Origin of the sequence: Parabacteroides caeci, assembly GCF_023656795.1 — a bacterium.
Lineage (GTDB): Bacteria > Bacteroidota > Bacteroidia > Bacteroidales > Tannerellaceae > Parabacteroides > Parabacteroides segnis.
This window is the reverse complement of the sequence record NZ_JAMOKT010000019.1, coordinates 57672-102360: the sequence shown is the minus strand read 5'-3', so window position 1 is coordinate 102360 and position 44689 is coordinate 57672. Positions and strand designations below refer to the sequence as shown.

Genomic DNA, 44689 nt, shown 5'->3' with positions numbered 1-44689 from the left:
GCATTTGGTGCCCATCAGACCGGGAAGAAAGTTTCCACGAGCAAGGAAAGGAAGGCCCAATTGTAAAAACTATACTCTAACTAATTACAAAAGAGCACTATGAACCTTAAATTGATGACATTGAGTTAAAACTGACGGCAAATGAACCTGTAATGACCAAGTGACTCTGATTTTTAAGGCTTATATCCTTAACTTAATGACATTGAGCTGAAGCAGACGGCAAATAAACCTGTAACGAACAAGTCTTTTTGAGAATGGGATAGTTCAATTTCTATATTTCAAAATATTCTCCCAACTCCCATTGTCTAATATTTAGACAATTTGACTGTATCCTTCAATTATTTTTACTTATTCTTTGTCCTTGCAAAAGAAAGAGGATAGATTTGAAATGCCATTCGAAAAAGAACGGTACGAAAAGCCTAATATCGAATTTATGAAAACTGTCGCTCTAAAACTTGTATTCCGCAGCTGGTGGAGAAACAAGACATTCTCAATAATCTCCATCGTCAGTCTGGCGATCGGCATTGCCTGCACAAACCTGCTGGCCGTATTCACTATTCATGAATATGGAATAGAGAAAGGAAATCCGAACAAAGAACGTATCTGGATACTCAGCCAGGACTGGCCGATGAAAACCGGACAAAAGACTATCTATGCAGGAGGCGATATCCCGGCAATGCTGAAAGAGAAATACAGCGAAGTTGAGAATTATCTCCGGATAAGCGGAAAAACCGTCAAATACATTTCTATTGATAATGTGAAACACGCACCGATTCGTCTCGTCTCCGCCGATCCGTCTTTATCAGAGTTTTTCCCCTATAAAGTACTCTCCGGAAACCTGAAAGAGGCCCTGACCCAACCCGACAAACTGGCCCTTACCGAACAAACTGCCCGAAAACTTTTCGGAAAAACCAATCCGATCGGCAAAATAATACATTTCAGTCTTCCCGATGAAGAGATGAGCACCAAAGGCAGTACTAACAACGAACACGCTTACCAGGTTGCCGCCATCATAGCCGACCGGGAACAATCCTTTTTAAACCTGGAGGCAGTAACAGCTATCTCAGATCCCTTCTATGGCGGTACCAGCCTGTTACTGATGAACAAGCCAATCGACCGGAAAGCATTTGAAGCACAATTGAAAAAAGACAAAATCCCTACTTTACAAGGTGACCTGGGGAATTATTATCTGGATACTTTACAGGAAAGCTACTTCTACACGACCGAAGGACAGAAATCAAACTATCTGAATTTCCGTCAGCCGACATTGCTTTATGTAGGATTAATCTCCGCCATCCTGATTCTGCTAATAGCCTGTTTCAATTATATCAACCTCAACTTCTCACGTCTCCTTCAACAGGTACGGATGATTCATACACAGAAACTGATGGGAGCCAGCCGGAAAGAAATCAACCTGCAACTTTTTCTGGATACCTTCCTGACGGTAATCATTGCTTTCCTCTGCTCGTTGCTGATTACTCATGACCTGCTTCCCCTGTTCAACTCAATCGTAAACGGGCAATTACATTCCTCTTTCTTTTTCAACGGACAATCATTGCCAGTCATCTGTTGCTTTATCCTGCTGTTATCCATAATTCCGGCAGCCTATATGGGACAAAAGATATCCAGGCTTTCCAACTCCGGCTACCGGGAGTTTTTCACCGGAAATAAAAAGAGGAAGATAGTCACCTCATTATCCATCGCCCAATATGTTATTTCTATCGGCCTGGTCATTGCCACACTGACGGTAAACGACCAACTTCATTTCATCCGCCAAGGAGGAGATAATTATAAAAACCTGATTGAAATAGGAGATTGGCAAGAAGACGGTTCTTATGTCCGTCCCTTTGCCCGGGAACTAAAAAAACACCCGGAGATAAAACACGTATCCCTTGCCGGAAGCTCTATCCTGGACAGTTGGATAACGCAAATCGTCCTGAAAAATGAAGACGGCAGTGAAAACTATACGGCACAAATCGACTATTTCGGCGAACCAGACTTCCTGGACGCCTTACAACTGAAGCTATTAAAAGGCCTTCCTCCCGAACAGACCGTCGAAAAATATGCCCGTCCGGTATATATCAATGAGAAATATGCAGAGATACTGGTCGGAAAAGGAGAAAACCCGATCGGTAAACCGATTAATGCGATCGATAAAGAGTTCGATGAAGGGAATACAGGTAATAATCCGTCAAATGCACCGGTCACGACAATTGCCGGTATCGTCGAGAACTTATACACACATACACTGGAAAACGAAGTTTATCCTTTTACCATCCAGATCAACAACAGTCCTCAAAATTCGTTCAATTACATTTATATACGCCTCGGCGATAACAGGGAGAAGAGTATCGCTGCCGTACGGGAAGCATGGAATAAGGTAAACCCGGGTAAATATTTCACGTATCAGGATGTTTACCAAAAGTTCCTGCAACGGAACGAGAAAACAACCGAACTCTCCCGGCTGCTGTTCATGTATTCATTGATCAGCCTCTTCCTGACTTGCTGCGGCCTGTTCGGAATGGCACTCTATGCAACCGAACAACGCACCAAGGAAATAGGTATCCGGAAAGTGAACGGAGCGACCAGCCCCCAAATCATGTTACTGCTCAACAGCCAGTTCATATCCTGGATAGGCATTTCCTTTATCATTGCCATCCCTATCACCTGGTTACTACTCAACCGTTGGCTGGAAAACTTTGTCTACCACACGGATATGAGTATCGGCATCTATCTGGCAAGCGGACTGTTTGTCCTGCTTATCACCCTGCTCACAGTCTGCTGGCACAGCTACAAAGCGGCTTCCGGCAATCCAGTCAACGTATTAAGAAGCGAATAAACCGATTACAATATGAAAGCAATCGCATTTAAACTCGTCCTGCGAAGTTGGTGGCGAAACAAGACGTTCTCCATCATATCAATCGTCAGCCTGGCAATCGGCATTGCCTGCACAAACCTGCTGGCAGTTTTCGTCATCCATGAATATAACCTGGAAGCGGATAACCCGAACCGGGATAATATCTACCTGATGGACCAGGACTCACCACTCCAACCCGGCGAACAGGTTTGTTTCATTGTCGGCGGCATTCCGGGCGAAATAAAAGAAAAATATCCGGAAGTAACCGATTATGTACGCATGAATAATACCGGAATGGATTATATAATGGTAAACAATACCCGTTTCGATCCGATCACGATAGTGGTAGCCGATGCCTCCTTCCCCCGTTTCTTTCCCTACAAAGTAGTGAACGGAGACCTGAACGAGGTGCTGACTCAACCGAATAAAATCGCTTTGACGGAAGAATGTGCCCGGAAATACTTCGGCAAAGAAAACCCGATCGGCCAAACGATCACCACCGGCACGAACAATACGATTACTCGTGTCCGGAAAGATGGTACGATAGAAAAGGAAGAAAACGAAACGACCTATCAAGTTGCTGCTATCGTCGAATCGCGCGACCAATCCTATATCTCATTCGATGCATTAACCGGAACCGGAGGAACGCTCAACGGAGGATTGTGCCTCTTAATGACCAATCGCCCTATCGACCCGGATAAATTCGCCGAACAGATCAATAAAGACGGCATGCAGACATTTCTCCCAGGAGGGAAATACCATTTATACACTTTACAGGAAAGCTATTTCCGGAAATATACACAGGAAGGTTTCCTATTCCTCAACAGCCGCCAGAAGACCTTGCTCTATGTCGGACTGATCTCCGCCATCCTGATCCTGCTGATCGCCTGTTTCAACTATATCAACCTCAACTTCTCCCGTCTGCTGCAACAGGTACGGATGATTCATACACAAAAACTTATGGGTGCGACAAAAGCTGATATCAACCGCCAGCTTTTCCTCGATACATTCCTGACCGTTATCGCAGCATTCCTCATCTCCCTGCTGATCACAAACGACCTGATCCCGCTATTCAACTCGATTGTCTCAGGGAACATACAAACATCTTTCTTCTTCAATAAACAGGTATTGCCGATGATCGCCCTGTTTATATTCCTGTTATCCATCATCCCTTCCGTCTATATAAGCCGGAAAATAGGTAAGCTGTCGGCCTCCGGTTACCGCGAGTTTTTCACCGGGAATAAGAAAAGAAGGATCGTAACCGCCCTCTCCATCGCCCAATATACCGTTTCCATCGGCCTGATCATCGCGACACTCACGGTAAACAGCCAACTTCGTTTTATACAAAAAGGAGGAGAAGGTTACCGCGACTTAATTGAGGTAGGTTCCTGGGGAGGAGATAATTCCTACATGCCGGCTTTTGTACGCGAAATAAAAAAAATACCCGGTGTGGAAAATGTGACACTCACGGGAAGCTGTTTATTAAATATGGGGTTATCTACTGCGGACATCAAGAATCCGGACGGAAGCGAAACCCATTATATGAGTGCACAATATATGGGTGGACGTGATTTTCTGAAAACATTAAAGATAAAGATTATGCAGGGAATCGAACCGGACCGTGCACTTGAACAGTTCAAGAATCCGGCTTATATCACTCAAAAATATGCTGATCTCCTGGTTCCTCCGGGAGAAAACCCGGTTGGCCAACCGTTGAGTAAATACGATAAAAAGAATGCAGAATATGAGGCAGACGGCAACAAGCCTAAAATGATCGTTGCAGGTATTGTCGAAGACATTTTTGCTAATTCACTCGAAGAAGATGTTTTCCCCAGTATCATCTATATAGTTCAGGATGACGACAAAAGATATGCCTTTGCAGAGATCAAACTCGGCAAAGGCCGCCTGCAAACCATTGCCTCCATCAAGAAAGTATGGGAAAAGATGAATCCCGGTAAATATTTCACTTTTCAGGATGTTTATAAGGAGTTCATGCAACGCAACAGCAGGACAACCGAACTGGCGGAATTAATGATCATGTATTCGCTGATCAGTATTTTCCTGACTTGTTTCGGGTTGTTCGGTATGGCTTTGTATGCTACGGAACAACGCACCAAAGAAATTGGCATCCGGAAAGTAAACGGTTCCAGCACTTTAGGGATTATGTTTCTACTGAATAAACAGTTTGTCGGCTGGATCGGAATAGCCTTCGTTATTGCCGTTCCTGTCTCATGGCTTTTCCTCAACCAATGGCTGGAACACTTTGCCTATCATACGGAAATATCCGTTTTCCACTTTCTGCTCGGTGGATTCAGTGTACTTTTTATAACGCTGCTCACCGTCAGCTGGCATACTTACAAAGCGGCTTCGGGTAACCCTGTCAAAGTTTTAAGAAGTGAATAACAACTAAGCTCAAAGGCTACTTACTTTAAGGACAAAAGCTATAGCTTCTAATCTCGAAAGCTATAGCTTTTGCATCATACCACCCCGGTGACGTTTCATCATCACCTAGGTGACATTCCAATATCATCCCGGTGATATACCGGATAGAAATTATATGTTTTCAAATGTTAATAGTGACAAACTCGAGGTCAAAAGTAGGGACCTTTTTACCCCGGTTGTAAGCCGTTTTCACCGTAACACACTGATAATAAGCCGTGACAAACTTTTTGCTGCCCCCTATAAAACAAAGAAAATATTATTTGTCACCGACGGCCTATCCGTTCACCTTTTTATAGTCGGCCAGGAAGGTTGCCAGTCCGCTATCGGTAAGCGGGTGTTTCAACAAACCTTTGATAGCAGCCAACGGACAGGTTGCCACATCGGCTCCCGCCTCGATACATTGGATAATATGTTGTGTGCTACGGATAGAAGCAGCAAGGACTTCCGTCTCATAGCCATAATAAGTATACATTTCCACTATTTTGGCAACCAGTTCAATTCCGTCGCTGGATATATCGTCGAGACGTCCGACAAACGGAGAGACATAAGTAGCCCCGGCCTTTGCCGCCAAAAGAGCCTGACCACGGGAAAAGACCAGCGTACAGTTCGTACGGATACCTTTGTCCGTAAAATATTTAATTGCCTTAATCCCTGCTTCAATGCAAGGAACTTTTACTACGATATGCGGATTCAGGGCAGCCAGTTCCTCTCCTTCTTTGATCATTCCTTCATAATCGGTAGAGATCACCTCGGCACTCACATCGCCATCCACGATCTCGCAAATCTTTAAATAATGTGCCCGTTGGTTTTCCACTCCTTTAATTCCTTCTTTGGCCATCAATGACGGATTGGTCGTCACACCATCCAACACGCCCAAATCATTCGCTTCCCGGATCTGATCCAGGTTCGCTGTGTCTATAAAAAATTTCATCGCCTTATTTGTTTATGATTCTATTTAAATAACACATTCATTCACTGATAGTTCTAATGTATTCAAAAGAAGATCAAAAAATGATTACTTCTTCACCGCAATCTTACTCAACAACCGAATCTCCTTCAAATCCGAATAATCATACTGGTAAATACCGTCTTCGGCAATCATCATCAATACATTATTATAAGGGATCACATCATAGCCCTCCATACCGGAATAATGGGCCAGGCGGTTTGCCATCAGAGTCTGCGGGTCATTGGCATTATAGATCTTCAAACCATCGTCACAAAGGAAAAGCGTACCGTTATCGATACCCAATCCTTTCGGTTTAGTCATCGTATAAGCAACGATCGGCTGGGGACGTTTCACGTCACTGACATCCAATATGATCAGTTCATTAAAATTCTGTCCGCAGTTATTACCTGCATGGACTGTCACATAAGCAATATCATCTTCCACAACGACCGGATCACAACCATACACATGCGACATAAACGACTGATATTCCGGATTTACAGGATCGGCCACCGAATAAATCAACATACCGGTCGGAGTTCCCATAAACATACAATCCTTATAGCTGAAAATGGTTTCCACATTTCCTCCGATATACATATTATCTGCCGCTTTCTCCGGCTTGGCTCCCCCCAGATTAAAAATACTCATCTGATTATTCAAGACAACATATAGATAATCCTGATAAAGACCAAAGCGGGACATGGAGCCATTCACACCTGTAGAACCACCACTGCTATTGCTTGAAGCCATATCATAATAGATTTCTTCATTCTTGTAATATTCATACGTTATTGTCTTTTCCTTTTTAGTCCAGCCGACAACAACGCCTTTCGTTTTTGCCTCTTCCGAAAAACACATCTGATAATCGATCTCACCTTCTTCCACCGGCGGTAAAGTTTCAAACACATTTTCCAAACGGTCTTTCAAAACGGGAAGAGCCGGATTGGCAATATCGAACCAAATCAGGTCCACATAGGAATCGGCATACAACATATTATTACGAATGGCTATATCCGCATTCCCGATCAACTCAATAAAACCTGTGGCACGGGGAGAAGAAGGATTCCGGTTGTCAATGATATGAATACCTCTTCCCGGTTCCGATACATACAGATACCCCTCATAAAAACAAATCTTACCTTGCTGAGTAATTTCTTCGGGTTGTGTTTTTACTTTCACTGACGAACGGAAAACATCGGCAGGCATAAATACAGGTTCATTCATGGTCAACGTAATCGTCTCCCTCACTTTCATATCATCGTTGCATCCGCAAAGCAAACAGATCAACGACACACAAAACAGACTCATTAGTTTTTTCATCTTCAATACATTTAGTGGATAAATACTTATAGTTCTTTCAATTAAAAATCAAAACGAATACCTGCACCAAGTCCGATAATCACCGAATTTTCTGTCCGGATGCTCGGCGGCTGGTCATTATCAAAATAATGCGAAATACGTGGTTCGAAATAAAAACTCCAATCCCTGTAAAAACAATAGGACACACCGGCAGAGGCATTCAAGGACCATTGAAGGCCGTTTATGCCTTTCTTCTCAACATTATTTACCTGTTCAAACTGCCAGAACCTGTTCTCCGTCTGTTTGGACCGTAACCCTTTTTCCATCATAAAGCCGCCCGACAAATATATTTTCCATCGTGGATTTTGCCAAAGAGAGACAACCAGATTGACAGGTATACCCAGATAATGAAGTTCCAGACGGGACTTATACTGAACTTTATCCCATGCTGACAGATTGGAAGATAAATAAGTATATACCAACCCTGTCTCCACCCCGATATAACGATTGAAATCTTTCCGAACCGTCACACCAAAAGAGAGAGGCAATGCAGCATCTACATCTGTATATTGTTCAGGAGGCAATACATTCGAATTTTCAAACAAAGGCGGCTTGACCGGTGGAGGAGATACCTCTCCCGGATTACCCGGAGTTATACTACTCGAAGGATCATCCATATCCGCTACAAGATCCCCATTTCCGAGTCCTAACGAGACATGACCACCAGTACCGAAACCTGCATTGACAGACCATCCGCCTTCCGCTGTCTTTTTCTTACCGGCAAAAGAGAAATTATATTTTTTCGATTCATAGCTATACAAATCCTGTTGCTTCTGTTTCTTTTCCGGCTGCTGCACCGTTTTTTCTTGTTCCTGTATTTCTTCTGCAACTTCCGCTTCCGATACTTCATTTTCAGTTATTTGCAAGGGCTTGTCAGGTCTCGCGGCAGCAATCAGTTTCTTCGCTGGTACAGACTCAGTAACAGATGGTTTCGTTTTTTCCGGAATGTTCTCCTGAGTCTCCTGATATATTTTCTCTTCATCCTGAACGGAAGCCACTGGCGGTACCACGCCGTCATAGGATCCGTCCCCTGTCCGAAAGGGTGAAAACAAAAACAGTAATGCAATGACGGCAGCAGCCACAGAACTTCCGGCCCACCACAACCATTTCTGTCCACGGGGCTTCATATGAGGCTCGATATCCTCCCAGCAAAGATCATCGACAGGTAACCGGTGATCTTCCAGTTTCTGCTTCATGAATTCGCTGAAATCATCCAACTGTTCTCTATGATCCGTATCACTGCGCATCTTCATGCATAATTAATGATTGAACACTTTTCTGTAACACTTTCCGCGCCCTGATAAACTGTGTCCGCGAGGTTACTTCGCTTATATGTAGCATTTCTGCTATTTCACTGTGAGAATATCCCTCTATCGCATAGAGGTTGAACACCGTCCGGTAGCCATTCGGCAAACGGGCAATACAAGCATGCAGGTCATCTGCCGACAAACGGTCTAAAGCCGACACATCGACCTCATCAGCCAAATCCCCGCAGTCATCAAAGTTTACGCTTAACCGGATTGCATCATTTTTTCGGAGATATTCAAGAGCTGTAGTAACGAATACCCTGCGTACCCAACCGGGAAATGCACCGGATCCCGTATAACTTCCGATCTTTGTGAATATCTTGATAAATCCGTCCTGCAACAAGTCGCGAGCTGTTTCCCTGTTATTGACATACCGCATACACACACTCATCATGGCAGGAGCATACAGCTCGTAGACTTCTTTACGAGCCCATGACTCCCCACGTTTGCATCCGGCAATTAACAGCTGTTCGTCCATAGGTAATATTACTCTCTATCTGTATGATGAAAAAGCCTCTCCTAATGTTGCAGCTATAGTGGAGAAAAATAAAAATAAATAATTATCACTCGATATATAATACCATATTATTTCTAATACTCTGTTGGGGAGAATAAGAAATATCCAAAGGAACAGGCTTTGAAGCAGAACGCACCGATTTCAATGAAGACCGACCTGTTATTTCGTAAATAGCCTCTGCCAACAAAGGTTCATTCGTTTCTCCAAAACTTACCAAGTTCCAATTAAACTCATTGATCCTTATATCAGGAGAAAAACCATCTGCATAATCAGCCTTACCTTCCTTATTATAACTACGGAATGTAACAGGTGAAAAAATCCACCCATATTTCTCCGATTCGTCATAAACACTCATCCCTACCGTTTTACCGAAAGTTTGTACACCGATCAAACGAACATTATTACCCAGATAAGGCTTCAAAGAATTGATAACAAGTTCAGAAGATGAAGCAGTATTGCTTCCTGTCAAAACGAACAACCGTTTCAAGTTGAGATTTCCAGATCGGACCTCTGATGTTTTCAGGAGAGGTATCACATTATTCTTACTTTCGTTTTTGTCATTATATTCCAGTTTACAAAATGTATCTCCCAACACACTTTCAGGAGCAAGTAAAGAGGCCAGTAACTGGGCACATCTCACATCACCACCGCCATTATACCGTAAATCGAGCACAAACTCATTTACATTCCGGCTTTTGAACTTTTCAAATAATTGTTGCAGGTAAAGATTATAACTCATATCGTCACGCCCATCCGGACCGATAGTAAAATGATTATACATCAAATAACCGATACAACTATTACCGATAGTATAAACCGAATCTTTCAGAAAAGGGGTATCTTCCACAACACGGGATGCTCCCAAAGCTATTTCTTTGGTCGGAATAATAACCTCCCTATCCTCATCATATCGTGCCAGTTGAAGAGACACACTGCCTCCGCTTCTCAATATATCATAATTTTGAATCGTGCCTTCTGCCCCATTTACACCCAGAATCCAGTCACCACGTTTCAACCCGGCTTCCTCGGCCGGTGAGTCCTTTAATACATAAAGGACAACAGCTATTTTATAAATGTTATTCCCACTTTTTAAATTGGAAGTAGCGAAATCGAATCCATACGAATCTCTATCATTAAAAATACTTTTCGTCGCTACCGCCTTTTCCAGAGTTGAATAATAATGATGGCCTTCGGGCAGGTCTTTCCCGTCTTTATCTGATAATAAAGAAAGCAAAAAATCCTTCGGTTCCGCATCAAAGTTCAACGTGTTTTTTTCAGGAAGTTCAGAATACCAAAGATAGTTTTCTCTCATAATCCTTTCTATCCACAGATTCACATCATTATCTGTTTTTGGTCCATTGTTATCCTCCTTCTCGCAAGCTGCAAATGACAGCGAAAATAAAATAACCAGTATATAACTTTTAATTTTCATACGTAACATTCCTTTCTTTTTCTTATTAAAGGCAAAGATATGCTATATTTTCTCCTGCTAGCAGCCTCTACAAGAATTAATATGTAGTTTTTCTACTATTTTAAGTAAAAACAAGATCAATAAATATCTTATTTTAAGTAAATAATCTATCTTAGCGTCAATAAAATGATGTTGTGTATGAAGCGGGGATATTTTATAATTATAGCACTAGTGACATGTGTATGCTGTGGGCACGCACAGTCTGTTTTTGACTATGTTCTGAATGGTGATGGGAAAATGACTGCCATTCCCAAGTTTCAAAAATTCAATTTCAATATTCCTGAATTTTCATATAAAACATATACTCCTTCTCTAAGGACGGAGTTGGAGAAAAAACTCAGGGAATTCACTCCGGACTTTCCTGAAATTCAAGATCAACGTCCGATGGATATGCAGGTTCTGTCAGCCGCTTACCGTCCGTTCTTTAATCCGTTTACTCCAATGCTACGCCGCGTATCTCCAATGGCACTCGATTTTCAAGAGTCTAGTTTTACCCCGATCAGCGAAACAACCGGTCTGCTGACAGTCGGAGAACAATTTACCTGGCCAGGAGTAGGAGGACTTACAAGGGTTAGTTCATCATTAGTATGGCACCAGGACCGATGGACACTTACAGGAGGTACATTTGCCGGACGTTACTTCACGCCGTTCAACTACAGTCCTGACTTTATGGGAGGTGTTAATGCCACTGTCAGCATTGAGGTGGTCGACTGGATGACTGTCAAAGGTTGGGGGCAATATGCATTCTATCAGAAAGGAGAACGAATGAATCCTCACATGTTGCTGAATCCCTATTATAATCATACAAGCGTAGGAGGTGCTTTTGAATTTAAAGTAAAAGATAATTTCAGCTTCGGTGTCGGAGTAAATTATGAATATAATCCCTGGAACAAACGTATGGATCCGCAGTTCCTGTTCTATCCGGCGTTCAAAGGCAAAAATATCAGGATAGGCATTAATTAACGTACCGATTATTCATAAATCATCTTCTTAGTCATCCCGCCGTCTATTACAATATTCTGGCCGTTGATGAAATCATTTTCCGGGGCAGCCAGGAAAAGGCAGGCGCTTGCTATATCTGAAGGACGCCCCACACGTCCTGACGGATGCTGGCTATGGTCCGACCGTTTCAGCAAACGGTAATCTTCATTCTGTATCCATCCCGGACTGATACTGTTTACAGTAATATTATAATCACTGAAAGACAATGCTAGCGCATGTGTCAACGAAACAATCCCCCCTTTGGAAGCAGCATAGCATTCCGAACCGGGTTCGCTTTGGAGATAACGGGTAGAAGCGATATTGATGATCCGGCCGTAACGCTGTTTCCCTTCCTCATTATTCCGATGGATAGCCAATGCCCGCGAAGTTATAAACACCGGCCGCAGGTTTGTTGACAACACTTTATCGAACTGTTCAATGCTCGTTTCGGCCAATGGAGAAAACTCACTGATTCCCACATTATTAACAATCACATCTATATCTCCCCACATGTTGAAAAGCCTGTTGATAACTTTTTGAAGAGCTTCCGGATCACTTGCATCAGCCTGGAAGAACTGGACGAAAGTAGGTAATAGATCGCAAAGACGCGAAGCCGCTTTTTCATCTGTATCACAAAAAGCGACCCTTGCTCCCACATTACAAAATGCAGTCACAATAGCTGCACCGATACCTTTAGCACCACCGGTGACAAAAACTCTCTTACCGTCCATACCCTGTTCTGTGTTTGATTGTCTGCTGCAAAGATAACAAAAGAGTCTTGTAAAACTGTTGTAACACTAATAAATAAAAAATTCACCCCTATTTATCCGAAATTTAATTAATTTCGCGGAGCTAAACAAAATTACATAAACACCATGAAAAAAGGTCTATTCGCAACAGTTCTACTGTTTATGATCACTTTCTGTTTCTCTTCTTGTCAGAAAACAGAAACATTTAAAGTTCTCCAGTTTAATATCTGGCAAGAAGGAACCGTAGTAGAAAACGGATTTGATGCCGTTGCAGATGAAATTGTTCGTAGCGATGCCGATTTCGTTACATTGAGCGAGGTACGAAATTACCACAACACACGTTTCTGCGACCGTATCGTTGAAGCTCTCAAAAAACGCGGACAAACATATTACTCATTCTACACGGAAGATTCAGGATTATTAAGCCGCTATCCCATCAACGACAGCAGTACTGTTTATCCTTTGAACGACGACCGGGGAAGCATTTATCGCCTGGTAACGAAAAAAGGGAACCAGGAATTTGCCGTATACACTGCCCATCTGGATTACCGCAATTGTGCTTACTACGATGCCCGTGGATATGACGGTAACAATTGGGAAAAAATAGAACCTGTTACGAATCTGGACTCGATCCTGGTATTGAACCGTGCATCCGTGCGTGACGATGCTATCGCCCGTTTCATCAAAGAAGCGGAAAAAGACAAGGCGGCAAGCCGTATCGTTATTCTGGGAGGTGACTTCAACGAGCCTTCTCATCTGGACTGGACGGAAGCAACTAAAGATATGCGCGACCATTATGGCCAGGTTGTTCCCTGGGACGTATCCGTTATGCTTGAAAAAGCCGGATATAAAGACTCCTATCGCGAAAAATATCCGGATCCTGTCACTCATCCCGGATTTACCTGCCCGGCAGATTGCCCGGACATTGCCTTAAAAAAACTGGTCTGGTCACCGGAAGCCGATGATCGCGACCGTATAGACTTTATCATGTACGCACCTTTCAATGGACTGAGCCTGACTGATGTAACAATTATCGGTCCTAAAGGAGATATACTTCGTGGTGAACGTATTATAGAAGAAACAGTCGATCCGATCATCGAACCACTTGGAGTATGGCCTACCGACCATAAAGCAGTTTTGGCAACCTTCCAGTTCATTAGACATCTATAGAAATGAATAAAACACATAAATACAGTTGGTTAACCTTTATACCGGCAGGTATTGCCTGTTTTTATTTTTACTTGCACACCTGCCCCTATCATTTGCTTCACAAAGAACAGACGACACTTTTTGTCTATGCCTCAGAAGTTTTATATTCTTATTTGAATAAACCCGCCGTATTATCTTGTTTGACCGGCGATTACCTGACTCAATTCTTTCGTACCCCGGTAACGGCTTCCATTTTGATGGGGGGTATTATGCTAGTATTGGGATTGATCTGTTATGCCGCATTTCGGAAATGGACAAACGGCTGGCTAGCCATCATTCCAGCTATCACTATCATGAGTTGGGAGATGATGCGTTCTTGCGGATTGCTTTACCCTTTATCTTCCACAATATCTTTAATTGGTGGTGGATGTTTATTTCTTCTCTATGATCCTATAAAGAACAGATATTTACGCATCGGAGCCGTTTTTTTCGGAATCGTTTTAGGATATTGGTTGTTCGGGTATGGAGTTTTTATCTTTCTGATTTTCGTGTTGATTTCTTCCCTAATACACAAAAGGAATAGATTATGGAACTGCCTGGCAGCCATCATGACGATTGTTTTACCGGGAATATGCAGTAAAAGTTATTTACTTACCTACAGCCAGGCCAGCCAATATCCTGCTACCTCCTGGTGGGATACCCCTAATTCTTTATACGAACGATTGATAGGACTCGATATTGAAGCTGAGGCAGGACATTGGGACAAAGTCCGTGAATTATCTTTCCCCGAAGAACACATAAGTGCTTGCAGTTATTATTATAATTTAGCAAATGCTGTTGAAAATAAACTGCCTGACAGACTGATGTATTATTACCAACCGGGAACCGAAGGTCTATTCATACCTATCAGTTCCTCCTCTTCTTATCTTTCTTCATTGTATGCCAATGAGGTCTGGTTCCATTTAGGTGACATGACGATGGCCGAACATGCAACTATACTGGGTATGATCTTTTCTCCCAATCACACAGGTAGCCGTATGGTAAAGCGATTGGCAGAAATCAACCTGATCAACCGAGATGAAGAAGCTGCCATGAAATACTTGCGCATTCTGTCAAAAACAAAATTTTACAGTCAATGGGCTAAAGACAGAATCCCCGGAAAAGAAAGCGACTCCGTCAAACGATGGTTAAAAGAAAAAAGGGCATTTATTCCTAAAACAGATACGATACGTATCTCCACAACCGATGTCGTCAAATCACTCCGGCTTCTACTTGCGAGTAACCCTAAAAACGAAATGGCACGCGACTATTTGCTTTGCCTACATCTGTTGGCAAAAAACTTGCCTGCTTTTATTGAAGACTATCCGAAACAACCGGGGAAAGCCCCCAAACGGTTATATGCCGAAGCATTGATGATTGATCTTGTTCGTCACCACGCCTCTGGTAAAGAAATACAGGAGACCATTATAGATCCTACTGTCGTACAAGATTTTAAAGAATATACTCGTTTACACCGACAATCAAAAGGAGACCCACAAGCATTGACCGGCAAATTCGGGAAAACCTACTGGTACTATTATCATTTTGCACAAAACCAATAAAAAGAAATAAAGATGATCTATAATATAAAAAGACTTATTCGATTGACAATGCTACTGGTATGTACAGCATGTACCTCCCAACCCAAACAGGTGACAGAAGTGAGCGAACCCGCTCCCATTTATCCTGATTACACAAATGTGACCATTCCATACAACATTGCCCCTTTAAACTTCCTGCTTCGCAACGAGGCATCCGCTTTACAGGTAACCGTTAGCGGACAACAGGAAAGTTTGACCGTCCACGGAAACCGAAAAGTTTGTTTTCCGCTCCGCAAATGGAAAAACTTGCTGGATGCTGAAAAAGGACAGACACTAACCGTCACTATCACAGCCAAGGTCGAAGGTAAATGGCTGCAATACCCAACATTCACTTGGAAGGTCGTTTCCGAAAAACTAGACAGTTTCTTAAGTTACCGCTTAATAGAACCGGGGTATGAGGTATGGAATACCATCCAATTATGCGAACGCAACATCGAAACCTTTGAAGAAAAAGTAATTGCCGACAACAACCTGGTAGATGGCAACTGTATGAACTGTCACATTTACGGAAAACAAAACGGCAATCTATCTCTGTTTCATCTGCGTGGAAAGAATGGCGGCACAATCCTCAACCGCAACGGCGTATTACGCAAACTGTCACTTAAAAATGACCAAATGGTTTCCGGTGCCGTATACGGAGATTTCCATCCATCGGGACGCTATGGAGTCTTCTCTTCCAATATCATCATTCCGGCTTATCATGCCCAGAACAACAAACGCTTGGAAGTATATGACACAGTTTCCGACCTAGTTATTGCCGATTTCGACAACAACAAAATGCTTACCTCTCCTCAAACAGCCCGAAAAGAGGTATTCGAAACTTTCCCCACCTTCTCTGCCGACGGTAATTGGATATATTATTACGCCTCTCCAGCTGTGGAACTACCGGACAGCCTTCATCAACTCCAATATTCCCTTTGCCGCATCGCTTTCGATGCAGAAAAAGGAGAATGGGGCAACCATATCGACACACTTTGGAATGCAGCAGAACATCATGCCTCCGTTTGCTTCCCGAAAGCCTCTCCCGATGGTCGCTATCTGCTCTATTCGGTTGCCGATTACGGCACTTTTCCCATTTGGCACAGGGAAACAGACTTAAAACTAATGGATTTACAAACCGGCCAAATCAATTCATTGCCTACTGTAAATTCCGACCGATCAGATACGTATCATAGCTGGTCGTCGAACAGCCGTTGGTTCGTCTTTGCCAGTAAACGGGGTGACGGGCAATATGGCAAACCCTACTTTGCTTATATCTCTCCCGACGGAACAGCAGGAAAACCTTTCGTCTTACCCCAAAAAGATCCGGAACATTACGATTATACATTCAAATCATACAATATTCCGGAGCTATCCTCCACACCTGTACCCTTCGACGCCTTCGACATATATCGGATATATCAGGGACATGAGTAATAAAACAGATTCCATCTGTTCATATTTTCATTTTTATCACTATCTTCGCTTTTGTTCACACTGTTTTAATATTACATACCATGATAACAGAAGTTTTCAGAGAAAAGTCACCTCTATCCATTAAGGACAGTTTCATACTATTCGAACGTACAAAATCCTCTTTCACTTTCCCTATACATGTCCACAATGTTTGGGAACTCAACTTTGTAGAAAATGCAAGCGGTGCCCAGCGTATTGTCGGCGACTCGGAAGAAACTATCGGCGAAAAAGACCTTGTACTGATCACCAATACAGAACTAAAACATGCCTGGATGAACGGAAACTGCCGTTCGAACGACATCCATGAGATCACTCTCCAGTTTCATCCCTCCCTGTTTTCTAACCCTGCATTCCAGAAAAACCAGTTCGATTCAATCATGAAAATGATGGCAAAAGCAGAACATGGATTGGCATTCGGACAAGCCGAGATCAACCGCATACAACCTATTATGCGAATGATATCTACGGAAAAAGGATTCTATTCGGTCATAAAATTCTTTATTCTCCTACATGAGCTCTCCTTGTCGGAAGATGTACGCGTTTTATCTAAAAACATATCTCCGCAATATACGGAGGCAGACTACCAAATGAAAAAAATACTCGACTATATCAGTAAGAATTTAGCCGAGCCTATAACGATAGACGAACTGGCTCAATATATGGGTATGAGTCTTTCCACACTTTCCCGGTTCCTCAAAAAGAACACAAATCGTAATTTCACAGACTTCCTGCAGGAATACCGCATCAACTCTGTTGTGCGCGAACTAAATAATAATGAAAAGGAATGCATCATGGACATCGCTTCCCGGTGTGGTTTTGTCAGCCAGTCCTATTTTTACAAAGTATTTAAGAAATTCAAAGGTGTTACCCCACAGGAGTATCGCGAGAATTACCAGCGTATGCGAGTTATTATATAACTCGCTGCTTGCTTCCGGTCAGTCAAAATAAAACCTGCACTTATTCATGTGACCGAATAGAGCAATCCGGTTTGACTTTACAGCGCACTCAAGATTCAGATAACATGCTAAATATAAACAACTTAAACAAATATAGCAAAACGAAATAACAAAAACATTTATTCACAATTAATATGTTTTCATTTCTTAATTTAATCTCTAAAAACACGTCTAGAAGTTAATTTATGTTTAAAACAATATCCTAAAATAGTTTCACTTTAATAAAATTGACAGAAACACGCAATAAATTTGACTGAATAAGACACTTCTCGGTATTCTCCATTTCCTACATTTGCAATCAAAGATTAACATTAATATCATTTAATTATGAAAACACATCGAAATCTAACCTTAGGATTGTTCGCCTGTCTTTTCCTGCTAGGATCTTGTACTGACAGCGAAATTGTAGACCAGAAAGCTGGTGGTTCCATTGCGACAAAAGCCGTTGCAAATACTGACGTAATACTTCACTGGGATAAAGAAGAACAAAACATTGATGGTTTCGGTGTGGCACAGGCCGGATGGGCTGATTATCTGTATGCACACCGAAAACGTGATACAGTATTAGACCTAATGTTCGGAAAAGATGGATTGCACCTGAATATCTTAAGAGGCGAAATCTATTCCCATTATTGGAAAAACGAAGGAGATACTTCTTTCCATTTGGATGAAGATATCGATATGCCGCTCGACGATCCATTCTTCGATATCGACTACAGCGCCGCCGGGAATGAAGCAGAAGAAGAAATAGCCCAACGCAAAGGCCAGTTATGGATCAACCAACGTGTCAAAGCGTTATATGACGTCGATAAATTCGTTTATTCAGTCTGGAGTCCGCCTGCCTATATGAAAAGTAACGGCAGTGATTCGGAAGGGTATTTAAAATCAGCTTACTATCAAAAATTTGCCGATTATCTGTCAGCTTTTTGTGATGCTTACAGTTCGGTAGGTTTGAAACCTTATGCCATATCACCAGCCAATGAACCGGAATATGCAGCTCCCTGGAGTTCTTGCCTCTGGTTACCGGGAACAACGACCCTAGGGCGATTCATTGTTAACAACATGGGACCGACGTTTGCCACCAATCACCCGGATGTGAAGATTATCTTCGGTGAAAATGCACAATGGACAGGTATTTTAGGTTTTATCATGGGTAGTAAAAACTATGTACGCGATATTTTAAATGTCAATACCCGCATTACCAATTACCCGATCATCGCAGCCGGGCACGGTTATGTGGACCCAGTAACGAAAAAAGATCCGGGTATCGAACCGTTTACGAAGGCTGAATCAAAAAATATACCGGTATGGTTAACTGAAATCAGCGATCCGAACGACTCATACACAACTTCCATAGATGACGGGCTAAACTGGGCAGTCAAATTCCACCGTTACCTTTGTGAAGCCAATGTTAGTTCAATTATCTGGTGGGCAGGAGCCTTACCCGACAATGGTACTAATGAAGGGTTGATTTATATTAACAAAGAAAACCGTACTGATTACGAAATCGGTAAACGTTATGAAACATTCGGAAACTTTACACGCTATATTCCTGTAGGTAGTACCCGCATCTCAGCCGAATACAACTCCGACCAAGGCTATATGGTATCCGGTTATAAAAAAGGCAATGACTTTACGATTGTAGCCATCAATACCAACGACACAGAAACGACTATCGACCTGGCGTTAGACAACAACCAAACAGCTAGCCCGCTTGCCGGTTACCTGACTGATGCCACCCACAAATGGGAAGTTCAGGAGACTATCCAACCGGTAGGTAATACGTATGTGATAACTCTTCCTGCAAAGAGCGTTGTAACATTTACAGGAAACGTTGAATAACTTTAAAATCATTTAAATATTAATTTTATGAACAAAAAACTAGCTTTTTCTCTATTACTAGGAGCCTTTGCAGTATCCAGTTGGGCACAGCAGGCAGTTACCGTGAAAGGTACGGTAAAAGACTCGGAGAACAACCCAGTCATCGGAGCAACAGTTGTTGTAAAAGGAACCACAATAGGTACAACAACTGACATTGATGGGAATTACACCATCAATGTCAACCCAGGACAGGTCCTGGAATTTTCGTATGTAGGTATGCAACAATCATCTGTCACTGTTGGCAACAAAAACGTAATTGATATCACAATGGCCGATGGTGAATTATTAGATGAAGTTGTAGTAATCGGTTACGGTACTGTAAAGAAAAGTCACTTGACTGGAGCCGTTTCTTCCGTTTCCGGAAAAGAATTGCAGGCTAATGTTGCACGAACTACAGCTTCTGCCCTACAAGGACGTGTACCGGGTGTTACCGTATCAGCCAACACCGGACAACCAGGTTCAGGTATGACCATCAATATCCGTGGTATAAGCTCCTTGCAATCAACTACTCCGTTATATGTTATTGACGGCGTGTACGGTGATATAAATATGGTAGATCCATCAGACATTCAATCCATTGAAGTATTGAAAGATGCTTCTGCTGCCGCCATTTATGGATCGCGTGCTGCCAACGGTGTTGTTCTGATTACTACTAAAGGCGGACGAAAAGACATGCCGACTACAGTAACAGTAGACGCTTACACTGGTATCCAGATGGTTGCAAAAAAATATGATGTAATGGACGGTAATCAATATCGCGACTTCGCCAAGATCTACAACATCAATCAAGGTGTTGCAGAACTGACTGGCTGGCAAGGTAAAGGTACCGACTGGCAAGACGAATTATTCGAACAAGCCAATGTCAGCAAAGTGAACTTAAATGTAACAGGAGGTAGCAAAACTGCCACATTCAACGTATCCGGCAGTTATCTGAAACAAGACGGTATTGTAAAAACAACGGGATACGAAGCCTGGAACTTACGTACAAAGAACACATTTTCTCTCTTCAACAACCATGTCCGCATAGGAAACACTTTCTTAATGAAATTCGCAAAAAAAGATTTCGATGATATTTCTTTCAGCGAATTATTAAATATCGTCCCTCAACAGAATGTATATGACGAGAACAACTCTGTCGGTCATTGGGGTACAACTCCGAGTTGGGCAAAAGCCGGTGGAAACCCTGTCGGTTGGGCAGAAGCACACGACCGGCAAAAACATTCCATCGACTTAATGTTGAACGGCTGGGCAGAAGTGGATCTGTACCTTGAAGGATTAAAATACAAATTCAATGTCGGCCTGAACAAATATACCAATCGTAATTATACGTATATCGCACCTTACTATTTCAGTTCTGCCGGACAGAACCTAAAAACGCAATTGGACGAAAGTACCGGTTGGCAAAACGAATGGTTGATTGAAAATACCATCAACTATGACAAGGTATTCGGTAAACATACCATCAATGCAGTTGTAGGTTACTCTGCACAACAAAACGAATGGAGAGGTTTCGGTGCCGGACGTGACAATTTGCCGGAAGGCTTGTACGTGATTGATACCGGTGACTCTTCCACATCCACAACCAGTGGATCCACTTGGCGCGAATCAATGGTTTCCATGTTCGCCCGTGCTATGTATTCGTATGACGATCGCTATATGGCCAGTTTGTCTATTCGTCGCGACGGTTCTTCCAAATTTAATGACGGACACAAATGGGGTAATTTCCCTTCCGGTTCTATAGGTTGGAATATCATGAATGAAGATTTCTTTGAAGATTTGAAAGAAACATTCAATGAAGTGAAACTACGTGGTAGCTATGGTGTATTGGGTAACTTGAATGGTATTGGACGCTACGCAATGCAATCAGCACCTTACCAAGGTTTGAACGGTGTATTTGGAAGCCAATGGCAAAACAACGGAGCCATCACTGGATACGAATGGGCAACACCGGGTGTTACAACCTGGGAAAAAAATAAAACATTGGATATCGGTCTTGACTTAGGTTTGTGGAATAACAAATTGACAGTTAGTGCGGACTACTTTATCCAAAAAACAGAAGACATGTTATTAGCTATTCCGCAACCGGGTAGCTTCGGATTAGCAGGAACTCCAGTGTCTAACGCTGGTAACGTAGAAAACAAAGGCTTTGAAATCGCAATCAATCACCGTAACACAATTGGAGAAGTTTACTATCATGTTGGCGTGAACGCTTCTTTCTTGAGTAATGAATTAACTAAAGTAAATTCAACTGCTGATGAATGGACAGGTTATGACCCACACGGTGGAGGTGCTGTTACATACGCCAAAACCGGATATCCTATCGGAGGTTTTTGGGTAATCAAGTCAAAAGGTATTTTCCAGAATCAAGGAGAAATTGATGCGGTAAACAAAGCAAACGGTTATACAGATGGTGAAGGCGTTTATCACGGTGTACAGGAAAAAGCACAACCCGGTGACTTGATTTTTGAAGATGCAAACGGCGATGGTAAAATCGACGTGGAAGATAAACAATATGCCGGTAGTGCATTACCTAAAGTCACTTTAGGATTGAATCTCGGTTTCGCATGGAAAGGTATCGACCTGAACATGTTCTTCGATGGTCAGTTCGGACATAAGATTTACAATGCGCTACCTTATTATAATATCAAAAAAGAAGGAGTTGGAAACTACTTGACCACATTTATGGACTCATGGCGTCCGGATAACACAAATACAACGATTCCTCGTTTTATTGGAGCCAGCGATGATCCGACTTCTATAACAGACAATAACGGTACGAATTGGGCTTATACAGACCGTTGGCTAGAAAACGGCGACTTCTTCCGCCTAAAAACATTAGAATTGGGATACACATTACCGAAAGCTTGGGTTACAAAAGCAATGTTGGAAAATGTACGTATTTATACAGCCATGGAAAACTTATTTACAATAACAGGGTATTCTGGTTATACACCTGATTTGGGAGTCAATACCGGTGACGGTGCAACAGGATCGGGTACAGACAATGTCATGAGTCGTGGTTGCGACGACGGTCGTTATCCTTCTGCCCGTACAATCAGTTTCGGTTTACAAGTAACATTCTAATTGATTTTAAAGAGATAGAAATATGAAAACAAATTTAAAGAAATATATCGCTGCCTTGGCTTTTTTTCCACTTCTGTTCGCATCATGTAGCGATAGTTTCCTGGATCAAGGAAATAACCCCAATAAAGAAACAGAAGGTACATGGTGGAATAATGCTGCTAATGTAGAACGCGCATTAGTTGCCGTTTATAATCCGATACGTGACCATATGTATGGTTATTATGGTGTATTCTGTGGCATATGGAATCATTCCATGCGTGCAGACGATTTATACCCGACTCGCGGAGAAGAAGCTTTCGCATGGGAAGTTTTGTCGTTTACCAATACTCCGGAAAGTGGTTATGCCAGTAACCTGTGGGAAAACCTTTATAAAAGTATACAGTACGCCAACAGTTTTCTGTTTTACGCCCCAAACTCTCCAGCAGATCCGAATAAATTGAAAGAGTGGATGGCAGAAGCACACTTTATGCGCGGTTTCAATTACTTCCTGCTCCAGCAAAACTATCGCGAAGCCGTTTTACGCACTTTGCCGGAAAAAGAAGCACCGGAGCATATTCCCTATTCTTCCCAGGAAGATCTCTTAAAACAATGTGAAGAAGATTTCAAAGCCGCTGCTGCTGCACTGCCCGACACACGTCCGGCAGAAGAAAACGGACGGGTTACCAAAGGTGCAGCTCTGGCAATGTTAGGAAAAACATATCTCTGGCAAAAAAGATATGATGAAGCAAAAAAGCAACTAGCCGATGTCATTAATGGTCCCTACGGTTATGATTTGGTGGAATACGAAAATAATTTCCGAGATGATACTGAATTTAATAAAGAATCCATTTTTGAAATTAATTATGAATTCGTTCCTGGTACAAGTGATGACTTGTGGGGAAATCAAAACGGAACAAATGCTTCCATGGGCAATAATATGGCCAATTTCTTCGGTCCGGAATTTAGAAAAGGGGGATGGTACAAAATGCAGCCTTCCGCTCACCTGATAGATGAATATATCGTAGAAGAACGTCCAGCAGGTTCAGACAGTCGTTGGGACAAACGTTTATACACAACCTGTTACTTCAATTATGAAGATTACAATGACGTAAAGAAAAACGAAATATTTTATGGAGATGCTGATTTTGAAGAAATGTGGGAAGGTTGTTTAAATAAAAAATTAAAACCTATGCCTGCGTTCCCGACGATTAACGGAAAGCCCGGACGTTTCTTATTCAAAAAATGGACATCATGGTGGGTAGAAGCCGGAGCATCCATGTATGCCGGTAATGATGCCCGTAAAAATAACCTTCGTGTCATGCGTTTTGCCGAAGTATTATTCCTGCATGCTGAAGCTTGCCTGCAAACCGGTGATATAGCTGGTGCTATGGCAGATATCAACCGCATCCGCATCCGTGCCGGACTTGCTGAAAAACAAATAAGTGACAGCAATGCTGCCTGGAAAGAACTCCGTCATCAGAAACTGTTGGAATTCTGTGGAGAAAACATCCGTTGGTACGACTTGATCCGCTGGTATGACGCCGCTGAACTAAAAGCATACCTGATGGATACCAAAGATCCGACACAGAATATCACTGCTTTCGAAGCTAAACACATGTATCTGCCGATCCCTCAAAGCGAAGTGGATGCCAACCATGCTTTGGAACAGAAAGAAGATTGGAGATAGTTCCTATTAGATATTAGTCTTACATGTACAGCCGGGGCAATCCCGCCCCGGTTGTTTTTATCCGGCAAAATAATAATGTTATAAATACTTACAGTTGAATCGATGATCATGAAAACAAATATTACATACATATTCTTTTTTATTTTATTCTCTTTTACCGCTTGCAGTGAAGATCAGGAGGAAACTGTGTGGATCTCCCCTAAAGAATGTACCACTATCAAACAATTAATAGAAAACAACTCCTTTTTGAAAGAAATCACGAAGAACAAAGAAGATTACACCTTATCATTTGAAACACAAACAGTAACTTTAAACCAAAAAGATATCAAGGACATAGATATCAATAAAGATAACTGGAACACAACCATCACGTTCCCAGATAATTCGACATTGGAGATTCCGACTGTCGGCACATCTATCGACCAATTTATCAGCTATATAAACATCAATCCTTCCCAATACAATCCACTGGCAGCAGAGGTTCGTCTGAATCTTCCAGCCGGAGGGGGGGTTAAGACAATTGTATACACAAAAAAAGGATATCAAACACCTGATATAGAGCATCAGAATTCTTTTACTTCTCAAAATATTCAATTCATAACGATATTGGGGTTATACGAAAATTATACCAACAAGGTAGAATTTATTTATACAGACCGCAACGGAAAAGAACGTGGACGTACCACCATAGAAATTCCGATTAAAGCATTGACTATGGACAATCTCCCCCTTTTTCATGTGGTAAAAGTATTACCTAACAGAATGGAACCAGGCTTGAATTTGGTAAATAGTCCTGGACATGACGAAGACGATACTTCACGCCCCTATATGGTAGACATGGATGGGGAAATCCGTTGGTTACTTGATTGGCGTGAATCAAAAGAGTTGTTACATATCGGTGCCCAATGTGGCCTACATAGAATGAAAAACGGTAATTTCATCACTGGAGATGCTAACTTCCATCGGCTTGTCGAATTGGATTTATTAGGAAATGTTATTAATATATGGGATCTGAAAGCATGGGGATATAACTTTCACCATGAAGTATTCGAAGATAAAAACGGGAATATTATAGCTACAGTAACTAATAACAATGCAAAACTTCCTGATAATAAAACCTCCCGCATTTTTGACCATGCAATAGAAATTAATCCTGAAACATCTACAATCACTAAAGTTTGGGATTTTACATCCTTTTTAGACCAGACCCGGATATTAAGTGTAGATAAAGATTTACCGCTTTATGCTTACTTTGGCCAAAATGAAGCAAACTGGTTACATAATAACGGCCTTACGGAAATAGGTGATGACTTATTAGCTACAGGACGTTGGCAAGGCGTGTTCAAATATACCCGTGAAGGTCAATTAAAATGGATCATTGCACCACATAATGACTGGAAGGATTCGTATAAACAGTATTTACTCACTCCTTTAGACAAAAACAATCAACCTATCACAGATCTGGATGTATTGAACGGGAAAAAATCTCATCCAGATTTCGAATGGTGTTGGGGAGTACATTGTCCGGTAGCAATGCCTAATGGACATATTCTGGCTTTTGATAACGGATATTGCCGTAACTATGTACCCCAATTGACTAATGCATCCGGTCAATATAGCCGTATCGTTGAATACGAAATTAATGAAAAGAATAAAACAATACGTCAAGTATATCAATATGGAAGAGAACGTACAGATTGTTTTGCTTTTGCTATATCCGGTGTACAGTATCTGCCTAAAACAGATAACAGATTATTCTGTCCAGGGCAAAACAATCAATTAAGTGATGGAACAACAGGAGGGCGAATTATTGAAATAGATCCTCGGACAGGAGAAGTCGTATTCGAATTAGAAGTAAATACGAATACATGCGCCAGTGCTTTCCACCGTGCCAACCGCATCTCCCTTTATCCCGAAGGTCTTTAAAACATTATTCCGAACAGCCATTCTCAATACGGCGTATTGAGGACGTCAATATGACGTATTGAGCGCGTCAATACGCCGTATCGAGAAATTAACATATTTATTAATAAAAAAACAAAAAGCTATGCCATTCTACAAGAAAGCGTACAACTCAAAGCAGAAAGTGTATTACCCTCGCGCCATCGTGCAAGGTAAACCGGTAGAAACAGAAACAATCGCCAAAGATTTGGCTAAGATTTCTACAGTAAGTAACTCGGACGTTCAGGCCGTGTTAGGTGACATCGCAGGCGTAATGCACACCCGTATGTCGCAAGGCAAGAGCGTACATATTAAAGGATTAGGATATTTCCGTTACGTACTCGACACGACTGGCGTAAAAGATTTGAAGGATTTCAACTTCACCAAACAGGTAAAAGCCGTCCACGTTGAATTTATTCCGGAACGTACGAAAATGGCAGGCGGTAATTACAGTCGTGCCCTGGTGGACAGCGACGACCTGGAATGGATCGAACTTTCACCCGAAACGGAAGATACGACTCCCGGCGATGGTGGCGAAGGCGACCGTCCTGAGATCGAATAGAACAGAACACTTTGCCGCATACCGGTAAATTACATAGATAAATAAAGAACAATACGATAATGGAAATCAATTTCTCAGATACGATCGAAAAGTTGCAGATACAGCATGAAATGCTTCTATCTGCAGAGAATGTCCCTCTGGATGCTCCCCGCAGCATTGCTACACGTTATAAGAACCCTGTCGTAACAGCATCGCATGTGCCACTCGAATGGCGTTACGACCTGAATCCGGAAACCAACCCGTATTGCCTGGAACGCATCGGGGTGAATGCCTGTATGAATGCAGGTGCCATCAAATGGAACGGTAAATACCTGCTGATGGTACGCGTAGAGGGATTCGACCGAAAATCGTTTTTCGCCATTGCCGAGAGTCCGAACGGCATAGATAATTTTCGGTTTTGGGAACGTCCGGTCAATCTTCCAGATATCGATCCGGAAGAAACCAACGTGTATGATATGCGCCTGACGGCACATGAAGACGGGTGGATATACGGTATCTTTTGCAGCGAACGGCATGACCGGGCAGCTGCTCCGGGTGATCTGTCTTCGGCTGTGGCCAAAGCCGGGATTGTCCGTACCAAAAATTTGATCGACTGGGAAAGGTTACCCGATCTGATATCGAAAAGCCAGCAACGCAATGTTGTGCTGCATCCGGAATTCGTGGATGGGAAATATGCATTATATACCCGTCCGCAGGATGGTTTTATCGATGCCGGTAGCGGTGGCGGCATAGGCTGGAGCCTGATCGATGATATAACAAACGCGTCTATTCTCTCTGAACAAATTATAGACAAACGCCACTATCATACAATCAAAGAGGTCAAGAATGGGGAGGGACCACATCCTATCAAGACTCCGGCGGGCTGGTTACATCTGGCCCACGGAGTCAGGGGATGTGCTGCCGGATTGCGCTACGTACTTTATCTGTATATGACATCGCTGGAAGATCCGACCAAAGTCATCGCACAGCCCGGAGGCTACTTTCTCGCTCCGTGTGGCGGAGAACGAATCGGGGATGTTTCCAACGTCTTGTTCTCCAACGGATGGATTGCCGACGAAGATGGGAAGGTATTCATTTATTATGCATCCAGTGATACAAGGATGCATGTTGCGGTTTCAACAATAGAGGTACTAGTCGATTATTGTATGAATACCCCGCCCGACGGCCTCCGGTCTGCCGCTTCTGTAGCAAAGATCAACGAGTTGATTGACAAGAACAAACAATACAAGGTGATGTGTCAAAAGTTGAAATTAAAGAACGCTGATCTCTAATCGTTATCCGGCAAAACTTTATTGGGAATAGCAACAGTGAGACTATCCACACAAGCTGTTCCCAATATGCCTACTCCTCCCTCGATATTATTGAATACACGAACCGGTTCGGCAAGACCAATATCCGCAAGGTCGTTATTCAATGATCCGTCATTCAGAGAAGTCAGAGCTGTCATATATTTGTAGTAAGATTCGGATATAGCATATAGATAAACTCTTATTGAATCCGGCATCCTATCAGGGTTTGTGGAGTCGGACCAGTAACCATAATAACCACGATCCAACTTCATCGTATATTCCTTTCCATTAAACAATTCATCCGAGAAAGGACGTCCTCGTCCACCCGATAACCAATCATTTCCCATCACTTTATCCAAAATAGAAATTGTATTTTCAAATACAGGTTCAGAGGCATAATCCACCGACTGTGAATGCCATTTATAAGTGCCTTGATAAACTTCCGGTTTCTCCCAATCTCCATCTTCATGCTCATACACCGGATACCCTCTGGAAAAAGAGATAAGATAACAGTTAACGGTTGCAGGATCATCTTTGAACGTTACTTTAAACCGTTCCTGAAAATAGTTATAATAAGAACCTTGGATATAATGATTTTCTGCTACAAAATTAAGTAATGTAGGGGGCGGCGGTACTATATCTTCCGCCATAACCGGCTTAAATCCATCCTTTTTCGCTTCAATACGTATTTTATCCCCAATAACCGGAACATAAGTTGCAACATAGTTGCCAAACGTATTATAGTTATTCGCATCAAGATTTAATGACAACTGTTCCACAAAACGTTCATTGACGTAAAGCTTAACATCTACACCATCCATAAGAATATTAGACTCTCCTTCCGTATAAAACCAAGTACGTGATAAAGATACAATTATCGGCTTATTTTGTGTAATGACACAGTTCAATACAAGCTTAGGATCCGGACGTAAATGCTCCAGATCAATCTCTTTCATACAGGAAGTAACTAATAAAAGAAGAGCTAAAAGAAATATATGTTTCATATGCATAATCATTAAAATTTATAGGTATAAGAAATAGAAGGAATAATAGGCATTATTCCAATAGTTTTAAAGACCGGTACATTCTTACCGTAAGGGCTGCCTGGATCAGGAATCGTCTTATCACTTTTATAAATCATAAAAGGATTCATGCGGGAATAGACATTATATATACTAACTGTCCAGATACCCATCCGCCCTTTCTTTTTAGGACGATATATTTTGATTCCTAAATCGAGTCGATGATAGGCTGGCAACTGATAATTATTTCGTCCTTCGTAATAATCGATTGACTCACCAGAATTAACCACATAATGGTTATCATTATTCGTTGGAGAACCTGTTCCATTTTCATAATAGTTTTCCAAAGATAATGTCACGTGATTTCCGGAAGCATACGACCAGGCAGCAGAAAGTTCAACTTTAGGAGATATCTTATGCATCACCACTATATTCAATTTATGCCGGTTATCAAAACGAGCCGGATAACGTGCTCCCTGATTCAGTTCATTAAACTGACGGTCGGACCAGGACAGGCCATAACCCACCCAACCCGTCGTACGACCGGTTTCCTTACGTACCATAAATTCTGCTCCATAAGAACGTCCCTCACCAGCAGTCAGTTTGTCTTCCCAATTGACAAAGGAAGGTGTAAAGGTATGTCCGTCACGATATTCCAACAGATTATCCAATGTTTTATAATATCCTTCAACAGAGAAATTATATTCTTTATTAAGATTGTAGTAGAAACCGGCAGAGACCTGGTCACTTATCAATGGTTTCAATCTTCGTGTAACCGGCATCCAGGCATCGGTCGGTAAACTGATAAAACTATTACTAATCAGATGAACATATTGATTCATTCGGGAATAAGAAGCTTTAAAACTCAGATTATCATCCAGCAACCAACGAAGAGATACCCGCGGTTCCAGTCCGGTATAAGTCTTTCCCTGTACATTGAAAAGACTAAAACGCAGACCGGCATTCAACCTTACGGCAGACGACAATGTCCAGTCATCCTCCGCATAGACTCCGGCTTCATGCCCCCACAACAAATCGTTTGCAAATTCTCGTCCTATCTCGACCGATGTTTCTTCATTCTTTTCATAAGCTACCGAACGATTGTATTCCGGATGAAAACGGTGTACCAGATAATCACCTCCAAAACGGATATGATGAGCAGATGCCGGCAGATAATCAAATGAAGTGCGCAACCCAAAATCCGTAATACCCGTATTTGTTTCATTCTCCCTGAACGAATCAGAATAATCCTCATCTCCTTCGTTTCCTACCACATCGTGTTCTGTATTCCTCAATCTGGAATGATAGCGGGTAAAAACACCTGACACTTTGCCAAACAAACGGTTATTAAACACATAAGTCCAACCGGCAGTAGCCATGATATTCCCCCAACGGAGGGATACATCGGAATCATAATTATAATTATTGTCACTATCTTGATCTGGGAAATCTGTACTTCCTCCTTTCAACACATCATTACCATTGTAAAGACTCAGATACATGCGGCTACGGTCGTTAAATATATGATTCACCTTCAGGTTCAGATCATGAAAAGCGTAACGGGCCCGCAGACGTGTTCCATCCTTCTTCGTTATCTTATTGGCGATAGCTACAGCCGGAGCTGAAAGTACATCCAGCCAGGTACGTCGCAAACCTATATTAAAAGAAGTACGGTCTTTTATGATAGGCCCTTCAAAATTTAGATTACCGGAAATCAAGCCAATTGAAGCACTACCGTGATATTCCTTCATATTACCTTCTTTTGTATGCACATCCACTACAGACGAAAGTCGTCCGCCATAACGCGAGGGGAAACCGGATTTGAAGAAATCCATACCGCTGATTGCTTCCGGGTTAAATGCCGAGAAGATACCACCGATATGATTGATCTGATAAACCGGGTTACCATCGATCAGGAATAAGTTTTCATCCACATTACCGCCACGGACATACATTCCTGCCGTTCCTTCCGTACCGGCCGACACGCCTGGCGTCAACTGCAAAGTCTTGATAATATCAGCCTCCCCAAACATTACGGGAGTAGAGCGGATCGTTTGCTGATTAATTTCCAACGCTCCCATCTGGGTACTTAGCACAGATTGCTTGTCATTACTTTGTCCAGTTATGACAACTTCCTGTAACGAAGCCGAAGGCTCCAGTTCGATAGTAAGCACTGTATCGCGCTCTAGTCCGTTAAGAATATGCTGATGACTGGTATAACCAATATAAGAAGAACGAATTGTAATATTCCCTGGTGGCAGTGTCAGGCTGAAAAAACCGAAATTATTGGAAGCTGTTCCCACACGGCTATGGGCTTCATAAACCGAGGCCCCGATCAGAGATTCGGCGGATCTTTTATCACGCACAAAACCACTGACCGTTACCTGCTTGGGTTTACGCTTCAGAACCACTACGTTTCCTGTCATCTTGTACACTACCGGAAGATTCGCGAACAAACGCGTCAGGCAATCCGTCAGTGCTTCATCATCCGCACGGAACGTAGTTTTCTGAAGTCCACTCAACAAAGATGATTCGTAGGAAAAGGTTATTCCGGTCTGCTTCTGGATTTCGTCCAGGATTTCCCGGACAGAGACCTTTTGCATGTTCAACGTAACCTTCCGTGTTTCATCCACTCTATTTGTCTGTGCCTGAAGGCCGGACAAACTAAAAATCATCATCATTACTACCAAGGTAACACGGGCAAATTGTTTTGCAGGGTATACTTTCTTCATCTTGTTATTTGTTGATATCTGTTTTTAAGACAGATTTTCAGGAAATACCCCTATCGGGCAAGACAAAAAAAATTAAACCTAGGAATATTCCCCTTTTTTTCGTATATTTGAGATAATCTGAGGAAAGGAAACTGATTATCAACAGTTTTAGAAGACTTCCGCATGTATTGGGCACTGGATAAGTAGATGTAAAGTGCTTAGATACACTTCGTTTTACATGCTTTCAAATAACTCTACTCTTTTGCAAAGATACATAAGATTATGAAATAACCATACTTTTTTTAGGTTTTTGAGTGCCTGATTATAAAAAAGCCGTCGATGTATTCGACGGCTTTTCAGTTAGATTTTCATACTGCTTTTAGTGGGACGATCTGCATCAGAGGTAACACGGGGCACACTGCCTATAATGATTCTTCCACCCGAATTGTCCGCTATCTCCCGAAGCCGGGAAGGTATATAAGTTTGCCCGGTGGTTTGTGTCGGCTGGGGATTATCGGGCATCCGCTTTTCAGCCTTTTCAGGCTCATCTAAGGGCTGCCCTTCGCTTTCGCTAATCGGTTTAAGGGAAAGCTGTATCTTGCGGTCTAACTCCGTCAATTCGGCCCGCAAATCGGCCAGTTCGGGTTCTTTGCGCCAGGTACTTTCCACGACTTCTTTTAACAGCGGAATATCTTTGGAAAGTTGCTCATTCTCTTTTTGGAATTTCTCCAGCGTCGGTTCGATAGTGGCCAGCGCATTAATGAAATTCTGTGAGGCCAGTCGCGGATCGGCAGCCAGATTACCGTGATTATAATGATACAGGTAATTTCCTTCTCCCCGGAGATAAAAGCGGTTTTGTACCATATCCAAACCTTCTTTTTGAGTGGTTTCGCTTTTAACCAGAATATCGAAACCATAGAGGGTACCTACCTTGTCAAACTCCCCGGCAGTCCGGGCGGTTTCGGCGATATGGTTCAGGTGCTTGCCGATAAACTTTATATCGCCGCCCTGAACGCCATTGAGTTGGATCGGGTTCTTATAGGAGCCGTCTTCGTTCAACTGTACCTTACTATTGAAGTTATTCAGGTCACGTCCGATGCGTTCTATCAGGTCGCTGTTCTTATCAAAGGCTTTGGTTATCTCGTCCAGTTTGTAGCGGCTGGATGATTTACCCCGGACGAACGCCTGCCGTTCACTTTCCAGCGTGGTGATCCTTTTTTCCAGACGGGCTTTCTCCAGTAGTTCCGTATTGCCCGAAAGGATAGCCACGTATTCGGAGAAATTCATACCCGTTTTTTCATCTATCGCACCCTCGTCAATAGTACGGGAGCCCATATTGTTGGTTTTAAGCTGCCGGATAAACAGCTGTTTGTTATGGAGCAACCCGAATTTATAGGCGTCCAGCGATTTTTCGACGGCATACAGGACTACATCGACTTTATTATCGGCATAATACTTGGCAATCTCGTTGCCTGTGCGGATACCACGCCCATCGCGCTGCTCCAGGTCGCTGGGCCGCCACGGGCTGTCGAGGTGATGGATGGCAACGCATCGTTTCTGTGCGTTTACACCTGTTCCGAGCATTTCGGTAGAACCGAACATCACGCGGATTTTTCCGGCGTTCATATCGGCAATCATATTTTTCCGGGCGTTTTCGGTGGTCGCTTCCTGAATGAAGCGGACTTCGCCGGGTTTCAGTCCATGATCCTCCACCAGCTTGCGCTTCACTTCACTATATACATTCCATTCGCCGGGCTTATAGGTGCCCAGGTCGGAGAAAACGAACTGCGTGCCTTTGTGCTGGTCGAATTTTTTGTAATAACCGGCAACCAGGCGGGCGCAGTGGCTGGCCTTGTTATCGACATCGTCGCCGTAAAGAGCCGGGGAAATCATACGCATATCAAGCGACATTTTACGCGCGTAATCGGTGGCGATAAGCATTTTGGCTTTATCTTCCCGTTCGGTCAGGGGCAGACGGTGCAAAAGCGTGGCATCGCCCGTTTTTGCGAATTTCACCAGCCTGTCTATGAACTGAACCTGGTCGGGCGTGGGCGGAATATTATGCAGTATTTCGTTTTTCTCCGGGCGGTCGATACCAATATCGGCTGCGGTTCGGAAATCGGTTATTTCGGCATAAAATCCGGCCAGTTCCGGCACTTTGATAAAGTAGCGGAAGCGTTCTTTTTGTACAATCTCATTCGTTATTGAAAACTCATAATCTATGGTTTTCTTGGCGAATATGGCCGCCCAGGCATCGAAGGTTTTGATATTCTGCCTTTCGAGTTCTTTGGGACGGAGATACTTAAAGAGCAGGTACAATTCGGTGAGCGAATTGGAAATAGTCGTACCGGAAAGGTAGGTGGCTCCCAGGTCACGCCCGGTACGTTCCTGGATGGTACGGATGGCAAAGAGCATATTGAGTGCCCTTTGCGAACCTTCGGGATTACCCAGCCCCGCTACCCGGTCGTGGCGGGTATTGAATGTAAGGTTTTTGAATTTATGCGATTCATCGACATACAGGTGGTCGATGCCCATGTGCTTGAAATCGACCGCATCGTCCCTGCGTGTTTCGATGGAGTGCATTACCTTTTCCAGTTTGGCTTCCAGATTGAGCTTGCGTTTGATACACCCCTTCATCATAGCGCGGGAAACATGCTTGCCCTGTGCTTTGAGTAACTCCAGATTTTCCTCCACGCTGTCGAGTTCGGCTTGTAAAATCTCCTGTTGCAGTTCGGGGGATTGCGGAATCTTCCCGAATTGTTCATGTGTTAATATCACGGCATCCCAATCGTTGTTCTTTATCTCGCGAAAGATCCGCTCCCGGTTCTTGGGAGTAAAATCTTCCTTGCCGGGATAAAGGACACGGGCATTCGGATAAGCGGTGCAGAATGTGCGGGCTATTTCGTGGATATTGGCTTTCAGTCCGGTTATCATCGGCTTGTGAGCCAGTCCGAGCCGCTTTTTCTCCATTGCCCCGCAACACATGATTAGGGTTTTGCCACCGCCTACTTCATGGTCGCAGATGCCTCCACCTAATAATTTATCCATCCAGATGGCGTCCTTCTGACTTTGGTAGAGGTCGGATATTCCCAGCCCTTTGAGGTCGAGGCCGGGGAACGTCTGGTGCGAGCCGTCGTACTGCGGCCGCACGAAACAGTTAAAAGTACGGTTATAAAGGTCGGCAAGACGGTCTTTAAATTCGGGCGACTGCTCCCGGAGCCAGTCCGAAAAACCGTTGCGCATTTCGTCTATTTTGGAATTGGCCAGCTGTATGGCTTCCGGGTCGCGTACTTTGACTTCCTGCATTTTCCCATCGACCAGCATATTAACTTTTTTGGTAATATCGGGCGAGGTATTGTGCAGCGCGTGTTTCATCAGCGCTATGCCGTTGAATTTCCGGCTTTGGGAATCTACGGCATACTGGTTCTGTGTCTTTATGTTCAGTTTATCGGCCTTAACGTTATATTCGTCAATGTTGGGCGAAAAAGTGATCTGAACGTCCGTATCGAACAGCCAGGAGGCATACCTTTCATAAATGCCTTTGGGTATCCACCGCTCACCGAAATTGAAATCGAGGTCGTCAAAAGCAATGGGTTTCGGGGTGGCCTCCCGGAGTGCCCGCAGGGAAGCCTCCGCCTGAGCGTGTCCGGGATTGTCTTTCAGGAAACGCTCTACCCGGTCGGCTTTTTCAATGACGTTCCCGGCGATATACTTATCGGCAATTTCATAGCCGTCCATATCCGGGTTGTAATAGATGCTGCCGTGCAGTTCCTCCAGTATGGAATCCACCGTACCACCTGTCAGGGTAGCCATGTAAGGAAGATCAACGGAGGCGGATTTATTCAGGCTGGCTACAAGCGCTTCCCGTGCGTCGGCGGCCTGTGTAATCTCGTTGGGATTGAATGCTACCGGATGATGGAATATATCGGCTTTGTGAGCCACCCCGTCGATGTATCGTTCCAGTGAGAGGACTTCCTGACCGCGGGCATCCATTTTAATCAGGTCGAGGTTCTTCTTGTCGTTGAGTTTGCCGAAACGGTCTGTAAAATTATCGTACAGGCGGTTCAGCATTTCACGCAGGGCCGGATTGGCTTCGAGCCGTTCGGCTTCGTTTTGATACAGGTGATAGTAGGTATCCCGTATTTCAACGTAGATAGACGCTTTGGTTTCCTGTGTTTCGGATAGTTCCAGCGGGTGGAACATGGGCTGTAAACCGTCGATATTTTTCAGGTACCCGATTCGGTTGTGTTCGTCCGATACCAGCGACCCTTCGCGGTAATGCGCCTGTATTTCCGCTTTGAAAGGAACGGGTTTCAGGTATTCTTCCCGTTCGCGTTGTTCTTTTTCCTGTTGCTCCAGTTGTTCCCGCCGCCATTGCTGTTCAGCTTTCCGGGCATCTTCTACCGGATAGACCGGAGATGTAGTGCCGGATGCGAATTGTCCGGGCGACGGTTCCGCCTGCCGCTCCTTTTGCTCGCGCTCGCGCCGTGCGTTGAGCATGATTTCCTCGCGCCATTCGATTACGCGGTCTTCCTCCTGCTTCTTTTTCGGTTTGGCAGTCTTTTTACGTCGGCGCGGACGGCTTATCTGGCTGCGTTCCTCCTGGGAGAAACCGAACAGGTCGTATAATGTGATAAGCGGCTCCTGCTGCACATTCAGCGTCGGCTCTGCCACCCTTTGGGGTTTGGTAAGGATAGCAGGGTCATCCATATCAAAGAGGGTACCCCGGAACTCCCCTGCGGGAACGGTCGGTGCAGGCTCCATAGTCGCCTGTTGTTCAGGCTCTCCGGCAGGTTCGGCCATTCCGTAATCCTCCGGTTGCGGGGGGTATTCTTCCATTTGGCGCTGCTGCCGTTCCGCCGCCCATAGTCCGTAATCGGCCCAATCTTCGGCGGTCGGTTTATACTCCGTATTTTCGGCAGGCGTAATATCCTGCACCGGTTCCGTAGTCGCCAGCGGTGTCAGCTCACCGGTTTCCAAGTCCAAGTCGAATCCTTCGGCCTTCGCCTTACGAACGGCATCCTGGCCTTCGACCCATTCGTTAAACTTATGCCAATCTTCCGGCGTGGATTTCCAGTCGGGATTGAGGTAATCCGGACTGTCGTTTCCGGGTGGTCTTTGACTGCGGGAGGTGGAAACGTCGGCTTCCACTTTGTTTGAACCGCTGTCAATGTCCACCTGTTGGGTGCGCTCCGGTTTTATTTCCGGTGCAGCAACATTACGGACTTGCGATTGCTCTGCCACCTGCGGAGCAAAAGAGAGGTAGCGGTCCAGGTCGAGGTGTTTGGAAAAGTCCTCGGCCAGCATCCGGCGCAAGTCCTGTGCGATACCGTCCACGCCTCCGGCATGGGTAAACTCCATTGCCGGCTTTCCGTATGGATCAGTGCCGACCTTTGCGTCGGTATGAACGACGCGGTCGAGTTGCTGAAACAGGTTATTGACGGGAATACCGTTCGAGAGTTTGCGGGATTCTATAAAGTCTTGCTGCCGATGGGTAACGGCATATTCTCCCTGCGGTCTTTTCTGCAATACAATCAGGTCGCTGCCCACTTCTGTCCCGGCGTAATCGGTAAAAAGATTGTTGGGCAGGCGTACAGCGGAAACCACATTGCACCGCTGGGCCAGCCATTCCCTTACAGGGCGGTTCTGTTCTGAATTTAGGACGCCTTGCGAGGTGATAAAAGCGATAATACCGCCGTCGCGCACCGTATCGACGGATTTCATAAAGAAATAATTATGCAATGTCCGCGTACCCTGCCGCCGTACCGGGTCTGTGTGCGTGGAGAAAGCCGGGTCGAACAGCGCTACATCCCCGTATGGGATATTGCTGGCGATAACGTCATAATAGCCGTTATATTTACCTTCAATGCTCTCAAATCCCTGTGCCCTGACTGTAAATGTCGGGTTAAGATGTTTCAGGATAAGGGCTGTCAGGGGGTCTTTCTCGAAACAGGTTATCTCTGCTGACGGATTGGCCAGGTCGGCGTATTGCCCGAATATCCCGGTGCCAGCGCTCGGGTCGAGAAACCTGACCGGTTTTACCCCGCTTTCAAGCATCGCCGAAGTAAGCGCGTCCACGACTGCCGGAGGTGTGTAAAAAGCCGTCAGGACGGAGTTTTTTATCCCGTCCAGATACCTCTTGGCAATCTTCTCATCCGGCGACTCCTGCCGGATAACCTCATGCAGTTCTTTAACTAACGGGTATAAATCCTGATCGCCCTTCGGCCATTTATCGACGGGCACCTCCGAGGGTGGCGTATTTAATATGGCTTTGATACCTCCAAAACCGCTATATTCAGCCAGTATTTTCCGTTCCTGCGAAGTTTCCGCTTCAGCACTCCATTCGTAAGCAAAGGCGGTCTTTATCGCTTTTATATTCCGGCGAAGATGTTCCGCTTTATTAAACCTTGCCATCTTCCAGGAGTATTTGGACGATACCCGTCAGTTCGGTATATAAAAGACCGTATTCCGCAGTAGCGGCAAAATCATCCGACAGGTCGTACTTTGCCAGAATCTCCGTACATAATGGCAATAGCCGTAATGCGACGGCGGGAGCATCGTTTTCGGGTATTTCTGTGGAAAACTCATCCCACAGAATATTCCGCAGGGTATTGTAGGGTGAAAAGTGCAGGCCCCGGTAGAGTTCGGCACTCGCACGTTCTTCGGCTTCGATGTGGGTCAGTCCGCTTTTGACCGTATCGCTGTAAACCTCCGCCGCAAGGTCAGCCCTCCCGGCTATAAATGTATTGTCTGCCGCGAGGTCGGGGTGGTTATTGGTGAGATAGGATAAAAGGGATAAGCCGTAATAAGACAGGTCGCCCTGGGGCGTATGTTTTTTCTTTGTCATAACATTGGAATTTTTAGTGGTTGAAAATGACGGGAAGGGGAAAGCGAAAAGGCGCTCCGGGTATCCCTACCCAGAGCGCCGACCACTAAAAATTCTCCGTTATATCAAGTTGATCTTAAAAAAACAACCCGTACACAAAGAATTTTATAGTGGCAAAGATAACGATTTATTTTCGCTTACCGCCTTTCCCTGCTTTGCCCGGTTTATTCTTCGGGAAATCGAATACGGTCTTAAACTCCGGATCAAAGGTTACGGCGGCATCGAATGTGCCTCCGGCCGACTTCTGAAATCCTTTGATAAGTCCGGTTTTACCTTTGTTAAACAGGTCTGCCAGCTGCCCGTCGGAAAGTTCCTTGCGGGCCATGCTGCGGAATACGGTCAGGGCGCAATCAGGGTTCTGGCATTTGGCTACTTTGGGATAGAATACCACGGGCTGCCCGCAACGGGGGCAGGTTGCCCCAGCCCGGCGGCCGCCGCCTTCGATTTGAGCCGTCAGCAATTCAGAGGCGATTTGTGCGGTAAACACTTCTATTCCCTGATGAAAAGTAAAGGCGTCCATCTCTCCGGAGGCGATTTTCGACAAGGCGAGTTCCCAGCCGCCGGTCATGGCTACGTCGGCGATCTTCTTATCCTTTACTATTTCGTAAACGGCCAGTCCCTTATCGGTCGGTACGAGGGACTTCTTCTCCCTGCGGATGTATTCACGGGCAAAGAGGGTTTCGATAATGGCTGCGCGGGTAGCCGGGGTTCCGATACCGGATTCTTTCATGGCTTCGCGCTCGGCTTCGTCTTCCAGTTCCCGCCCTGCCGTCTCCATCGCTGCCAGCAGGCTGCTTTCGGTATGAACCGGGCGGGGTTTGGTCTGTTTTTCCAGCACGTCGCATCCTTTCACGGGCAGGATGTCGCCTTCGGCCAGGTCGGGCAGAATGGTTGTGTCTTCCTCTTTATCTTCTTCCTGGCTGCCGAATACTTTCTGCCAGCCCGCTGACAGGATCACGGAACCCCTTGCGGTAAAATCCATTCCGGTGCACGTCAGGCTGACAAATGTGTTCTCTTTACGGCAAGCGGGTGAAAAGGCTTCCAGCATACGACCGGCTATCATTTCGTAAATGGTACGCTGGTCGGCTGTCAGTTCCTTCGGAATGTTTTCTGTCGGCAGTATGGCGTGGTGGTCGGTAATCTTACTGTCGTCCACCGCACGGATATTCAGTATTTTCATATCCATTTCCCCGGCATAAGCCGAAAAGCGCCCGTAGGCTTTCAATCCGGCAATACGTTCCGGTATCTCGTCCATGATGTCCGCCGATATATACCGGGAGCCGGTACGGGGATAGGTAATCAGTTTGGCCTCGTAAAGCCCTTGTGCTATATTCAGGGTTTTATCCGCCGAAAAGCCGTGCTTGCTGTTAGCCTCCTTTTGAAGGGCTGTCAGGTCATACGGCAGGGGTGGCTGCTGGTTTACCTCCTTGCGTTCCACTTTGGCAACCTGTACCTGCCCTGCATCGGTTACAGCGGCAAAAGCCGTATCTGCGGCATCCCTGCGGTCGTATTTTTTTACCGACAGGGCGGCGAATACGGTAGCCTGTTTGGCGGTGTGGAGTTTCAGTTGGAAATAGGTCTGTGGGGTAAACGACCTATTTTCCAGATAACGGGCGCAAATAATCGCCAGCGTGGGTGTCTGCACCCGGCCGAGCGACCATACACCGTTTCCGGCGGCGATAGCCAGTGCTCGGGAGGCATTCAGGCCCACCAGCCAATCGGCTTTCGCCCGTGCGTCGGCGGCAAAATAGAGGTTGTCGTACTCCTTGCCCGGACGGAGGTTCTGCAATCCCTCGCGGATGGCACGGTCGGTCAGGCTACTGATCCACAATCGACGACACGGAGTTTTGCTCCCTACATAATTATATATATAGCGATGTATAAGTTCGCCTTCACGGCCGGCATCGGTGCCCACGATAATTTCATCGGCACGGCTGAACAGTTCCTGAATAGTTTTAAGTTGTTTCATCACGCCGGGATCGTCTTTATAGATTTTACCCTCGCGTACCTGACGGGGTTTTAGAATGAATTGCTGCGGGAGAATAGGCAGGTCTTCGGCTTTAAATCCCGTAAATCCGTATTCGTCGGGCATAGCCAACCCTACCAGGTGACCGAATGCCCAGGTGACGGCGTAGCCGTTACCGTCTATATAGCCGTCTTTGCGGCTGTTTGCTCCGACGATAGCGGCTATTTCACGCGCTACCGACGGTTTTTCAGCTATGATTACTTTCATTGTGATACTATTTAATGGATGAATACTGTGTTAAATCCGGACGCCTTTCTTGGCTTTCGGCGCGGACGGCTTTCTGGCAGGGGCGGCTTGCCGCTGCTTGTTCTCGTCCTGCTTTTTCTGCTGCCCTTCTGTGGGTTTCTGCTGGCCCTGTTTCAGCGGCTCTTTTACGTTTTTGGTCGACTCGTTGGTCTTACCCTCGGTATTGACGGCGTGCTGGGTCTTGCTCTCGTTAGCGGGTTTCACCTCCGCGCCCTGCTTTTTGGCATAGTCGGGGTTCCACCTGAAAAACTCCAGCTTCCCTTTCTCAAAATTGGGCTTTACCCACAGGTTGATGGGTTCGTCCTTGCCGTCCAGCATCATGCCTTTCACATAGGTGGCCCGGACATTTTTCTGTTTGGTGGGGTCGGCTTCGGCTTCTTTCCACTGATTGTATGCTTTGTCCGGCACCTCGGCTCCACCCAATAACTTGTGGATGAAACTTTGTCTTTGGGAATTGCCGGGAGCCTGTTTCTGCTCCTTCTTTTCCGACGCCACCTTCTCCCGCCGGATTTCTTTATTCGCCTGGGCATAGCGGTTGCGGTCGAGGCCCTCGTAGGAAAAATCGAAATTACGGTTGGAGGCATTGATCTGGATATAGGCATCGCGCTTATATCCGGCGCGGGTGGTCATCCCCTCCAGCAATATCTTTTTGCCGTGGTCGTACAGGTCGATCTGCTGGCCTTTGGAGAGTTCCACGCCTTTGATGTTTGTACGTTTTGGGAAATCGGCCACCCGCATTACTTCCAGCGTGTTGGTCATCTTGTCGAGTGTAACATAACACGGTTCCTTTTTGCCGGGGGTAATTTCCAGTTTAATGGTTTTACCCGCGTTGCCGGTCAGTTCGAGGTTGGTTTTGGTTTCGGAGTCGAGTTTCTTACCGTACAGGGGAGCATCGAAGTTGGGTTTTTCCTGCCAGTAGTGGGGCCTGACTTTAATAGAGCCATCCGGCTGTTCTTCCAGCGATACGCGCCCTTTGGTGGGTACCCGCACTCCGCCGGGTTCCATTTCGGGGTTCATATCTATCAGCCCGTTGGACTTGTGACCGTAGGACATAGCCCGCAGGTGCGGTTCCATATCTTCCCAGCGGATGCCCTTGCGCTCCATATCGGCCCGGTCGATTTTGTTTAAATCGAGAGGTTGGAAGGCTTGGGATTCCTCGCCCGCATCCTGTTTCTGTTGCTGTCCTTTCTGGAGTTCGGCAGCGGGATCGACGCGGTACTTTTCCAGTTCTTCGGGAGGAAAGTCCATTTTGATAAGTTTGCGGAGAACGCTCTCGGTCATAATGAAAATGTTGGATAATCCCGTATGGGCCGGATTATCGGCCTGCTCCAGCATCTTTTTGAAGAAGGCTTCGAGCACCGAATCCTGGGTGTTCACGTTCAGCAGGGAAGCGATGTTCGATTCGGTGGGGTCAATGGTCTGGATGTTCCCATCCTTGTCCACGTTGGTAACGGCTTTCAGTTTGCCGTCGCTTGCGTCTTTGACGAGCATTACTTTTTTCTCGTCTTTTTTCTTTTTTTCGTCCATATTGCGAATGATTTAAATGAGCGCCAACATCGGCGCACGGACGAAATTAGGCTTAATCAGCTGGCTGGTAAAGGGTTGAATGGCGTGCGGAAGTGTCAGGAAAATAACTGGCGACTTGTGGCTTTAAACTCCACTGCGGGAAAGAGAAAAACATCCGCTGTTTACTCCCTGAACTGAATTTATTCCCTAACTTTGGGAACAGATATAATGAAATAAATATGATCGAACAATTTTACGCCATCGGCCACCTGACGACGGAGCAGTTAAGGGAACTGTTTTCATCCAACCGTAACCGGGGTTGGGTAGATTATGAATATTACAAGCTGATGCCCGAGGGGGGTACTCCGCCGGAACTCACGGACGAGGAAATACTGTTTAATATGGACGCGGCCAATCCGCACAATTATTTTGTATTTATGTTGGGCATGGAAGACGAGCCGGACGGGATTATGATAGGCTTCGGGCTGACGGAATATCCGGCATTCGGGGCATACCTGCACCTGGATATGGAGTTGCTGGACGAGATAGTGAAGAAATATAAACTGGAAGAAACCGGTACGGAAACAGACCGACTTTTATTTACAGGGGGCGCGGACAGCCTGCCGAACTGATTATACCTCTTGGGGAATAGGTTGTATAAGGCAATAGGCGCCCAATGAGCGCCTATACTTTAATTCCTCCCTCCTTAAATCGTTGGAGGGCCATGCCCTGCCATACCTCACCGCGCCAGACCTTGCCGTGTTCGGCCTTGCCCTGCCACACCTAACCATGCTTTGCCCTAACCCTAACGGGATAATTCTGCGTGATGGATAGATCGGTAAGCAGTATTTATTTGTCCTTAGCGGACACCTCAAAAATAATAAAGTTTTTTACAAAAAAAAAGAATTGCCGTTTTTTTATTACTGCTCCGGCAACAGGTGGCAAAGCACCGGATCGTTCTTGATCCTTTCCAGTTCGTCCTCGACGATCTGCCGGGTTTCGGCCTTAATGCGGTCGTAATTTTCCTGAATCATTTCCTTCATCCGATCAACCCCATCCTCGTCCACAAAATTGGTGATTACGGGAATCTTCCGGTAGGCTTTAGTTTCAGCCGCCACCTTCGCAGTATCCACTACGATTTCGCAATGGAAAATCTTCTGCTCGATGCGTTCGTCGAAGTTATCGGCGATGGCTCCCACGAACATACCCTGCGTGAGTGTGGCGATTTTACTGGCAGGGATCAGGCTGTCGAGCTGGGTGGATATGGATGTGCTTTTGTCGTTCCGGTTGATGGTCATAGACTGGCGTTTCTGCAAAACCTTTCCGAAGCGTTCGGAAAGCATTTTGGCGGTATCGCCTACTACCTGACCGGAGAATATATTGCCGACCGTGTTCATTACCACAGCGGCTTCTTTATCTCCGTAGTCGCGTTTAAGTTGCGAAAAGTCCTGAAAACCGAGTAGGACGCATACTTTATTACTCCGGGCAGTGGCAATTAAGTTATCCAGACCTTTGAAATAGATGGTCGGTAACTCGTCGATAATGACACTACTTTTAAGCTGGCCCTTCTTATTGATAAGTTTTACGATACGGCTATTATAAAGGCCCAGCGCTGCCCCGTAGATATTCTGCCTGTCCGGGTTGTTGCCTACTACCAGCACCTTCGGCTCGTCCGGATTGTTAATATCGAGCGTAAATTCATCCCCGGACATAATCCAGTAAAGTTGCGGGGAAATCATGCGGGAAAGGGGAATTTTCGCTGACGCTATCTGGCCCTGGAGCTGATCTTGAGCGCCACCGAGCCACGCATCCATAAAGGGACTGAGATAGTTTTCCAGCTCCGGGTATGAGGTGAGAATGGGGAAAATATCTTCGTACCGTTTGTTCAGAAATTCTATGGCATGAGGGAACGTACAGTATTTTCCACCCTGATAGATGCGGAGATACCAGATAATTGACGCCAAAAGGATTATGGGGGATTCCACGAAAAAATCGCCTTGTTTTTGCACCCAGGTTTTATTGAGGTTGAGCATT

27 protein-coding genes (1 of these 27 running past the window's edge) are annotated in these 44689 nt (G+C 44.7%); 14 read left to right on the top strand and 13 right to left on the bottom strand.

Annotated elements, in window-relative coordinates:
* Window positions 1-388: 388 nt before the first annotated feature.
* Entirely contained in the window at window positions 389-2839 is a 2451-nt protein-coding gene (locus NBH15_RS11715) for an ABC transporter permease (protein ID WP_250822720.1), read from the top strand.
* 12 nt (window positions 2840-2851) lie between these two features.
* The gene (locus NBH15_RS11710; RefSeq protein ID WP_250822719.1) at window positions 2852-5260 is read left to right on the top strand and encodes an ABC transporter permease; all 2409 of its coding nucleotides are present in this window, start codon (window positions 2852-2854) and stop codon (window positions 5258-5260) included.
* A 313-nt stretch (window positions 5261-5573) separates the two neighbouring features.
* Here the strand turns inward: NBH15_RS11710 and fsa are convergent, their stop codons facing one another.
* The 5 genes from fsa to NBH15_RS11685 all read right to left on the bottom strand — a co-directional run bounded on the left by fsa (window position 5574) and on the right by NBH15_RS11685 (window position 10866).
* The gene (gene fsa / locus NBH15_RS11705) at window positions 5574-6230 is read right to left on the bottom strand and encodes a fructose-6-phosphate aldolase (protein ID WP_046145530.1); all 657 of its coding nucleotides are present in this window, start codon (window positions 6228-6230) and stop codon (window positions 5574-5576) included.
* An 84-nt stretch (window positions 6231-6314) separates the two neighbouring features.
* Window positions 6315-7571 carry an LVIVD repeat-containing protein gene (locus tag NBH15_RS11700; protein ID WP_250822718.1) on the bottom strand — a complete coding sequence of 419 codons (1257 nt, stop codon included), beginning with the start codon at window positions 7569-7571 and terminating at the stop codon, window positions 6315-6317.
* Between the two features lie 41 nt (window positions 7572-7612).
* Complete coding sequence (locus NBH15_RS11695; RefSeq protein WP_250822717.1) at window positions 7613-8863, bottom strand: porin family protein; 1251 nt, start codon at window positions 8861-8863, stop codon at window positions 7613-7615.
* Window positions 8847-9395: an RNA polymerase sigma factor gene (locus NBH15_RS11690; protein WP_007655522.1), complete on the bottom strand. Its 549-nt coding sequence runs from the start codon at window positions 9393-9395 to the stop codon at window positions 8847-8849. The genes NBH15_RS11695 and NBH15_RS11690 overlap by 17 nt, the downstream gene beginning before the upstream one ends.
* 85 nt (window positions 9396-9480) lie before the next feature.
* Window positions 9481-10866, bottom strand: coding sequence for a S41 family peptidase (locus tag NBH15_RS11685; protein WP_128133822.1), 1386 nt, complete (start codon window positions 10864-10866; stop codon window positions 9481-9483).
* Between the two features lie 177 nt (window positions 10867-11043).
* Between NBH15_RS11685 and NBH15_RS11680 the strand changes: the two genes are divergently transcribed.
* Window positions 11044-11868 carry a hypothetical protein gene (locus NBH15_RS11680; RefSeq protein ID WP_128133821.1) on the top strand — a complete coding sequence of 275 codons (825 nt, stop codon included), beginning with the start codon at window positions 11044-11046 and terminating at the stop codon, window positions 11866-11868.
* 8 nt (window positions 11869-11876) lie between these two features.
* Here NBH15_RS11680 and NBH15_RS11675 read toward each other — a convergent pair whose 3' ends face one another.
* Entirely contained in the window at window positions 11877-12617 is a 741-nt protein-coding gene (locus tag NBH15_RS11675; protein ID WP_186960305.1) for an SDR family NAD(P)-dependent oxidoreductase, read from the bottom strand.
* Between the two features lie 144 nt (window positions 12618-12761).
* On the opposite strand from NBH15_RS11675, the gene NBH15_RS11670 reads away from it, so the two are divergent.
* The 10 genes from NBH15_RS11670 (at window position 12762) to NBH15_RS11625 (ending at window position 28240) form a co-directional block, all read left to right on the top strand.
* Window positions 12762-13805, top strand: coding sequence for an endonuclease/exonuclease/phosphatase family protein (locus NBH15_RS11670; RefSeq protein WP_128133820.1), 1044 nt, complete (start codon window positions 12762-12764; stop codon window positions 13803-13805).
* A 2-nt stretch (window positions 13806-13807) separates the two neighbouring features.
* Window positions 13808-15385 carry a DUF6057 family protein gene (locus NBH15_RS11665; RefSeq protein WP_128133819.1) on the top strand — a complete coding sequence of 526 codons (1578 nt, stop codon included), beginning with the start codon at window positions 13808-13810 and terminating at the stop codon, window positions 15383-15385.
* 12 nt (window positions 15386-15397) lie between these two features.
* Window positions 15398-16840 (top strand): TolB family protein, encoded by a 1443-nt coding sequence (locus NBH15_RS11660; protein ID WP_250822716.1) that lies wholly within the window; start codon window positions 15398-15400, stop codon window positions 16838-16840.
* A gap of 80 nt (window positions 16841-16920) precedes the next feature.
* Entirely contained in the window at window positions 16921-17796 is an 876-nt protein-coding gene (locus NBH15_RS11655) for an AraC family transcriptional regulator (RefSeq protein ID WP_128133818.1), read from the top strand.
* A gap of 366 nt (window positions 17797-18162) precedes the next feature.
* Complete coding sequence (locus tag NBH15_RS11650) at window positions 18163-19677, top strand: glycoside hydrolase (protein ID WP_128133817.1); 1515 nt, start codon at window positions 18163-18165, stop codon at window positions 19675-19677.
* A 27-nt stretch (window positions 19678-19704) separates the two neighbouring features.
* Window positions 19705-22800, top strand: coding sequence for a SusC/RagA family TonB-linked outer membrane protein (locus tag NBH15_RS11645; protein ID WP_244050307.1), 3096 nt, complete (start codon window positions 19705-19707; stop codon window positions 22798-22800).
* Between the two features lie 22 nt (window positions 22801-22822).
* A complete protein-coding gene (locus NBH15_RS11640; protein WP_128133816.1) occupies window positions 22823-24466 on the top strand; it encodes a RagB/SusD family nutrient uptake outer membrane protein in 1644 nt (547 codons plus the stop codon).
* A 108-nt stretch (window positions 24467-24574) separates the two neighbouring features.
* Window positions 24575-26392 carry an aryl-sulfate sulfotransferase gene (locus tag NBH15_RS11635; RefSeq protein ID WP_244050308.1) on the top strand — a complete coding sequence of 606 codons (1818 nt, stop codon included), beginning with the start codon at window positions 24575-24577 and terminating at the stop codon, window positions 26390-26392.
* A gap of 121 nt (window positions 26393-26513) precedes the next feature.
* Window positions 26514-26969: an HU family DNA-binding protein gene (locus NBH15_RS11630; protein WP_244050309.1), complete on the top strand. Its 456-nt coding sequence runs from the start codon at window positions 26514-26516 to the stop codon at window positions 26967-26969.
* A gap of 59 nt (window positions 26970-27028) precedes the next feature.
* Window positions 27029-28240 (top strand): glycoside hydrolase family 130 protein, encoded by a 1212-nt coding sequence (locus tag NBH15_RS11625; RefSeq protein WP_244050310.1) that lies wholly within the window; start codon window positions 27029-27031, stop codon window positions 28238-28240.
* Here the strand turns inward: NBH15_RS11625 and NBH15_RS11620 are convergent.
* From NBH15_RS11620 to NBH15_RS11595, 6 genes are all read right to left on the bottom strand, one after another.
* Window positions 28237-29262: a DUF4249 domain-containing protein gene (locus tag NBH15_RS11620; RefSeq protein WP_250822715.1), complete on the bottom strand. Its 1026-nt coding sequence runs from the start codon at window positions 29260-29262 to the stop codon at window positions 28237-28239. The genes NBH15_RS11625 and NBH15_RS11620 overlap by 4 nt on opposite strands.
* A gap of 11 nt (window positions 29263-29273) precedes the next feature.
* Window positions 29274-32012: a TonB-dependent receptor domain-containing protein gene (locus NBH15_RS11615; protein WP_443146940.1), complete on the bottom strand. Its 2739-nt coding sequence runs from the start codon at window positions 32010-32012 to the stop codon at window positions 29274-29276.
* Between the two features lie 339 nt (window positions 32013-32351).
* Window positions 32352-38405, bottom strand: coding sequence for a helicase-like domain-containing protein (locus tag NBH15_RS11610; protein ID WP_249388340.1), 6054 nt, complete (start codon window positions 38403-38405; stop codon window positions 32352-32354).
* Window positions 38392-38838 carry a DUF1896 domain-containing protein gene (locus NBH15_RS11605; protein ID WP_221656164.1) on the bottom strand — a complete coding sequence of 149 codons (447 nt, stop codon included), beginning with the start codon at window positions 38836-38838 and terminating at the stop codon, window positions 38392-38394. Before NBH15_RS11605 ends, NBH15_RS11610 begins: the two co-directional genes overlap by 14 nt.
* 166 nt (window positions 38839-39004) lie before the next feature.
* Entirely contained in the window at window positions 39005-41110 is a 2106-nt protein-coding gene (locus NBH15_RS11600; RefSeq protein ID WP_221656165.1) for a type IA DNA topoisomerase, read from the bottom strand.
* A gap of 30 nt (window positions 41111-41140) precedes the next feature.
* Entirely contained in the window at window positions 41141-42676 is a 1536-nt protein-coding gene (locus tag NBH15_RS11595) for a DUF3945 domain-containing protein (protein ID WP_221656166.1), read from the bottom strand.
* A gap of 218 nt (window positions 42677-42894) precedes the next feature.
* Between NBH15_RS11595 and NBH15_RS11590 the strand changes: the two genes are divergently transcribed.
* A complete protein-coding gene (locus NBH15_RS11590; RefSeq protein WP_249388341.1) occupies window positions 42895-43287 on the top strand; it encodes a hypothetical protein in 393 nt (130 codons plus the stop codon).
* Window positions 43288-43575: 288 nt separating this feature from the next.
* On the opposite strand, the gene mobC is transcribed toward NBH15_RS11590, so the two are convergent.
* Window positions 43576-44689: the 3' portion of a conjugal transfer protein MobC gene (gene mobC, locus NBH15_RS11585; protein ID WP_221656168.1), read on the bottom strand. The gene runs 893 nt beyond the window's last position; the window shows 1114 of its 2007 coding nt (coding positions 894-2007); the start codon falls outside the window, past its right edge; it ends in the stop codon at window positions 43576-43578.

What these genes read in the sequence shown, in the direction of transcription:
- NBH15_RS11715 (WP_250822720.1), top strand. Translation starts at nt 389, where the DNA reads ATGCCATTCGAAAAAGAACGGTACGAAAAGCCTAATATCGAATTTATG.
- NBH15_RS11710 (WP_250822719.1), top strand. Translation starts at nt 2,852, where the DNA reads ATGAAAGCAATCGCATTTAAACTCGTCCTGCGAAGTTGGTGGCGAAAC.
- fsa (WP_046145530.1), bottom strand. Translation starts at nt 6,230, where the DNA reads ATGAAATTTTTTATAGACACAGCGAACCTGGATCAGATCCGGGAAGCG.
- NBH15_RS11700 (WP_250822718.1), bottom strand. Translation starts at nt 7,571, where the DNA reads ATGAAAAAACTAATGAGTCTGTTTTGTGTGTCGTTGATCTGTTTGCTT.
- NBH15_RS11695 (WP_250822717.1), bottom strand. Translation starts at nt 8,863, where the DNA reads ATGAAGATGCGCAGTGATACGGATCATAGAGAACAGTTGGATGATTTC.
- NBH15_RS11690 (WP_007655522.1), bottom strand. Translation starts at nt 9,395, where the DNA reads ATGGACGAACAGCTGTTAATTGCCGGATGCAAACGTGGGGAGTCATGG.
- NBH15_RS11685 (WP_128133822.1), bottom strand. Translation starts at nt 10,866, where the DNA reads ATGAAAATTAAAAGTTATATACTGGTTATTTTATTTTCGCTGTCATTT.
- NBH15_RS11680 (WP_128133821.1), top strand. Translation starts at nt 11,044, where the DNA reads ATGAAGCGGGGATATTTTATAATTATAGCACTAGTGACATGTGTATGC.
- NBH15_RS11675 (WP_186960305.1), bottom strand. Translation starts at nt 12,617, where the DNA reads ATGGACGGTAAGAGAGTTTTTGTCACCGGTGGTGCTAAAGGTATCGGT.
- NBH15_RS11670 (WP_128133820.1), top strand. Translation starts at nt 12,762, where the DNA reads ATGAAAAAAGGTCTATTCGCAACAGTTCTACTGTTTATGATCACTTTC.
- NBH15_RS11665 (WP_128133819.1), top strand. Translation starts at nt 13,808, where the DNA reads ATGAATAAAACACATAAATACAGTTGGTTAACCTTTATACCGGCAGGT.
- NBH15_RS11660 (WP_250822716.1), top strand. Translation starts at nt 15,398, where the DNA reads ATGATCTATAATATAAAAAGACTTATTCGATTGACAATGCTACTGGTA.
- NBH15_RS11655 (WP_128133818.1), top strand. Translation starts at nt 16,921, where the DNA reads ATGATAACAGAAGTTTTCAGAGAAAAGTCACCTCTATCCATTAAGGAC.
- NBH15_RS11650 (WP_128133817.1), top strand. Translation starts at nt 18,163, where the DNA reads ATGAAAACACATCGAAATCTAACCTTAGGATTGTTCGCCTGTCTTTTC.
- NBH15_RS11645 (WP_244050307.1), top strand. Translation starts at nt 19,705, where the DNA reads ATGAACAAAAAACTAGCTTTTTCTCTATTACTAGGAGCCTTTGCAGTA.
- NBH15_RS11640 (WP_128133816.1), top strand. Translation starts at nt 22,823, where the DNA reads ATGAAAACAAATTTAAAGAAATATATCGCTGCCTTGGCTTTTTTTCCA.
- NBH15_RS11635 (WP_244050308.1), top strand. Translation starts at nt 24,575, where the DNA reads ATGAAAACAAATATTACATACATATTCTTTTTTATTTTATTCTCTTTT.
- NBH15_RS11630 (WP_244050309.1), top strand. Translation starts at nt 26,514, where the DNA reads ATGCCATTCTACAAGAAAGCGTACAACTCAAAGCAGAAAGTGTATTAC.
- NBH15_RS11625 (WP_244050310.1), top strand. Translation starts at nt 27,029, where the DNA reads ATGGAAATCAATTTCTCAGATACGATCGAAAAGTTGCAGATACAGCAT.
- NBH15_RS11620 (WP_250822715.1), bottom strand. Translation starts at nt 29,262, where the DNA reads ATGAAACATATATTTCTTTTAGCTCTTCTTTTATTAGTTACTTCCTGT.
- NBH15_RS11615 (WP_443146940.1), bottom strand. Translation starts at nt 32,012, where the DNA reads ATGAAGAAAGTATACCCTGCAAAACAATTTGCCCGTGTTACCTTGGTA.
- NBH15_RS11610 (WP_249388340.1), bottom strand. Translation starts at nt 38,405, where the DNA reads ATGGCAAGGTTTAATAAAGCGGAACATCTTCGCCGGAATATAAAAGCG.
- NBH15_RS11605 (WP_221656164.1), bottom strand. Translation starts at nt 38,838, where the DNA reads ATGACAAAGAAAAAACATACGCCCCAGGGCGACCTGTCTTATTACGGC.
- NBH15_RS11600 (WP_221656165.1), bottom strand. Translation starts at nt 41,110, where the DNA reads ATGAAAGTAATCATAGCTGAAAAACCGTCGGTAGCGCGTGAAATAGCC.
- NBH15_RS11595 (WP_221656166.1), bottom strand. Translation starts at nt 42,676, where the DNA reads ATGGACGAAAAAAAGAAAAAAGACGAGAAAAAAGTAATGCTCGTCAAA.
- NBH15_RS11590 (WP_249388341.1), top strand. Translation starts at nt 42,895, where the DNA reads ATGATCGAACAATTTTACGCCATCGGCCACCTGACGACGGAGCAGTTA.